Genomic DNA, 56463 nt, shown 5'->3' with positions numbered 1-56463 from the left:
CCGGAAACAGCACGACCTCCAGCATCCGGCGCAGATAGGACACGCCCGCCGTGCCGCCCGTGCCGCGCTTCAGCCCGATGATCCGCTCCACGGTCGTTACGTGGTTGAACCGCCAGCGCCGGAAGTAATCCTCGAAGTCGACCAGTTTTTCCGCCAGCTCGTAGAGCAGCCAGTGTTCCTCGGGCGCGGCATAGACGGCCTTCCACGCCGCCAGCACCTTGTCGTTCCCGGCGCGCGTCTCGCGCCACTCCGTGCGGCTTGCATCCTCGCCGATGTCGAAACCGTTGCGGGCGAGCAGCAGCAGCGCCTCGTCATAGAGGCTGGGTTCGGCCAGGATGTCCTCCAGCGCCGAGACCAGTTCGCCGCGATGTGTGTGCGGCCCGAGCATGGCGAGGTTGCGGTTGCCCGCCAGAAACTCGATCGCCCGGTATTGCCACGACTGGAAGCCCGACGACTGGCCGAGCGAACCGCGGAACTCCGTGTATTCGCTCGGCGTCATGGTGCGCAGCACGTCCCAGGCACTGTTCAACTGTTCGAAGATGCGCGCCACCCGCGTCAGCATCTTGAAGGCCGGCTGCAATTCGTCAGCGCGGATCGCGCGGATCGCCGAGCGAATTTCGTGGATGGCGAGCTTCATCCACAGTTCCGAGGTCTGGTGCTGGATGATGAACAGCAACTCGTCATGCGCGGTGGACAGCGGTTCCTGCGCGTCCAGCACGCGGTCGAGTCTGAGATAGTCGCTGTAGGACATCCGCTCCCTGAACGACATCTCCGCGCCCTCGTGCGCCGGATCGTGGGGTTTTGCGCTCACGTCACGGCCGCCTTGCGAAGATATTCCGGCCGGTCCCACAGCCTAGCCGTCATGATGTCTTCCAGGATTTCGGCTGCGCGCACGGCCTCTTCACGCCCGAGATAGAGCGGTGTCACACCGAAGCGGATGGCGTCGGGCGCACGGAAATCCCCGATGACGCCGCGCGCGATCAGCGCCTGCATGATCGCGTAACCCTGTGGATGCCTGAAGGACACCTGGCTGCCGCGTTTTGCACCGTCGCGTGGCGAGGCAAGCACGAGATCCGGGCACCGCGCCTCCACCTCGGCGATGAACAGGTCGATCAGTTCGATCGATTTTTTCCGTACGTCCTGCATGGAGACGCCGTCCCAGGCGTCGAGCGCCGCGTCCAAAGCCGTCAGCGCGATCACCGGCGGCGTGCCGCAGCGCATGCGCTCGATGCCGGGCGCTGGCGCATAATCGAGGTCGAAGGCAAACGGCGCGGCGTGGCCCATCCAGCCGGAAAGGGCAGGGCGGACGGCCTCGGCATGTCTTGGCGCCACATAGATGAAGGCCGGCGCGCCCGGCCCGCCGTTCAGATATTTGTAGGTGCAGCCGACAGCGAAATCGGCTTGCGCCGCCGTCAGGTCGACGGGCAGGGCGCCGGCCGAATGGGCGAGGTCCCAGATGGTCAGAACGCCGGTGGCATGTGCCTTTTCGGTCAGCGCCTTCATGTCGTGCAGCCGCCCGGTGCGATAGTCGACCTCGGTCAGCATCAGCACGGCGATGCTGTCGTCGATGGCTGCCTCGACGTCTTCCGGCTCGACGACCTTCAGGACATACCCCTGTCCGAGCGAACCAATCAGCCCCTGCGCCATGTAAAGGTCGGACGGGAAATTGCCGCTATCCGACAGCACGACTTTCCGCGTCGGATTGAGCTCGAGCGCCGAAGCCAGCGCCTGGAAAACCTTGATCGACAGCGTGTCGCCCATGACGACGGTGCCTTGCGGAGCCCCGATCAGTTTTCCGACGCGGTCGCCGATCTTTCGCGGCTGCACGTACCAGCCGGCGGAATTCCAACCCTTGATGAGCTGCCCACCCCACTCGTCGGCGAGCATTTTTGCCACGCGTTCCTTCGCCGCGATTGGCAGCGGCCCAAGCGAATTGCCGTCCATGTAGACGACGCCGTCCGGCAGATGGAACAGCGCCCGGGTTTTGGCGAAGTCGGTCATGGGCGGGCAGCCCGGGGACAGTTTACTTTTTTCGGCCCGCGCGACTTCTCAACCGCTGCGGCCTTTCTGCCGAAAGAAAGTAAACTGTCCCCTGCATCTAGATCGGCGACCATCATTCCCCCTCCCTCAACCTGAACCGCTGAATCTTGCCCGTCTGCGTCTTCGGTAAACCATCCACGAACTTCACCGAGCGGGGATATTTGTAAGGCGCGATCGTCGCCTTCACATGGTCCTGCAGGATCTTCCGCGTGAGATCGTTCGCCGAAACACCCTCGACCAGCACGACATGCGCCTCGACGATCTGCCCTCGGTCGACATCGGCGACGCCGATCACCGCGCATTCCCTGACATGGAGATGCGCCAGAAGTGCTGCCTCCACCTCCGGCCCGGCGATGTTGTAGCCCGACGAGATGATCATGTCGTCGGAGCGCGCAGCGAAGTGGAAAAACCCCGCCTCGTCCTGGATGAAGGAATCGCCGGTCAGGTTCCAGCCGCCGCGCACATATTTGCGCTGGCGATCGTCGGCCATGTAGCGGCAGCCGGTCGGCCCGCGCACCGCCAGCCGTCCGACCTCGCCGCGCGGCAGTTCGTTCATTTCGTCATCAACGATCTTCGCTTCGTAGCCGGTCACAGGCCGGCCGGTACTGGCAGGCATAGCATCAGCAAACCGGTTGGAGATAAAAATGTGCAGCATCTCGGTGGCGCCGATGCCGTCGAGGATCGGCTTGCCGGTCTTTTTCGTCCAGTCTTCGAACACCGGGGCCGGCAGCGTCTCGCCGGCCGACACCGCGACGCGCAGCGACGACAGGTCGGCGCCCTGATCCATTGCAGCCAGCATGGCGCGATAGGCGGTCGGCGCGGTGAAGGAGACCGTCGCACGGTATTTCTCGATGATCTCGACCATATTTGGCGGCGAGGCGTTTTCGAGCAGCGTCGCCGCAGCCCCGAAGCGCAGCGGAAAGATCGCCAACCCGCCAAGCCCGAACGTGAAGGCCAGAGGCGGCGAACCCACGAACACGTCTTCGGCGGTAACGCCAAGCACTTCCCTGGCATAGCCGTCGGCGATGATCAGCAGGTCGCGGTGGAAATGCATGGTCGCCTTCGGCACGCCGGTCGTGCCGGATGTGAAGCCGAGCAGCGCCACGTCGTCCCGGCCAGTCTTCACCGCCTCGTAGCGTACCGGCTTGTCCAGCGCGATGCGGTCGAGTTCGGCGTCATGGTTGGCCGTGCCGTCGAAACCGATCACTGCCTTGAGGAAACGGCTGTCCTTGGCGCAGGCGACCAGTTCGTCCTTGATACGGGTGTCACATAGAGCCAGCCCGATCTCGGCCTTGTCGACGATCTGCGTGAGTTCGCCGGCGCGCAGCATCGGCATGGTGTTGACCACCACCGCGCCGGCCTTGGTTGCGGCCAGCCAGCACGCAACCATGGCGGGGTTGTTCGCCGAGCGGATGAGCACGCGGTTACCCGGCTTGACGCCGTAGTTTTCCGTCAGCGCATGCGCCAGCCGGTTTGTCCAGTCCGCCAGTTCCTTGTAGGTGCGGCGGCGTCCGTTGCCGATCAGAGCGGTATGGTCGCCGAACCCCTTTTCGACCATGCGGTCGGTCAGTTCGACGGCCGCATTGAGGTGTTCGGGATAGTCGAAGCCTTCGAGCAGGAAATCTGGCCATTCCGCCGGAGGCGGCAGATTGTCCCGCGCAAAAGTGTCGGTGTGGGCGGAGGGACCGAGCATTTACGCGTTCGCTTCTTCCGGCAAAAAATCCACGTCGTGCTCGGCCGACAGCTTTATGATCGTCGGGATGTCGCTCTTGTCGTGCAGTTCTTCGAACAGCTCCTTGAGCCGGCCAGCCGGCGACACCCAGAACAAAGCGCGGCAAGGCTTGTCGGATTTGTTGAAATAGCCATGCGGGATACCGCGCGGCATGCGCACCAGATCACCGGCTTTCGCTGTCGACCACACGCCGTCGAGCTTCAGCTCGAGCTGGCCTTCCTGCACGAGGATGAATTCCTCCTGGTCGGGATGGATGTGGACCGGCACGAACTGGCCGGGCGCGCTGTTGGTCTCGAAGGCGAATGTGCTCTCGCACACCGCCTTTGGATAATAGGTCTGGCCGAGAATGTTCCACTTCACGCCGTCGAAGCCGGAGCCGTTGGCCGTGATGCCTTTTGCAAGTTCCTTCGTCATTGCCTTCCCCCTTTTATGCTTGTCTGAATTCCGAGAGCACCTGCCGTGCGATCACCACCTTCTGCACGTCCGATGCGCCTTCGTAGATGCGCAGCGCCCGTATCTCGCGATAGAGGCTTTCGACGATGTGGCCGCGCCGCACGCCGTCGCCGCCGTGAAGTTGCACGGCCTTGTCGATCACCTCCTGCGCCTTGTCGGTGGCAAAAAGTTTTGCCATCGCCGCCTCGCGGGTCACGCGCACCGCGCCCATGTCTTTTGTCCAGGCGGCACGATAGACCAGGAGTGCGGCCGCATCGACGTCGAGCGCCATGTCGGCGATGTGGCCCTGCACCATCTGCATTTCGGCGAGCGGCGCGCCGAACAGTTTTCGCTCGCTCGCCCTCGCGACGCTCTCGTCCAGCGCGCGCCGCGCGAAGCCGAGTGCCGCCGCGCCCACCGTCGAGCGGAAGACGTCGAGCACAGACATGGCGATCTTGAAACCGTCGCCTGGCTTTCCGATCATCGCCGAGGCGGGCAGGCGCGCTTCGTTGAAGACAAGCCGCGCCAGCGGATGCGGCGCGATCACCTCCAGCCGTTCAGCGATCTCCAGCTCCTTTGTGTCGGCCGGCGCGAGGAAGCAGGAAATGCCCCGCGCGCCCGGCGCCTCGCCGGTGCGGGCGAAGACGACATAGAGGTCGGCGATGCCTCCGTTGGATATCCAGGTTTTTTCGCCGTTGAGAACGTAGTCGCCGCCATCGCGTGTGGCCGTCATGTCCATATTGGCGACGTCCGAACCCGAACGCGGCTCCGACAGTGCAAAGGCCGAAATCGCTTCACCCCTGCGCGTTTTCGCCAGCCATTTCTTGTGCTCGTCGGAGCCGAACAGGCTGATTGCGCCCGTGCCGAGCCCCTGCATGGCGAAAGCAAAATCGGCCAGCCCGTCGTGCCGCGCCAGCGTCTCGCGCGTCAGGCACAGCGTGCGCACGTCGAGCGGCGCGGGATTGTCCGTGTCGATCGCTGTCGGCTTCAGCCACCCGCCCCGCCCGAGCATGATGACTAATTCACGGCAGGCGGCGTCGACGTCATGATGGTCGGCAGGCAGGTTCTTGGCGCACCACGCTTCGAGGCGCTGGGCAAGATCGCGGTGGCGGTCGTCGAAGAACGGCCAGTGGAGGAAGGAGCGGTCAGGCATGGTGGCTGCCTGTCGCTGATGTACCCCCCTCTGGCCTGCCGGCCATCTCCCCCTCAAGGGGGGAGATTGGCAGCTTCGGCAACACCGCTCGTTCTGCACCGCTGGCTATTGGCGAAACCCGAGCGGCCAGCCAATCTCCCCCCTTGAGGGGGAGATGGCCGGCAGGCCAGAGGGGGGTATCGGCGGTAACGCGCATCCTCAATCCCCCTGAAACACCGGCTTCTCTTTCGCCACGAACGCCCGGTACGCCCGCTCGAAGTCGCGGGTCTGCATGCAGATCGCCTGGGCCTGAGCCTCCGCCTCGATCGCCTGGTCAAGCCCCATCGACCATTCCTGGTTCAACTGCGTCTTGGTGATGCCATGCGCGAAGGTCGGGCCGGAGACGATGCGCGCCGCCATCTCCAGCGCGTCGGCCTCCAGCGCGTCGGCCGCGACCAGCCGGTTGTAAAAACCCCAGCGCTCGCCTTCCACCGCCGTCATGGTGCGGCCGGTGTACAGCAACTCGGCGGCGCGGCCCTGGCCGATGATGCGCGGCAGCATCGCGCAGGCGCCCATGTCGCAGCCGGCCAGACCGACGCGGGTGAACAGGAACGCCGTCTTCGCTTCCGGCGTGGCGATGCGGATGTCGGAGGCCATGGCGATGATCGCGCCGGCGCCGACCGCCACGCCGTCCACGGCGCAAATGATCGGCTTGCCGCAGTTCAGCATCGCCTTGACCAGGTCGCCGGTCATGCGCGTGAAGGCGAGAAGCTGCTTCATGTCCATGTCGACCAGCGGCCCGATGATCTCGTGCACATCGCCACCCGAGCAAAAATTGCCGCCATTGGGCAGGAACACGACGGCATCGACATCGTCGGCATAAACGAGGTCGCGAAATGTGTCGCGTAGTTCGGCGTAGGATTCGAAGGTCAGCGGGTTCTTGCGTTCCGGCCGGTCGAGCCGCACCCGTGCGATCCTGCCGTCAACCTGCCACAAAAAATGGTCCGGCTTCAGCCCGGCCATCTGCAAACCTTTCATTCGCGTCCCTCCCAGTTGCTGCGGAAGGATTTCAGCATGCCAGCCAGCCGCCGCGTCTCTTCCTCTGTCACTCCGCCCAGCAACTCGCCGATCCAGCCTTCATGCGCCGACGCCATGTCGCGGAAGACATGCGTGCCGCTCTCCGTCAGTCGCACCATCGAAGTGCGCCGGTCGCCGTTGCGCCGCGCCCGCGTCACCAGTCCTTCGGAAACCAGCCGGTCGACGATGCCGGTGACATTGCCGTTGGAGACCAGCAGGAAACGCGACAGGTCGCTCATCAGCATGCCTTCGGGCGCGCGGTAAAGTGCGGCCATCACGTCGAAGCGGGGGAGCGTGGTGTCGAAATCCTTCTTCAGCCGCTCGCGCAGTTCGGCCTCGATGGTGCGCGAGGCGCGCAGCAGGCGTATCCACAGCCGCAGCCGCTCCTTGCTGTCCTTCGAGATGTCGGGCGCGGAAAGCGGGGCGCTCACCATGTCTCGCCTCCCGAAACCGAAATCGTCTGTCCGGTGATCGAGCGCGCGGCATCAGAGCATAGCCACAGCACGGCCGCAGCCACCTCGTCCGGCTGGATGAAGCGGTTCTGCGGATTGGTCGCGGCCAGCGATTTCCGCGCATCCTCGACGCTGCGGCCGGTCTTCTCGACGATGCGCCGCACGGACTCTTCCAGCATGTCGGTCTCGACGAAGCCGGGGCACACCGCATTGACGGTCACGCCGGTCTTCGTGTTCTCGGCGGCCAGCGCCCGCATCAGCCCGACCACGCCGTGCTTCGCCGCCACATAGGGCGCGACATAGCCATAGCCTTTCAGCCCGGCGGTAGAGGCGACGAAGATTATCCGGCCCTGCTTGCGTTTCGCCATGGCGCCGAGCGCGGGTTTCACCGTCAGGAACGCGCCGGTGAGGTTGACGGCCAGCGTCTGCTGCCAGTCGGCCAGCGACACTTTTTGCGCCGGCGCGCTACTCGCCATGCCGGCATTTGCGACGACGATGTCGAACGGTCCGCGCGTCGCTTCCGCCTTTGCATGGAGGGCCTGCATCGAGGCCTCGTCCGTCACGTCGGCGGCGATCCCGTGAATCCGCTCGCTCTCCGCCGCCACGGCTTCCAGCTGCGCCTCGCGCCGCCCGCAGATGGTGACGTCGACGCCGTCGTTCGCCAGCGCCAGCGCGATCGCGCGGCCGACCCCCGAGCCGCCGCCCGTCACCAGCGCGTGGCGGAAGGGGGTCATGGGTTCGGCCTCGAAGATTGGCGCGGACCGAGCGGCCGACCTTCCCTCCCCCTTGAGGGGAGGGTGGCCGCGTAGCGGCCGGGTGGGGTCCAAGCGGCCGCGCTCCAACGTTCAGATTCAACAATGGAAAAAGAAGCATCGCGCACTGCCGCTCTGACCCCCTCTGGCCCTGCGGGCCATCTCCCCCTCAAGGGGGGAGAAATCGCCGCCGCCACCCTCATACCTTCAGCCCCATCGTCGCGGTGCGCTCGGCCAGCCGATAGATCTGGTCGCGGCCGGGCAGATACGGGTCGGGCCACTTCACGTCCCGGTCGTTCAGCGTCACGGCGGCATGCAGCGTCCAGTACGGGTCGGCGAGATGCGGCCGCGCAAGGCAAACGAGGTCGGCGCGCCCCGCCATCAGGATCGAGTTGACATGGTCGGGCTCGAAAATATTGCCGACGGCCATGGTCGCCATGCCGGTCTCGTTGCGGATTTGGTCGGAGAATGGTGTCTGGAACATGCGGCCATAGACCGGCCGCGCCCGGATCGAGGTCTGGCCGGCCGACACGTCGCAGATGTCGACGCCCGCCTTTTGCAGCATGCGCGCGATCTCCACCGCCTCGGCCGGCGTGACGCCGTCGCCGCCCACCCAGTCATTGGCGGAAATGCGCACCGAGATCGGCTTTTCCTGAGGCCACACGGCCCGCATTGCGTGAAAAACCTCCAGCGGATAGCGCATGCGGTTTTCCAGCGACCCGCCATAGTCGTCGCTGCGCCGGTTGGTCAGCGGCGTGATGAAGGACGACAGCAAATAGCCATGCGCCGCATGGATCTCCAGCATGTCAAAACCGCAACGCGCCGCCATCCCGGCCGACGCCACGAACTGGTCGCGCACCAGATCCATGTCGGCACGGCTCATCGGCTTCGGCGCCTGGTTGCGCGGCGACCACGGCACGTCGGAAGCGGCCATCACCGGCCAGTTGCCGGCGGCGAGAGGTGCGTCGCTTTCCTCCCAGCCGAGTTGCGTCGAGCCTTTCGGACCGGAATGCCCGACCTGCGCGCAGATCTTCGTATCGGTCTCGCGATGCACGAAATCCACCAGCCGCTTCCATGCAGCTTCGTGTTCCGGAGCATAGAATCCGGGACATCCGGGCGTGATCCGTCCTTCCGGCGACACGCAGGTCATCTCGATATAGATCAGCCCGGCGCCGCCCTTGGCGCGTTCGGCATAGTGGGCAAAATGCCAGTCGGTCGGACAGCCGTCGACGGCCTTGTATTGCGCCATGGGCGAGACGACCACGCGGTTGCGCACCACCATGTCGCGCAGCTTGAACGGCGCAAACATCGGCGCGCGGTTGAGATTGCCGGTGTTGCCCGCCTGCCGATGGAACCAGGCTTCCGCGTCGCCCAGCCATTCCGGATCGCGCAGCCTCAGATTCTCGTGGCTGATACGCTGCGAGCGCGTCAGCAGCGAATAGTTGAATTGCACCGGGTCGAGATGCAGGTAGCGCTCGACCTCCTCGAACCATTCGAGCGAATTGCGCGCCGCCGATTGCAGCTTCAGCACCTCGGTTCGCCGCGCGCTTTCGTATTTCTCGAAGGCGGCAGCAAGCGTCGGCTCCGAATGCACGTAGTCGGCCAGCGCCACCGCGCTCTCCAACGCCAGTTTTGTGCCCGAGCCGATGGAAAAATGTGCGGATGCCGCCGCGTCGCCCATCAGCGCGAGATTCTTGTGCGACCAGCGCTCGCACAAGACGCGTGGAAAATTGATCCAGGCCGAACCGCGAATGTGGTTGGCGTTGGTCATCAGCGCGTGGCCGCCGAGGTGCTTTTCGAAGATGCGCTCGCAGGTGGCGATCGATTCCTGCTGCGTCATCGCGCCGAAGCCGAAGCCGTCCCACGTCTCCCGGCTGCATTCGACGATGAAGGTCGCCGTCTCCGGGTCGAACTGGTAGGCATGCGCCCACACCCAGCCGTGCTCGGTCTTTTCGAAGATGAAGGTGAAGGCGTCGTCGAACTTCTGGTGCGTGCCCAGCCACACGAACTTGCATTTGCGCACGTCGATGTCCGGCTTGAACACCTCCGCGAAGGCCGCGCGGGAGCGCGAGTTCAGCCCGTCGGCCGCGACGACGAGATCGTGCGTCTCCATATAGGGTTTCGGATCTGGCACCTCGGTCTCGAACTGCAGTTTTATGCCCAGCTCGCGTGCGCGTCTCTGCAGCAGCGTCAGCAGCCGCTTGCGGCCGATGCCGCAGAAGCCATGGCCGGTCGACACGGTGCGCACGTCCTTGTGGATGACAGCGATGTCGTCCCAATAGGCGAAATAACGCTTGATCCAAACCGCGCTGACCGGGTCGTTCCTGGTCAGGTTCTCCAGCGTCTCCGCCGACAGCACGACGCCCCAGCCGAAGGTGTCGTCGGGCTTGTTGCGCTCGATCACGGTCACTTCGTTGGAGGAATCCCGCAACTTCATCGAAATCGCAAAATAGAGGCCGGCGGGGCCGCCGCCGAGAACCGCAACCTTCATCGGGCGATCTCCTCGTCGCCGCCGTAACCGGCGACGTGAATGCAAATTGCTCCATACAGTATCGCGCTCGAATCGAATTACTTCAAGCTTAAAATTTCGCAGTTAAGCGACAACTGGCTCGCGTCGAGCCAGGGTATTGCCGTCCGAATTTGAACGTGAGTGCGGTCTCGGAGAGGTACTAAATCCGATTTATCGCCTTCGTAAAATCTTTAAATTTTACTTAGCAAGGTCTATGAGCCCATATGTCCGCGCAACGGCACCGGCGATCCCGCAGAGGACAGAACCATGAATGCGTTTTCCAGGAATGCGTTTTCGACCGCCGCGTTTTCGCCGCCCGCGCGGCTGCTGATGGGGCCGGGGCCGTCCAACGTCGCGCCAGAGGTGCTGGCCGCGCAGGCGCAGCCCACCATCGGCCATCTCGACCCGGCCTTCGGCGAACTGATGGAGAGCATCAAGGACCAGTTGAAGGCGGCATTCCGCACGCAAAACCGCGTGACGTTTCCGCTGTCGGCGCCGGCCTCGCTCGCCATGGAGATGGCGCTGGTGACGCTGCTGGAACCCGGCGACACGGTTATCATTGCGCAGAACGGCGTGTTCGGCGCCCGCATGGCCGAGATCGCCCGGCGCACCGGCGCGGTGGTGAAACTGGTCGCCGGCGAATGGGGCCGGCCGGTCGATCCGCACGACGTGCGCTCGGCGCTGTCCGAGGCGCCGCATGCGAAACTTCTGGCCTTCGTGCACGCCGAGACCTCGACCGGCGCGCTTTCCGATGCGGCGACGCTGTGCAGGCTGGCGCGGGAGGCCGGCATGCTGAGCGTGGTCGACACGGTGACCGGTCTCGGCGGCGTGCCCGTCTCGGTGGACGAATGGGGCGCCGACGTCGTCTATTCCGGCACGCAGAAATGCCTGTCGGCTCCGCCGGGATTGGCGCCGATCACCTTCTCGGACCGGGCAGTATCAGCGGTGAAAGCGCGAACGACGCCGGTGCAGAGCTGGTTCCTCGATCTCAGCCTGATCCTTGGCTATTGGGACGGGGAGGGCGCCCGCTCCTATCACCACACCGCGCCGGTCAACGCGCTGTTCGGCCTGCACGAGAGCTTGCGGCGCCTGCTGTCGGAAGGGCTGGAAGCGGCCTGGGCACGGCACTGGGCGACGCATGAGCTTCTGGCCGAAATGCTGGAGGAACTGGATTTCACCTTCGTCGTTGACGCACCGTATCGTCTGCCGCAGCTCAACACGGTCTGGATACCGCAGGGCGTGAACGACGCGCCGACGCGGCGTCGGCTGCTCGACGAATTCGGCATCGAGATCGGCGGCGGGCTCGGGCCGCTGGCCGGAAAGATCTGGCGCATCGGCCTGATGGGCGAGACTTGCCGGGTGGAGAACGTCGAGCGCTTGGCGGAAGCTATTGCAGCGGTAAGAGGCTGAGGCGATCGCGCTTACCCGAGATTGCGCGCGAGGCATTTGAAGCGGAGGCTACGTAGCCTTCACCTGCATCATCCGATCGCCTGCTCATACACATCTGGCTTGAACCCGACCGTCAGCCTGCCGTCTATGTCGAGCACCGGCCTTTTGATCATGGTCGGATGTTTCAGCATCAGGCTCAGCGCTTTCGCCTCGTCGATCCCAACCTTTTCGGCGTCGGGCAGTTCGCGAAATGTCGTGCTGGATTTGTTGAGCAGCTTTTCCCAGCCGAGTTTTTTCACCCAGCCGCGCAATGTCGTCTCGTCCAGCCCCGCGGCCCGGTAATCGTGAAAGCGATATTTTTGGCCGTGACCGTCGAGCCAGGTCCAGGCTTTTTTCATCGTGTCGCAGTTCTTGATGCCGTAGATGGTGATGAGCAAGGCGGGCTCCCTGAATCGATGGATGCGCCTTTGTATGAGCCATCGGCACGATTGGCTATCGCGATCGATCTACTGTCCCAACGACGCCACGGTCTTCAGCGCGCCGTCGAGCAGGTCGCCCTTCTCATCCTTCAGCGCCGCCTCGCGCAGCCGGCGGATCCAGTCGGCGGCGTCGGGACGGCCCTCCACGAGATTGAGGCCGGAGAGAACGCGGTCGAATTTCGACTGGGCGCGGACGTGAGTGTCGGAATAGCCCTTGATCAGCCGGCGGCATTCGAGGATCTCGACGGCGAGCGCATAATCCTTGCTAACATGTTCGAGCGCCAGTGCGTACCAGCGCTCCAGATGCTCGGTTTCCACGGCGTGGCGCAGCAGCTTTCGGCGCCAGCGGCGCAGGCCGCCGATGACCCATAGCGTGGCGAAGCCTGCCATACCGTCGGTGCGGACATGACGGCCGCGATTGATGCGGCGGTCGAGCCAGGCGGCAAGTTTTGGCCGCGCCTCGATGTAGCGGCCGAGACCGGCTGGCATCGTGCCGCAGAATTCCTCGATGCGCGGATGGAAATATTCGGTGACGCGCAGCACGTTCTCGTTCCTGACGCCGACCTCACGGCGCACGCGCGCCGCACGGGTCGAGCGGGTCTTCAGGTCGGCGACGCGGATCATGTCGTCGTAGCACATGGCGTTGGCGAGATGTTTTGCCGCCACGATCGACAGCGCATAGCCATGCACCGGACCGTCAAGCGCCACGGCGCGGGCCAGCCTGTCAAGATATTCGCTGCCATAGGCGAGGTCCTGGTAGTCGACGACCTTCTTCAGGCCCCGAGCCGCCATCTCGCGGACAGGTTCGGGAAGGCGTTCGACGCGAGCGGCGAGCGATTGCCAGCCGGCGAGTTGCGCAGCGGGGCCGGAGACCTGGAGTTGGGAGGCGTCGGCGTCGCCGCTTTTCGGACTGCCGGCGGAGCCGGCAGAGACCCCCACCCCTGACCCCTCCCCACAAGGGCGAGGGGAACCCTGCGGCGATGCGCTGTTCCCACCGTCACCGGCCTTGCTCGACAGAGCGGCCGGCGAATCCCCCTCCCCCTTGTGGGGAGGGGTTAGTGGTGGGTGTAACGTCGCTGACGATTCGGACGAAGATCGGCTCGTTCCCCCCGCCCTCTCATACGCACCCGCAAACGCGGCAAGACTCTGCTTGACGCCGCGCCCGCCGGCACCGATCGCCTGCTCGTAGCTTTCGCGCGGGAACGGCAGGGCGCCGCAGCCGGCCAGCGCGCCGAGCAGGCTGGCCGAGATGACGGAACCCGCCTGAACGGCGATTCTCTCCATGTCGAAGGTGACGAAGCGTTTGGACGCGGCTTCGGCAGCGGCCAATACCTTCGGAGAGGAGGCGCGGCCGTCGCCCGGTTCGATCTTTTCCGACACGGCAGCGATGCGATGCGAGGACGAAATCAGCGTCGTGCGGTCGGGCGTGACGAAGCCGCGCATGATGGCGCGGCCCGCTTCCATCAGTTCGGCGGCGATCAATATGTCGACGTCGCCCTGCGCCGGCGACAGCGCGAATACCGGGCGGCGGCCGGTGTCGCGGCACATCTCGATGTAATAGATGGTGGCGCCGGTGCGCTGGGCGACGCCGGCGACCGAGGTCGATTGCGCGAGGTAGCCGCTGCGCTCGGCCGCATCAACGATCCAGTCGGCGAGCACGCCGCCGCCCTGGCCGCCGACGGCGAGCATGGCGAGCTTTATGATCTCGCCGTCAGCCGGGACATGCGTGCCTTCGGGCAGGATGATGGCTGCCTCAGGCATCGGCGAAGGTCAGCCGCCGGGACTCGCGGAAACGCTGCAGCACGCCGATCGCCTTACGGCGCATACGGTCGAGGAAACGGTCCCACCCACCCGGATTGTGGACCGTATCGGCGCGGTAGAAGGACGGGCAGAGCACCGCCGCGTCCGCCACCTCGCCGCAATTGCCGCAGCCGACGCAGCTCTGGTCGATATGGGCGACCGGATCGTCGCGCAGCGGATCGTCCAGCGATTTCACCGACAGCGACGGGCAGCCGGACAGCCTCATGCAGGCATGGTCACCGGTGCAGATGTCCTCATCGACGCCGAAGCGCGGTTTCACCACCGTCTCGCCGGCATGAACCGCCTTGTCCAGCAGCGGGCGCTCGCGGCGCTGGCGGTTCAGCATGCATTCGGACGAGGCGACGATGACTTTCGGGCCCTTCTCCTCTGTGGTCAGCGCTTCCTTCAGCGTCGCCCGCATCTTCGACACGTCATAGGTGCGGTCGATGTGGCGCACCCATTTCACGCCCATGCCTTTCACCGCTTCGGTGATTGGATGTTTCGTCGACTTCGAGCGGTTGCTGGCGCGTGACGACAGAATGTCCTGGCCGCCGGTCGCAGCGGAATAAAAATTGTCGACCACGACGATGACGCCGTCATTGCGGTTGAACACAGCATTGCCGATCGAGGAGGTCAGGCCGTTGTGCCAAAAACCACCGTCGCCGACGAAGGAGATGGAGCGTTTTCTTGCATCTGGCGAATTGAAGGCGGAGGCGGAAGCCGGGCCGAGGCCGTAGCCCATCGTCGTGGCGCCAAGCTCGAAGGGCGGCATAATCGAGAACAGATGGCATCCGATGTCGGAGGCGATATGGTGTTTGCCGAGTTCCTTCTCGACCAGTTTTGTCGCCGCGAAGATCGGGCGTTCGGGGCAGCCGGTGCAGAAGCCGGGCGGTCTTGCGGGCACGACGCGCGACAGGTCCGGGACCTCGTGGCCGGTGCTGGCCTTGTTGGGCGCGCGCACCGCGGCGGGCAGCATCGCCGGCGCTTCGGCGCGCAGGAAGGCGCCGAGCCCGTCGAGCATCACCTTGCCGGTATATTCGCCGGCCATCGGCAAATATTCCTTGCCGACCAGTTTTGTGTCGCGCCCTGCCTTGTGCAGCATGGCGGCGAAAGCCTGCTCGATATAGTTGGGTTGCCCTTCCTCGACGACAAGCACCGCATCCTTGCCCTCGCAGAACGACAAAAACTCGTCGTCGACCAGCGGATAGACGGCGTTGAGCACGTAAAGCGGAATTTGTGTGTCGCCGAAATTGTCGGCGAGCCCGATGCGCTGCAGCGCGCGGATGACGGCATTGTACATGCCGCCCTGCATGACGATGCCGACCGAGCCGTATTCGGCGCCGAAGAACTCGTTGATCTTGTTGCGGCGGATGAAGTCGACGGCCGCGGGCCAGCGCTTTTCCACCTTCTCCTTCTCATGCAGGAAGGAGGCTGGCGGCAGCACGATGCGGCCGGTGTCGCGGCGCGGTGCCGAAAGCGCATCGGCCACCGTCATGGCCGGGCGCTTGTTCTCCTTGGCGATGAACTGGCCGTGGACATGGCAGCAGCGGATGCGCACCTCCATCATCACCGGCGTGTTGGAGGCTTCCGAGAGTTCGAAGCCGTCCTCGACCGCCTTGACGATCGACGGCAGGTTGGGCCGTGGATCGAGCAGCCAGACCTGGCTCTTCATGGCGAAGGCGTGGCTGCGCTCCTGCATGATCGAGGAGCCCTCGCCATAGTCCTCGCCGCAGATGATCAGCGCGCCGCCGGTGACGCCGCCGGAGGCGAGGTTGGCCAGCGCATCCGAGGCGACATTGGTGCCGACGGTGGACTTGAAGGTCGCCGCCCCCCGGATCGGGTAGTGGACCGAGGCGGCCAGCATGGCGGTGGCGGTAGCCTCCGAGGCACTCGCCTCGAAATGCACGCCGAGTTCGCCCAGAATGTCCTGCGCGTCGGCGAGCACGTCCATCAGATGGCTGATCGGCGCGCCCTGGTAGCCGCCGACATAACCCACGCCACATTGCAGCAGCGCCTTGGTGATGGCCAAAATGCCTTCGCCGGAAAATTCCTCACCGGCGCCGAGGCGGAGTTTTTTGACTTCCTCTGCGAAGGACCGTTCAGCCATGTGGCGTCTCCATACGGACGTCCTAGATCTCGTGCTTGCGAATGTTCTTCAGCATCTTTTGCAGCGTCACGATGAGCGCCGAATATTCGGCCTCGTCGATGTCCTCGAACATCGCTTCGAAAGCGGCATGCATGGCCGGCCAGGCGCGGCCGAATTCGGCACGGCCGTCGTCGGTGAGAAACACCTTTCGCACGCGGCTGTCGGTCTCGCCGGTCTCGCGGCGCACCAGCCCATGCGCCTCCAGTGCGTCCAGCGTCCGCGACAGCGTCGACTGCTCGATGACCGTGTAGACCGACAGGTCGCCGACCGTGACGCCGTCCATCACCGAAAGCACAGCCAGCGTTCGCACCTGCGGGATGGTGCGGTGCTGGCGCCGGAAATCCTCGCGCAGCGTGGCGTTGTAGCGGCCCATGATGCGGTTCATCAGATAGGGCGCGAATTGCTGCAGCCCGATCTGGCCGAGCGTCGAGATGGGCGCGCGTTTTTCCGCGACCTTCTGATCCATCAGAGCCTACTCCCGAGAAGGAAGCCGGACCCGCCGCCAAGCCCCGCGCCGGGATGGGTGGACGCGCCGATGTGATAAAGGCCCTTCACGTCGGTCTCGTGATTGCGCGTTCCTTTGAACGGCCGCCACAGGAATGCCTGGTCGATGGTCGACGAACCGCCATAAGGGTCGCCGCCGACCAGATTGATGTTCATCGCCTGGAGATCGGCCGGCGAATAGCTTTTTCGCGCGATCACGGTTTCCTTAAAGCCGTCGATATGGCTGGCAAGGATCGTCTCGGCGCGGTCGGCGAACGCCTCGCGCAGTTTTTCCGTCCAGCCGCCATCGGCGATGACCAGTTTTCCGGCGGCATCGCCCTTGATGCGGCACGGCGCCTCGGGAAGCTGCAGCCACAGGATCGCCTTGCCCTGAGGGCAGCGCGAGGGGTCGAGCACATGCGGCTGGCCGACGCAGATGGTCGGCGTTTCAGGGAGCATTCCGCGTGCCGCCTCGTTGCAGGCCTTCGACACGCCGTCGAGGCCGGGCGTGAGGTGCAGCAGCGCCACCTGGCCCAGCCCTTCGCCCTTCCAGGCCGGCGGACGGTCGAGCGCGTAGTGGATCTGGAAATTGCCCTTGCCGTAGCGATAATTCTTCACCGCGTCCGGTTCGCCGGCGGGTTTCGCGCCGCCGAGCAGCCGGTCGTAAAGCTGCGTCGGCGTGACCGAGCAGATGACGCCCTTCGATGCCGATATTTCCTGGCCGGAGGCAAGCCGCACGCCGGTGGCGCGGCCGCCGGCCTGTACGATCGAGGCAACGTCCGCGCCGGTGCGGATTTCGCCGCCGCGCTCGCGGATCAGCATTTCGAAGGCCGACAGCAGGTTGTTGCCGCCGCCCTTGACGATCGACGCGCCCGCCGCCTCCAGCGCAAAGGCGATGACCTTGGCGATCTGGCCGGAAAACGCATCTTCCGGGCCAAGGCCGGCATGCAGCACCCACGGCGCCCAGAGGGCGCGGGTGAGATCGGATTCGTAGCCGGTCTCCAGCCAGCCGCGTGCCGGCACCAGCGCCTCGCCCAGAAAGGCCGCCAGCCCGCGCGGGCCGCGCCGCCATGCCTCGGCCGCCAGAAGCTTGAAGGTCGGATAGCTCCAGAGATTACCGCCGAGCAGCGAAAACAGCAGGCCGGCATTGCGCTCGATCCCGCCGACGTCGCTTGCGTGCCGGTCGCCGTCGCCCGGCTCGACGGCGTTGAGGGCTGCGATGTTGGCGGCACGGTCGGTGCGGATGACCGCATGGCTGCCGTCCGGCCGCAGCACGCCGGTCGGTGTGGCCGTGTGGCAGAACTCCAGGCCGTGTCGCGCGAGGTCGGCCCCAAGCACCGCATAGGCCGGACCGGTGATGAACAGCACGAAGGTCGTCGCCATCACGTCGTGGACGAAACCCGGCGCGGTGATCTTCTCCGTGCGGATGCAGCCGCCGATGCGGTCATTGCGCTCCAGCACAAGGACTTTTCGGCCCTTGCCGCCAAGGACGGCGGCGCAGACCAGGGCGTTGATCCCGCTGCCGACGATGATGTGATCGGGGGCGGTCAAGGGTGATCCCAGCTTGGGTAGAAAAGAGAGAACAGCGCTCTATGTTGCCCCTCTCTGTCCTGCCGGACATCTCCCCCACAAGGGGGGAGAGTGGCTGCGGCTGTCGAGCCGCTCCCCCTGCAACGTTGGCGATTGGCGAAACCAAGGTGGCCAGCCACTCTCCCCCCTTGTGGGGGAGATGTCCGGCAGGACAGAGAGGGGCAACGTAGAGCGCGACTGCTGGCCCTTACGGTGACCGTCGTCCTTACCTTGAACAATTGCATGACCTTCTCCGAGGTCGCCGAAAACTACCTCGCCACCAGCGCCAGCGCGCGGATCGGGCTGCCGGTGCCGTGTTCGATCTTCAACGGTGCGACGATCAGCACGGCGCCCTTCGGCGGCAGCTTGTCGAGGTTGCACAGGCTGGCGAGGCCGTATTTGTTGGCCTTGTGCATCAGCGTGTGGGCCGGAAACGGCGGCTCCATGCCGCCGGCCTTGCCGGCGTCGGTGCCGATTGTCTGCGAGCCCCAGCCGGCGACGTCCTTCTCGATCAGGTACATGATCGCCTCGGCGGTCGGGCCGGGTGTATGCGGGCCGGTCTCGTTGGCGTTGAGGAATTCCGCTTCGGAGCCGCCGTGGCGGTCCCAGTCGGTGCGCATCACCACCCATTCGCCGGGATTGATGGCGCCGTGTTTCGCCTCCCACGCCTTGATGTGGTCGACGGTGAGCAGGAAGTCCGCATCGGCGGCGGCCTCATTGGAGCAGTCGATGACGTTGACCGGGCCGACGAATTTCTGGACCGGAATGGTGTCGGTGGCGCCGTCGGCATAGTCCTTGCCGGAAATCCAGTGGATCGGCGCGTCGAAATGCGTGCCGGAATGCTCGCCGAGCTTCAGCCAGTTCCAGGCCCACCACGGACCCTGCTTGTCGTATTCGGAAATCTTGTGGATCTCGACCTTGGGCGTGTCGACGCCAAGGTCCGGCGGCAGCTTGATCAGCGGCGTGTCGGGTCCGAGAACGCCCGTCAGGTCGACCACCTCGATGCCGCCCGAAAGCAGCTGGCCGGCGAGCTCGCCGAGAAGTTTCTGCGTGTCCATGTTTCAGTTCCCTCTTAGCCGGAATGTCCGAAGGCTCGTGTCGGCCCTTAATATGCTACTAGACGAAAACATATGCATCTGCAATTATCTTTAAGCCTAAAGCAAATTGGGTGGGGGCGTGAGCGAGTTCGACGCCATACTGGTCGGGGCCGGCCACAACAGTCTGGCCTGCGCCGCGCATCTGGCCCGCAAGGGCTGGAAAGTCGGCGTTTTTGAACACAATTCGACGCTCGGTGGTGCTGTAAGGACAGAGGAATACACGCTTCCCGGTTATCGCCACGACTTTGGCGCGATGAATTTGAGCCTGTTTGCCGGCTCGGCCTTTCACCAGATGTATGCAAATGAATTGAAATCGCATGGGCTCGAATTCGCGCCCGTGGCCGATTGTTTCGCCAGCGTTTTCCCCGACGGCAAATGGTTCGGAGTCAGCACCGACCTGGAAAAGACGGCGGCGCGCATCGCGGCTTTCTCGCCCGCCGATGCCGATGCTTGGCGCGAGCTGGTGGCGGCGTTTCCGGGCGAGGCGGAACACCTGTTCCGGCTGCTGGGCTCGCCGATGGGTTTTCGCGCTCTGGCCGGCACCGGCTGGAATCTGTGGCGCAAGAAAGGCGTCTCCGGCGCGCTCGACACCGCCCGCCTGCTTCTGTCGTCGCCGCGTGCCTGGCTGAACGAGAATTTCACGTCGCCGCATGTGAAGGCGACACTGGCCGCCTGGGGCATGCATCTCGACTTCGCGCCGGACATTTCGGGCGGCGCGGTGTTCCCCTATCTCGAATCCATGGCCAACCAGAGCTTTGGAATGGTCATCGGCAAGGGTGGCGCCGATACGATGATCCGCGCGCTGGAGAAGATGATCACGTCCGCCGGCGGAAAAATCTTCGCTGGCGCCGAAGTGGCCGAGGTGACGCGATCCGGCGGCAAGGCGACGGGAATTCGTCTGGCTTCGGGCGAGACGCATATGGCCCGCAAGGCGGTGATCGCCGGTGTGGCGCCAAACGCGCTGGAAAAGCTGCTGCAAAACGGCTCAGGCGATGCCGGCTTCGACACGGCCATGAAAAAGTTTCGCCATGCGCCGGGCACGATGATGCTGCATCTGGCGCTCGACGGACTGCCGGACTGGAATGCCAGCGCCGAGCTGAAAAGCTTCGCCTATGTCCACATCGCGCCGTCGCTCGACCAGATGGCGAAGACCTATCAACAGGCCATCGCCGGCCTGCTGCCTGACGAACCGGTCTTGGTGGTCGGCCAGCCGACGGCCGTCGATCCCTCCCGCGCTCCGGCCGGAAAGCATGTGTTGTGGGTGCAGGTGCGCGCTCTGCCGGCCGAAATTCTCGGCGACGCGGCGGGCGAGATTGCGCCGGCGGCCTGGGATGCGGTGAAGGATCGTTACGCAGAGCGCGTGCTCGACATCATCGAGCGCAACGCGCCGGGGCTGCGCGCCAAAATCCTCGGCCGCGCGGTCTTCTCGCCTCTCGACCTCGAGCGCGAGAACCCGAACCTTGTCGGCGGCGACCAGATCTGCGGCAGCCACCATATCGCGCAGAATTTTCTGTTCCGGCCGGCGCGCGGCTTTGCCAAATGGAACACGCCGGTGGAGAATTTTCACCTGACCGGTGCGGCGACCTGGGCACCGGCGCGGGATCGGGCTTTTTGCTCGCCCGGCAACTTGCGGGCGGTTGAGACGACGGACGAATATGAAGGCCGCCTCAGCGGGCCGGCGAGGAATGACTGGAGATGCCGATGAAACGCAAACCGATCAATCCGGAAACCATGTACAAGGCGACACCGTACGGGTTTTCTCATGCGGTGGAGCAGAATGGCGGGCGCACGCTGCACATGTCCGGCCAGGTGGCGTGGAATGCGGCTGGTGAACTCGTCGGCCCCGGCGATCTGGCCGCCCAGGCGCGGCAGGCGCTTGCCAATCTGAGGCAGGTTCTGGCCGAAGTCGGCGCTACGCCAGCCAACATCGTGCGGCTGAGAACATATGTCGTCGGCCACACGCCGGACAAGCTCGGCCCGGTCACCGAAGAGATATTAGCTTTCTACGGCGACACTGTGCCTGCCGCCAACACGTGGATCGGGGTGCAGGCACTCGCAATGCCGGATTTCCTGATCGAGATCGAGGCAACGGCGGTTCTAGACTGAAATTCCAGAGCATAATCAACAATATGGGGAACTCTATCATGACAATGAACAGACGCGAACTTCTTGGCTACGGCGCCTCGGCGCTTGGCGTGGCGGCGATCGGCGTCCCGTCCATCGCACGGGCGCAGGCCAACGAACTCACCATCGCCTACAACGTAAACCTGCCTTCCTGGGACCCCACCACCGGCCCCTCCGCGGTCAACCCCACCATCCAGGGCATCTACCAGTCGGTCTTCGACCAGTTCATCCCGCAGGCGCCCGACCTGTCCTTCGGCCCCGGCCTGCTGACCCAGTGGGGCTGGAACCAGGACCGCACCAAGGTGATGATGACGGTGCGCGAGGGTGTGACCTGGCACGACGGTTCGCCGTTCACCGCCGAGGACATCGTCTGGTCGCTGCAGCGGGCCGGCGACGAGAAGACCGGCAACCCGATCCAGTTCGTCTGGAAGAACGTCAACAACTTCAAGATCGACGGCAACACCATCACCGGCGATGTCGTCCAGTTCGACCCGGTCTATTTCAAGTGGATGTCGTTCCTCACCGGCTACGTGCTGCCGAAGGCCTACTACGAGAAGGTCGGCGCGGAAGGGTTCGAGGCCAAGCCCATCGGCACCGGCCCCTACATGGTCGACAAGTTCGAGCGCAACGCCTTCCTGCGGCTGAAGGCCAACCCCAACTACTGGGGCGGCAAGCCGGCCTTCGAGAACGTCACCATCAAGTTCGTCACCGACGCGGCGAGCCGCGTTGCCGAGATCGAATCCGGCTCCTCGCAGGTCACGCTCGAAATCCCCTACGAGGAATATGACCGGCTGATCGCCAAGGACGGCCTGGCCGGCTCCAGCGACACCGTCTCCGACATAGGCATGATCTTCTTCAACGATATCGACGTGATGAACGACGCCAACGTGCGCAAGGCGGCCGTCATGTCGGTGGACAAGAAGCTCCTGGTCGACCGCCTGCTGCGCGGCTACGGCCTGCCCATCGACACGCTGGAGACGCCGGAATACGCGGCCTTCGATCCGTCGATCAAGGTCGAGTACAATCCGGAAAAGGCCAAGGAACTGCTCGCCGCCTCGGGTTATTCCACCGACAAGCCGGTGAAATTCACCATCCAGACCACCAAGGGTTTTAAGCCCAAGGACTACGAGATGATCCAGGCGATCGTCGGCATGTGGCGTAAGGTAGGCATCGAGGCCAATATCGAGGTCTACGAGATCGCAAAGCACTACGAACTGCGCGCCGCCGACCAGTTGGCGCCCGCCGCCTTCTACAACTGGGGCAATTCGATCGGCGACCCGACCACCTCGACCGGCTTCGCCATGTACGGGCCGAGCCCGCATTCGGTGTGGGACGGCAAGGACGTCATCGACGCCATCAACCCGCTGTGGGCCGAGAAGGACGAGGCGAAACGCATCGAAGGCTGGAAGGCGGTCGACAAGCTCATCGCCGAAAACGCCTATGTGCTGCCGCTACTGCAATATGCGCAGCCGATCGTGCATGCCAAGGGCGTGAAAGTGGTGCCGCACAAGTCGGGTGCGCTGCTGCCGGCGCTGATGACGCCGGCGTGAGGGTGCTGCTACCTGCATTCTAGCAATTCCGTGGTCGGCGCGCTTCGCACCCCCCTCTGGCCTGCCGGCCATCTCCCCCTCAAGGGGGGAGATCGGCTGGCCGCTTGGTTATCGCCAATCGCCAGTGACGGAGGAAAAGTGCGGGGACCATATCTGCGAATCTCCCCCCTTGAGGGGGAGATGGCCGGCAGGCCAGAGGGGGGTGCGATCGCTCTCCACATCGAGACATGATCCTCCAACGCTTCCTTCTCCGCCTTCTCACCATGGCCATCACCCTGTTCGGCGTGGCCGTGGTGGTGTTCGTCGTCATCCGCATCGCGCCGGGCGACCCGATCGCCATGATGCTGCCACCGGGCGCCAGCCAAGCAGACATCGACCGGCTGCGCGCGCTATACGGGCTCGACAAGGGCATCGTCGAACAGTTCTTCATCTGGCTTGCGGGCGTCCTGCACGGCGATTTCGGCACGTCGATCTCGCTCCGGCAGAATGTGCTCTCGCTGGTTCTCAACCGCCTGCCGGCGACGCTGGAACTGTCGATCGTGGCGCTGCTGATCGCCGTCGCTGTCGGCGGCGTGCTGGCAGTCGTCGGCGCGCGCGAGCGCGGCACGGCGGTCGAGGCCGGCATCGACGTCGCCAACGGCGCGGCGCTGTCCATCCCAGACTTCCTGTGGGGACTGGCCTTCATCCTCGTCTTCGGCGTCTTGTGGCCGGTTTTCGAGATTTCCGGCCGGGTGTCGCCGCGGCTTGAATTGCCTTTTGTCACCCAGTTCTACCTGTTCGAAAGCATTTTCCGGCTGCGCTTCGACCTGACGAAGGACCTGCTCGGCCATATGTTCATGCCGGCGCTGGCGCTCGCCTTGCCGCTGGCGGCGATCATCGCCCAATTGCTGAAACAGTCGCTCAAGGAGTTGCTGTCGCTCGACTATGTCGTGCTGGCGCGGGTCAAGGGTTTTTCGGAGACGCAGGTGATCTTGCGCGAGGCGTTGAAGAACGCGGCCCTGCCGACGCTGACGCTGGTCGGCGTGCAGTTCACCTTCCTGATCGGCGGCACCGTCATCGTCGAGCGCCTGTTCTCCTACGAGGGCCTCGGCAACATGGCGATCGACGCCGTCATCAACCGCGATCTGCCGCTGATCCAGGGCATCGTACTGGTCTTCGCGCTGCTGTTCGTGCTCATCAACCTCGCCGTCGACATGCTCTACGCCGTGCTCAATCCGAGGCTGCGCCATGGCTGACGCGCGCGCGGCAAAGACCTCGAATGCTCGCCTCTGGCTGGCCGGCGGCTGGCTGCTGGTCGCACTGCTTGCGGCCATCTTCGCGCCGCTCCTGGCGCCGCAGGACCCGCTGGCGCAGGACCTGATGTATGAGCGCCTGCCGCCCTTCTGGATGCAGGGCGCGGAGCCGGGTTTCTGGCTCGGCACCGACAGCCTCGGCCGCGACCTCCTTTCGCGCATCATCTATGGCGGGCGGGTCGCCTTCCTCGTTGCCTTCGCGGCGGCGGCCGCAGCCTGCATCGTCGGTTCGGCGCTGGGGCTCGCTGCCGGCTATTTCGGCGGCTGGACCGACCGCGTCGTGTCGCGCATCGTCGACATCTGGATGGCGTTTCCGCCTGTGCTGTTCGCCATCCTTCTCGTGGCGGTGCTGGGCACGGGGCTCAGTTCCGTCATCATCGCCATCGCGGTGATCGACTGGACGCGCTTCTGCCGCGTCGTGCGCGCCGAGGCGATGGGGCAGGCGCGCATGGATTATGTCGAAAGCGCGCGCATCGCCGGTTTTGGCCGCTTCGACATCATGCTGAAGGAGGTGCTGCCCAACGTGCTGCCGGCGATCGTGGCGCTGCTGTCGCTGGAGATGGGCATCGCGGTGATCGTCGAGGCGATCCTGTCCTTCGTCAACCTGTCGATCTCCACCGACGATCCGACTTGGGGCGGCATCATCGCCGAGGGCCGCCTGTCGATCCACCAGGCGTGGTGGGTGCTGGTGTTCCCGTTGGTCACGCTGTTCCTCACCGTGCTGTCCTTCAGCCAGTTCGGCGAGGGGCTGAAGGCGCGGTTCGATCCGGTGCTGCGATGAGAAACGGGTCGATCCACATCCTCGGTGCCGGCGCTTTTGGTGACGTTCGTACCCCCACCCCCAACCCCTCCCCACAAGAGGGAGGGGGACCGGCTCGCACCTGCGCCGAACAAAACTCATTGGCGGTTTTGTGCTGCATTGCGGCCGCAAAATCCCCCTCCCCCTTGTGGGGAGGGGTCAGGGGTGGTGGTATCGCCGGAGCAGTTGTTCCATGACCCCCGCTCTCGAAATCTCAAACCTCAGCGCCACCCTCGCCAACGGAATTCGCGTGCTGCGCTCCGTCTCACTCGCGGTCGAGCCCGGCGAGGTGCGGGCGCTGGTCGGCGAGAGCGGCGCGGGAAAGAGCATGATCGGCAAGGCGGTGCTCGGCGTGCTGCCGCCCAGCGTCAAGATCGCCGAAGGCCGGATCGGGCTGGAGGGCACCGACCTCGGCGGCCTCACTCTCAAGGCACGCCGCGCGCTGATCGGGGCGAAAACCGCGTTGATCCCGCAGGACCCGCTGACGGCGCTCAACCCGTCGCGCCGCATCGGCCCGCAGACGACCGACCGGTTGACCAAAATCCTCGGCTGGGACGGCGCGCGCGCCGACGCCCGCATCCGCCAACTGCTCGACGAGGTGCAGATCCGCGACCCCGAGCGGGTGCTGCGCAGCTATCCGCACGAACTGTCGGGCGGCATGCGCCAGCGCGTGCTGATCGCCGCCGCATTCGCCGCCGAACCCCGGCTGATCGTCGCCGACGAGCCGACCACGGCGCTGGACGTGACCGTTCAGAAGCAGATCCTGCGCCTCATCGCGGTGATGCAGCGGGAGCACGGCACGGCGATCCTGTTTGTAACCCACGATCTCGGCGTGGTAGCCAAGATCAGCCAGAAGGTGACGGTGCTCTATGCCGGCAAGGTGGTCGAGGAGGCCGATACTCCCGCCCTGTTTGCCAATCCGAAACATCCCTACACTCGGGCGCTGATGGCGGCGACGCCCAAATACACCGATCCCTATGCGTCACTGAAGCCGGTCGACGAATCGGTTTTGGCCGGCCTCGCCGCGGAGATCGCGGCCGACGACCGCGAATGGAGGGCGCCGCATGGCTGACGCGCTGAAACCAGGGGACAGTTTACTTTCTTTCGGCAGAAGGGCCGCAGTGCTTCAGAACTCGCGCGGGCCGAAAAAAGTAAACTGCCCCCGGCACCCGCGCCGGTTCCCTGCGGATACGCGTCCCCGGAGGCAGCGCCATGACTGACGCGCTGTTTTCCGTGCGTGGCCTGAAAGTCGCGCTGCCCGACATGACGCGCAAGACGGCCTTCGGCAGCGCGCCGAAGATCGAGATTTTGAAAGGGCTCGATTTCGACCTGCCGCGCCATCAGGTGACCGGCATCGTCGGCGAGTCCGGCTCCGGAAAATCGACGCTCGGCCGCGCGCTGGTGCGCCTGCTGGAGCCGAGCCAAGGCACGGTGACGTTCGACGGCCGCGACATCACGCATTTGCCGGAGGCGCAACTGCGTCCGCTACGCCGCGACCTGCAGATGATTTTTCAGGATCCGATGTCGTCGCTCAACCCGCGCCGTACCATCGGCGCGATCATCGCCGCACCGTTGAAGCAGAACGGCATGGCCGACGATCTCGCCGGGCGGGTGGCCGAGGCGCTGCGCCGCGTCGGCCTGCCCGAAGATTTTGCAACACGCTACCGCCACGAACTGTCCGGCGGCCAGCGGCAAAGGGTCGGCATCGCGCGCGCTCTGGCGCTATCGCCCAAATTCGTGCTGGCCGACGAGATCGTCTCCGGGCTCGACGTATCGACCCAGGCGCAGATCCTGACCCTGCTCGAAAAACTCGCCTCCGAGATGGGGCTCACCGTCGCCTTCATCAGCCACGATCTGTCGGTGATCCGGCGTCTGTGCAGGGAGGTGATCGTCATGCGCCACGGCCAGATCGTCGAGGCCGGGCCAACGGACAATATATTCGCCGCGCCACAGGATGCCTATACGCGCGAACTCATCGCCGCGATCCCGCTGCCGGAGGTCGATCCCGGCTGGCTGGGCGAGCGGAAAGGCAAGGAGGCCGTCTGAGGTTTTTCGAAGCGGCGGGCCAGCGGGCGCCCGGCGCGGCAAGGAAACCGCCCGCCAATGGGAGACGTGACATGCAGGATTTTCTTCGCGGCGCGGTTTTCACACTTGCGCTTGCCGCCGGCAGCGGCGCGGCATTGGCCGATTCCATCCCCGGCATGCGCGGCCACGACCACACCGGCGTGACCGTGCCCGACATGGCGCAGGCGGTCGATTTCTTCACCAACGTGATCGGCTGCCAGAAGGCGATGTCGTTCGGCCCCTTCGCCGACGACAAGGGCACCTTCATGACGGACCTGCTCGGCGTTGATCCGAAGGCGGTCATCGAGGAGATCACGCTGGTGCGCTGCGGCTTCGGCTCCAATGTCGAACTGTTCAAATACACCGCGCCCGACCAGAAGGACCTTCAGGCGAAGAACAGCGACATAGGCGGCTTCCACATTGCCTTCTATGTCGACGACGTGGCCGCCGCCAAAACCTATCTGGAGGGCAAGGGCGTCGCCACCCGCATGGGGCCGCTGCCGGTCAACGAAGGTCCGGCGGCCGGCCAGACGATCCTCTATTTCCAGGCGCCCTGGGGTCTGCAGTTCGAGGCGATCAGCTATCCCAACGGCATGGCCTACGAGAAGGATGCCGAGACGGTGCTGTGGAACCCGAAGGAGCCGGGGAAGTAGGGTTGCGCATGCTCGTTCGTTGGGCGCGGTAATTTTAAGCGGACAGCGACCACGCAACAGAGCCGGCGTTCAAGCTTCGCCAAGGCAAGAAGAGAACTTGCCTTGGCCATGCAAACACGAGCAGCTTTTCCGAGAGCCCATTACGCCCACTCGCCCTTGCGCATCACCGGCACTTTCGACCCGTCGGCGCGGATGCCGTCCATATCGATCTGGTCGGAGCCGATCATCCAGTCGATATGGATGAAACTCTTGTTGCCGCCCTGCGCCGCGATCTGTTCCTGCGTGATCGTATCGCCGCCCAAAAAACATTTCGAATAGCACTGGCCGAGCGCGATGTGGCAGGCGGCGTTCTCGTCGAACAGCGTGTTGTAGAACAAGAGCCCGCTCTTCGAGATCGGCGAGGAATGCGGCACCAGCGCCACTTCGCCCAGCCTGCGCGCGCCTTCGTCGGTGTCCAGCACCTTGTTCAGCACTTCTTCGCCGCGCGTCGCCTTGGCCTCGACGATTTTTCCCTTCTCGAACCGAACCTGGATGTTGTCGATCAGCGTGCCCTGGTGGGACAGCGGCTTCGTGCTGCGCACAAAACCTTCGACGCGATGGGCATGCGGCGTGGTGAACACTTCTTCGGTCGGGATGTTCGGGTTGCAGGTGATGCCGTTCTTGGCGGTCGAGGCGCCGCCATGCCATTCGTGGCCGTCCGCCAGCCCGACCGTCAGGTCCGTGCCCGGCCCGGTATAGTGCAGGGCGCTGAAGCGTTCGCCGTTCAGCCATTGGCTCTGCTTGGCGAGCGCGGCGTTGTGGTCGTTCCAAGCGGTCACCGGGTCTTCGACATCGACGCGCGAGGCCGAAAAGATCGCATCCGCCAGTTTCGCCACCGCGATGTCCTCGCTGTCGCCGGCAAACATCAGTTTTGCCCAGGATGCGGTCGGATAGGATACGATGTTCCAGTTGATGTCGAAGCCGGCGATCTTTTCCAGCGCCGGCTGGTAGGCGATCGAGTTCGCCTTGTTGGCGCGCGCCACCTTGGCCGGGTCCTCGCCCGACAGCAGCATCGGATTGTCGCCGACGATCGCCAGCCGCGCCGCATTGTTGTCGAAGGCTTTTGCGATGCCTTCGTAGAGCCAGTTCGGTGCGCGGTCGAAACTTTCGTCCGGGCCGTTGCGGTAGCGGGCAAGCGTGATCTCCTCGTCGGAAAAGATCGGCGTGACCAGCCCCGCGCCGGCCTTGTACGCATGCGCCACGATCCTGCGCACCAGCGGCAGGGCCGCGACCGGCGCCGTCAACACCAGGTCCTGGCCGGGCTGAAGCCGCAGGCCCACCTTCACCGCCACCTCCGCCAGCCGGTCGAGTTTCGTCGCGTCGATCGAGGCCGAGAGTGTGCCGGGATGCGAGGTCATGGAGGATACCTTCTTCAAATGTGACTGGGCCATAGATAGGCCGCTCGTAGCGATCCCGCCACCGCAAAGCGGCGATGGTGTGGCGTCGTATGGAGCGGGAAGCAGGCATAAGGTCGCGTCCCGGTTTTGTGGCCTCCCGTCGGTACGGCCGGGCCCGCGCGTCAGAGAATCTTCCCCAAAAAGCCCATCGCGTCAGGTGGATCGCAGCATCGGAGCGGCGATTTTCAGGCAGGCATTGAAATCGTTTCATTTTCCGGACTTGCCAAGCCTTCACCCCCGCGTGTCTCGCCGTCACTGCGCGCAGACCAGCGGCCCGAACTGGCCGATGGTCTGCTCGATTTCGCCGCGTATCCAGGCCTTGAATTGATTGACTTTTTTCGGCTCGCGGTCCGCCGTCGACGTCACCATCCAATAACCGAGCCCACTGGTCGCCCTGACCCCGAACGGCGCGACCAGCCTGCCGTCGGCCATCGCGTCGGCGGCAAGCAATTGCCAGGCCAGCGTCACACCATGTCCGGCGATTGCCGAATCGAGGCAAAGCATCGGATCGGTGAAACGCGCACCCTGCTGGAGCCGGACCGGTTCGATGCCTGCAGCGCTAAACCATTGATTCCACGAAAACATCGAGCTTTCGTCGATGATCTCCCAGGTCTTCGCCAAGTCGGCGGGCGTCTTCAGCGTCTCCGCCACCGCCGGCGAACAGACCGGAAAGATCTCCTGCGCGATCAGCAGTTCGGCGCGCACCTTCGGCCATTTCCCGTCACCCATCCGGATCGCGATGTCGATGTCGGAATGGTCGAGATCGACCAGTTTCGTCGAAGCGTCGATGCGCAGGAAGACCTCGGGATAGAGCGTGAAGTGTTTGGAAAGCCTCGGCAAAAGCCATTTCGAAGCAAACGCCGGCGCGACCGAGACAGCGAGCACGCATACCTTCGCGCGCTCGGCCATGGCGACCGCGCCCTCCAATTCGCGAAAGCCGCTCGACAGCCGCGCCGTGAAATCCCGTCCGAAACTCGTCGCCTGTAGCCCGGACGACGTCCGGTCGAAGACCATTTGCCCGATCTGCGCCTCCGTCCGCCCGACCTGCTGGCTGACGGCGCTCGGCGATACGCCTAACTCCTCCGCCGCTTTCTGCAAGGAACCCAAGCGCGCCACCGCCTCGACCGCGCGCAAGCCGTTCAGATGCACCGAGTTGAGTCTCATGACTTTAGATTTTCTAATTTCGAGGACAGGTCTTTCTTGATTGCACCCTGCTTCATTCCACCCAAAATTATCATATCAGAAACATGGCAAGGTGAACAGAGATGAAGTTTCTCTCAATCATAGGAGCGCTCGGGCGGATGCTTTTCGAGCCGGCCGACACCCCTTCGGAAAGCCAGACCTGGTGGCGTGATCCGCTGTCGCATCCGGCGCTCGCGGCAATGTCGCCGCGCGAACTGGCGGACCTTCCGTTCAACCGCCGTTATCGGTTGCCGTAGGAGCCGAACAAGGGATTGGCCCACCTGCATTGATCGGTCTGCGATCAAGAACCATTCGAACGCAGTGGAAGTCGATGGCTGGACCAATCGAAGCGGATTGTGTTGCGGCGCAACAAATCTAAGCTGCGGGGATGCTCGCCTCTGCCGTCTCGCCGCTCCGTTACGCCCTGGGCGGCATGGCTGCCCTGGCGGTCGCCATGGGCATCGGCCGCTTCGTCTACACGCCGATCCTGCCGGGCATGATGGAGCAGCTGGGCCTGTCGGCAGCCGATGCCGGGCTGGTCGCCTCCGCCAACTATCTCGGTTATCTCATGGGCGCCGTCGCCACGGCCGGAGCCTGGGCGCAGGGCCGCGAGCGGCTGCTCGCTTTGTGCTGGCTTTCAGCCAGCGCGGCGCTCTGCGCGCTAATGGCCGCAACGGACAGCTTTCCGCTTTTCCTCGCGATCCGGTTCCTCGGCGGCGTCGCAAGCGCATTTGTCCTGGTTTTTGTGTCGAGCATCGTTTTCAGCCAATTGTCAGCCGCGGGTCGCGGCGATCTCCAGGCGGTGCATTTCGCCGGCGTCGGCATGGGCATCGCCGCATCGTCGGCGATGATGGCCATTCTGATCTGGATGGATTCCGGCTGGCGCGCCGGCTGGATCGGCGCTGCAATCCTTTCGGCCCTGGGCTTCCTTGTGGCCGCGCGGCTGATTGATCGCGGCCCGATCCTGACGAGCGCAACATCCGCGGAGCCGCCCCTGCCGCGTGAAAGACCGCTCGTCCTGATGATCCTCGCCTACGGGCTCTTCGGCTTCGGCTACATCATCACCGCGACATTCCTGATCGCCATCGTCCGCGCCGGCGGATCTGGCCGGCTGTTCGAGACAATGGTGTGGCTGGCGACCGGGCTGGCGGCAGTCCCGTCGGTCTTCCTATGGAACGCGGTGGCGCGCCGCGTCGGTGTCGTCGGGGCCTTCGGCGCAGGTTGCGTCGTCGAGGCGGTCGGCGTGGCGGCGAGCGTGTCGCTCGGCGGAGAGTTCGGCCCACTGCTGGGTGGTGTGCTGCTCGGTGGGACTTTTATCGGTCTCACGGCGCTCGGTCTCCAGGCCGGTCGCCAGCTTGCGCCGCGCTCGCCGCGCCTGGTCATGGCACTGATGACCGCGGCTTTCGGCACCGGCCAGATTCTCGGGCCGATCGCGGCGGGTTTCGTGGCGGAATGGACCGGCGACTTCGTGTTGGCATCCGTCGGCGCGTCCCTGGTGCTGATCCTGGCGGGGGCGACGGCGCTATTTTCCTGCAAGCCACCAAAATCGCCATGATTGGCAGGTCTTTGCCGCGCCGCGGCAGGCAGCTCACATTTCTTTTCCCGATGAAGTGTGACTTCATGCCGGTCCGATCCAACCCGCGCACCGCGCCTCCGGCAAGGAAATCTCCGAAGTGTTCGTATCTTTCTTCCCGAAGCCGAAGCTGTTTTTCATTTCCGCCGCTGTCTGGAGCCTGGTTGGGATTCTGTTTTGGTTCTTTGGCGGCGCGCAGCTCGGCGCCACTTTCGGCCTTCCTCCGGCGCCCGCCGGCGCGCCGCCAATCCTGGGCGTGCCGGTATTCTGGTCGGGCCCCTTCATCTGGTTTTACATCTATTTCGCGGCATTTTTAGCTGCCTTCTATCAGTTCTGGCGGCTCTACTCGCCGCACCCGTGGCAGAATTGGTCCATCCTCGGGTCGGCAATGATCCTTTTCTCGACTTATATCTCGGTTGAACTCTATGTCGCGCTGAACAACTGGCGCAGGCCGTTCTTCGACCTTTTTCAGAAAGCGCTGACGCCACCCGTCTCAGTGTCCGCTGATGAGTTGTATAGTCTCTTCTGGATTTATGCTTGGATCGGGATGGCGAACATCATGCTGTTCGTTCTGACGCGCTTCTATGTGAGCCACTACATTTTCCGTTGGCGAACCGCGATGAACGACTACTACATGGCGAACTGGTCGCGGCTTCGTCATATCGAAGGCGCCTCGCAGCGCGTTCAGGAAGACACGATGCGCTTCTCGACGACCATGGAGGGTTTGGGCGTGGCGTTCGCCGATTCCATCCTGACCTTGATCGCGTTCTTGCCGCTGCTAGCGCAGTTGTCGACCTACATCACCGAATTGCCGTTTTTCGGGCAGGTTCCCTATTCGCTCGTGGTCGCCGCGGTTGTCTGGTCGCTCTTCGGCACAGTGCTGTTGGCCGTTGTCGGCATCAAACTGCCGGGGCTAGAATTCAGGAACCAGCGCGTCGAGGCAGCCTACCGAAAGGAACTGGTCTACGGAGAGGATCACGAAGACCGTGCCCAGCCCCCAACGATGGCCGAGCTCTTCGCAAATGTACGCAAGAACTACTTCAGGCTGTATTTTCACTATGCCTATTTCAACGTGTTCCGCTCGGGTTTCGGCCAGGCGGACGCTATCTTCGCCAGCCTTATCCTGATCCCGACCATCGCGGCAGGAAAGATAACACTCGGCATCTGGCAGCAGATCGCCACAGCCTTCAGCCAGGTCAGTTCTTCATTCCAATATCTGGTCACGTCATGGCCAACGATTGTCGAACTTTTGTCGATCTACAAGCGCCTTCGCGCCTTCGAGGCAACACTGGATGGGCAGCCTTTGCCGGACATCGACCAGCGATACATCAAAGGCCAGGATCTTGCATCGGACCACGCCTGAGCGCTGGCGTCTCACCCGCCGACATCGCTTACGATGGTCGGATCCTTCGTCTCCCGCCGCGCGACGAAATCGGCGTAGCTGATGCAGTCGACGTCGGCGCGCACGCAGACGTCGCGGGCGAAACGCTCCAGCGCACGCCAATACGCGCCGTCATTCATCAGCGTGAAATGGAAGCCGAACTGCAGCGGTGTCCGGCCGCCGGAATATTGACTGTCAAACGCTGCGTGAAAGGCCGAAAGCGCGCGCTCTTCGAACGCGCCGTCCCTGTCGGTCCGCTCGAAACCGCCGGAATGGCGGACGAACAGATTGTAGTCCATGGCAATCACCTTGCGGCCGGCCGGCCCTTCCGGGATCTGCGGCAGCGCAAATCGCATCAGGCCATGGCCTTCGGCGGGCTCCGCCGGCCCGCGCGACACGCTGCTGGCATCGTAGCGGTAGCCCGCCTGCGCAAGCGCGCCATCGAGATGCCTGCCGGCGGACAGATAAGGGGCGCGAAAACCCGAAATCTCGTGCTCGGCAAAATGCCGCCAGCCGCGCGGCTCGCCGTCCAGACCGTTGATGCGCCAGGCGTCGCGCAGGATGGTCGAGGCCGACAGAAGCTCACGGCGCCAGTCGGCCTCGCTCCATTTGCCGCCGTCGAAATGGCCGCAGGCATGGCTGGCGATCTCATGGCCTTCCGAGCGTGCCAGCCAGATCTGCTGGAGCCGCGCCTTCACGTCATCTTTGGACGGCGCAAAGCCGACATTCGAGCGTCCGGCCTTCTCTCCGGGCGCCTGATAAATGCCGCGCGTCTCCGGCGACAGCAGGAACACGCAGGAGAGGAAATAGGTGAAACGCGCGCCGGTCGTGGCTGCCAGCGTCCGGCTCCTCTGCCACAATTCCACGGGATTGGAATTGTCGAAGGAGATGATGACCACCTGATGCGGCTTCGCCGGGATTTTCTCCGCCTGTGCCTCACTGGCGACGGGCAGGAACGTCAGGCAGGCGAGCGCGGAAAGGGCGTGACGCATCAACGCGGACATGGACACTCTTTGGCTGCGGAAGGGCAGTTCAAGGCAGCGCTATGACATGATTGTGGCGCGGATTGGAACACGAAGGCGTCATTGCGCCGGCTACGGACGTCCGCCAAATGCCGATTCTCGGCGGCGCCCCTTCCATGCCGGCGAATTTCCGCTACAAGGCGGCTGAACGGCCCCGTGGGGCGAAAACGGCTTTCAGGTAATGTCGGACGACAGCTTTATCCGCGAAGTGAATCAGGAATACCGCCAGGCGCAGGCGCGCGCCTTGTGGGACCGCTACGGGCCGATCGGGTTGGCCGTCGCGCTGGCGGTCGTGCTCGGCACCGCGGCCTGGGTCGGATATAGCTACTGGCAGCAGACCAAGGCCAATGCCTCGGGCGATGCCTTTTCGCAGGCGCTGGTCCTGGCAAACGGCGGCAAGCAGGACGAGGCTCTGGCCGCCCTTGATGTGTTGGAGGCCGACGGCTACGGCGCCTATCCGCTGCTTGCCCGTATGCGCGCGGCGACCGTGCTCGCCGACAAGGGCGACTTCGCCGGCGCGGTGAAAGAGTTCGACGCGGTCTCAGCCGACAGTTCGATCCCGCAGGCAATCCGCGACATGGCGCGTCTGCGCGCCGGTTATGTCCTCGTCGACAACGGCAGCTACCAGGATGTCTCGTCGCGTGTCGAAGTGCTGGCCGACGAAACCAACCCGTTGCGCCATTCCGCCCGGGAGGCACTCGGCCTTTCGGCGTGGAAGGAAGGCAAGGCGAAGGACGCGCTCGCCTTCTTTGACCAGATTTCCGCCGACGAGACGGCGCCGCGCAACGCCCGCGATCGCGCCTCGCTGATGGCGGAACTGATCCGCGGCTCCGGCGCGGCCTCCTGAGTTGCGATGAGTTTCAAGGTTGCCATTATCGGCCGGCCGAATGTCGGCAAGTCGACGCTGTTCAACCGCCTTGCCGGCAAGAAACTGGCGCTGGTCGACGACACGCCGGGTGTCACCCGCGACCGCCGCGTCCATCCGGCGAAACTCTATGACCTGAGTTTCGAGGTCATCGATACGGCCGGTTTCGAAACCGCCGCGCCGGAAACCCTGCAGGGCCGCATGCGCCAGCAGACCGAGATCGCCATCCGCGAAGCGGATCTGGTCGTCTTCATGATCGATGCGCGGGCCGGCCTGCTGCCGGACGACAAGGCTTTTGCCGACATTGTGCGCCGTGCCGGCAAGCCCGTGGTGCTGGCCGCCAACAAGTCGGAATCTCGCGCCTCAGAGAGCGGCCTGCTGGAGGCCTGGGAGGCGGGGCTCGGCGAGCCGATCGCCATTTCGGCCGAACACGGCCAAGGCATGCCCGATCTCCGCGACGCCATCGTCGAGGCTTTGGGTGAGGAGCGCTGCTTCCCGAAGGACCATGACGAGGAAGAAATTCTCGCCGACAGCGACGTGCTGGTCGGCGAGGACATTTCCGAGGCGGATGCCGAGAACGAGCCCGCCTATGACGAGACCAAGCCGCTCCGGATCGCGGTGGTCGGCCGCCCGAACGCGGGAAAATCGACGCTGATCAACGCGCTGATCGGCGAGGAGCGGCTGTTGACCGGGCCGGAGGCCGGGATCACCCGCGATTCGATTTCCGTCGACTGGGACTGGCGCGGCCGGCTGGTAAAGCTGTTCGACACCGCCGGCATGCGTCGCAAGGCGAAGGTCCAAGAGAAGCTGGAAAAGCTTTCGGTTTCCGACGGCCTGCGCGCGCTGAAATTTGCCGAGGTCGTGATTGTCGTCTTCGACGCGACGATCCCCTTCGAGAAGCAGGACCTGCAGATCGCCGACCTGATCATCCGCGAGGGCAGGGCGCTGGTCATCGCCTTCAACAAATGGGACCTGATCGACACCCCGCAAGCCGCCCTTGCCGAACTGCGCGAAAAGACCGAGCGGCTGCTGCCACAGGTGCGCGGCCTCCGAGCCGTGCCGATCTCGGCGGAGACTGGCCGCGGCCTCGACAAGCTCATGGAAGAGGTGGTCGAGACCCATCGCGTCTGGAACCGCCGCGTCTCGACCGGCCGGCTTAACCGCTGGCTGGAAGGCATTTTGGCGCATCACCCGCCGCCCGCCGTCGCCGGACGCCGGCTCAAGCTGAAATACATCACCCAGGCGAAGACACGTCCGCCGGGCTTCGTCGTCTCCTGCTCGCGCCCGGACGCCGTGCCGCAGTCCTACATCCGCTATCTCTCGAACGGCCTGCGCGAGTCCTTCGACATGCCAGGCGTGCCCATCCGCATCGCGTTGCGGGCGGCCGACAATCCCTATGCGGGCAAGGCAAAGAAGCGCGGCTAGACGCCGATCCTCAGCTAGATCGTTGAAGGTCTGAGCGGCCAGTCGCCGCCCTGCAATTTCCAGTGGACGCTTCAAGCGCCCGCTGTCTTTGTACCGTTTGGGAATACATCCGATAAAGTCAATGTTGGTGCAATATTTACAAAATAACGATACAATATTTACAAAATAGCAAGCGGAGTATCAAAAATGTGGTCCGGCCATGAGCGACCGATTCTGGAGGGGGAAATCGAAATCATTCTAAGAATTACTAACAAATGGAGCCGGGAAAGCTTCAGAGTAATGCGTGTAAGAGAATTTATTGTTGACAGTGCTCATACAATTCGTAATGTATCAACTTCGGGAACTCAATCAACAGTTCTTGCATCGATTCCCTGTCTTGATGATGATGGTGCTCTAATCGACATACTGGTCTACGAAAATAAGGCCGGTGAATTCGCAGAACTGGAGATTATTAGACCAGATGCCCAGCCGCTGCTCATGAAATCTCGTTTCAGTTCAAGTGGAGCGAGGGCGGCCGACAGATTGACCATACCCCTCCCGTTAACCCTCCATCAAGGTTAATGCTTCACTCTCGCTCTCCAGTGGGTTGCTGTTGCGTCCTGGAGAGTCAGCCTTGTTTCGACGTCTTGTGTCGCGACGGTTTTCCGTTGCCCGCCTTTCCCAAATCTCGCTCCCAGCCTTGCTCCGCCGCGTCTCTCGCATCGGGTTCGTCTGCGCGATCGTCAGCCGCAACCTGATTGCGCTGCTCCTGCACTTCGCGTGGCGGTTAGTGATTGTCACCCTGAGGCCCAAGGCCGCCCTGCTGCCTTCCGTGCTGGTCGGCCTCGGCATCTGGGTCGGCTTCCCGACGGTCGCCGCCTATCAGGACATGGCGAGCATGGTCTCCGGCATCGAGGCGCCGGCGGCGCGCTGGAACGCCTATGTCGAGAAATCGGTCGCGGGCTCGGTGCATGCGGCCGAGATGCCCTTCGTCGACGAAGGAATGAGCACCGGCTCGATCTCCGGGGCAGGCGTCTCGGCACCGGGCATCGGCGCGGTTGCCTTCCGCGGCAAGCGCGGGGTCGACGTGGCAACGCCGGACGAGCAACGCGTCAGCCGCGGCGACAAGAAGGGCCGCCTCGTCAACGTCACGCCGGTGGCGCCGCCGAAATTCTTCAACGCCGGATCGATCCTAGAGCGCACATCGATGCTTCTGCGGCCGGCGATCGGCCCGGAACTGAAGTTGGCTTTCGCCCGGCCGGACATCAAAGGCAAGGAGATAGAGATCGCCACCGCCTTCTATGTGAAGGAGGACAAGAAGCCGGATCCGACCGTTCCTGCCTATCTCGCCGCCCTCGTCACCAACGAGAAGGCCGATGTCCTGGCCACGGCCTACGCGCCTCCGAAGCCCGACTATGCAAGCGCCTCGCCCTTCGAGGCGCTGCTGCAGGACGAACTCGACAAGGGCCGCTTCGTGCCGCCGGTCGCCGAAGGGGATCATGCCTGGATGAGCCAGCCGCTGCCGGCGTCCGTCTTCTCGGAGCCGGAACAGAAATGTCTCGCCAACGCCATCTATTTCGAAGCGCGGGGCGAATCGTCGCGCGGCCAGGCCGCCGTGGCGCAAGTTGTGCTGAACCGCGTCCGCAATCCGACCTATCCAAAAACCATCTGCGGGGTCGTCTACCAGAACGACGATTGGAAAAACCGCTGCCAGTTCTCCTTTGCCTGCGACGGCATCCCCGACCGCGTGCTGAGCCCAGGCCACTACAAACGCGCGCAGGACATCGCCATGGCGGTCACCGCCGGCAAGATTTTCATCCCCGAGGTCGGTTCGTCGACCCACTATTACGCGCAATATGTCAGCCCTGGCTGGGCGCGCGCCATGAAGCGGATGACGCAGATCGGTTTGCACATCTTCTACCGCACCTATGGCGGCGGCTGGAGCTGAGCGGAAGGCCCGTTGGCGGGCAAAGCGCCGCCCCGCTTCGCAGGCATGACGCCCGAGTCGGCTCCGGCAAACGCGGGTCAGGATGTCGCACCTTATTAAGCCTATGATTTTTAAGAAAAAAATACATCTTTGTCGAAGCCCCTACGTGGCTTGACGGGGGCAGGCCCTCTAACTATGTTGCCGGCGACTTTGAAGCGGACGGACGAACGGTCCCGTCCGGGCGTGGGGGTTGCGGTGGCTGGCGGAAAAATGCCAGGCGAAGCCGGAAAAACCGGACCCGGAAACGGCGATCGGCAAAGCGCTGCGGATCAGGATCTGGAGCGCCGGAGGCGGAAACTCGAGGCGTCGCTGGCGGCGAAAGGTCACGGCGAGGGCGGCGGGGAAGGCAAAGCCAGGCAGTCGAGCGTGACCGGCTATGGCCAGGCGCTGAAACTGTCGAGCGAATTCATCGCCGGAGTGGCGGTCGGAGCCGGTCTTGGCTGGCTGGTCGACAAGTTGGCGGGAACGTCGCCCTGGGGGCTGATCGTCTTGCTGCTGCTCGGGTTTGGAGCTGGCGTCCTCAATGTGATGCGCTCCGCCGGAATGGTTGCCGATGCCGGCATCAGGGTGCCTAAGCGCCCCGAGGACGGCGACAGGAATTGAAATAGGCTGGCGCACCGCGCCGCGAACGAGGGGGGCCGAATGGCCAACGATCCGATCCACCAGTTCCAGATCGCGAAGCTGATTCCGATCGAGATCGGCGGCATGGATTTCTCCTTTACCAACTCGTCGCTGTTCATGGTTGCCACCGTCGCCGCCACCGGCGCGTTCCTCTATGCCACCACGTCCAGCCGCGGCCTGATCCCGAGCCGCCTGCAGTCGCTCTCGGAAATGTCCTACGAATTCGTCGCCAACATGCTGCGCGACGCCGCCGGCTCGCACGGCATGAAGTTTTTCCCGATGGTGTTCTCGCTGTTCATGTTCGTGCTGGTCGCGAACCTGCTCGGCTTGTTCCCGTATTTCTTCACCGTCACCAGCCACATAATCGTCACCTTCGCGCTGGCGCTGCTGGTCATCGGCACGGTGGTCGTCTACGGCTTCATGAAGCACGGCTTCGGTTTCTTGAAGCTCTTCGTGCCGCAGGGCGTGCCGGGCATCCTGGTACCCTTGGTCGTGCTGATCGAGGTGATCTCCTTCCTGTCGCGGCCCATCAGCCTCTCCGTCCGTCTTTTCGCCAACATGCTCGCCGGCCACATCACGCTGAAGGTGTTCGCGGGTTTCGTCACCTCGCTGAGCGCGCTGGGCGCCGTTGGTGTTGCCGGCGCGATCCTGCCGCTGGCAATGACCGTCGCCATCACGGCGCTGGAGTTCCTGGTGGCGTTCCTGCAGGCATACGTCTTCGCGGTGCTCACCTGCATGTATCTGAACGACGCGCTGCACCCCGGACACTGAGAACTGATCCGCGGACCGCTGCCGTCACCCGCATGAATTTCAACCGGATTTCGATCCAATAAGGAGCTTGACATGGAAGTAGATGCAGCAAAGGCGATCGGCGCAGGCATTGCCTGCCTCGGCATGGGCGGCGCCGGTATCGGCCTCGGCACCATCTTCGGCAACTATCTGGCGGGCGCGCTGCGCAATCCGTCGGCTGCCGACGGCCAGTTCGGCCGCCTGATCTTCGGCTTCGCCGTTACGGAAGCGCTGGGCATCTTCTCGCTGCTCGTCGCCCTCCTCCTGCTGTTCACCTGATATCCATCGGGTAAATGTTGCCGGCCGCATGCCGCGGCCGGTTCCTGACAGGGGACGATGATGTTTGTGACACCTGGCTACGCTCAGGAAGCCGCCCCGGCGGCCAATAGCGCACACCCGGAAGGCGAAGCGCATCCGGAGGGCGAGGCCCATCCGGGCCTTGAAGGCCACACGGAGGCAGGCGCCGAGCATGGCGGCGGAGCATTCCCGCCGTTCGATCCGACGCATTTCCCCTCCCAGATCCTCTGGCTGGCGATTACTTTCGGGCTGTTCTATCTGTTCCTGAAGAAGGTCGTTCTGCCCCGCATTGGCGGCATCCTCGAAGTCCGCAGCGATCGCATCGCCCAGGACCTCGAACAGGCGGCTCGCATGAAGGGCGAGGCCGACGCGGCAGTTGCTGCCTACGAGCAGGAACTGGCGCAGGCCAAGACCAACGCCAATGCGATCGGCCAGAAGGCCCGCGACGGCGCCCGCGTCGACGCAGATGCGGAACAGAAGCGCGTCGAGGCCGAGTTGGAAGCCAAGCTTGCGGCGGCGGAGGCCAATATCGCTTCGATCAAGGCCAAGGCTATGAACGAGGTTGGCACCATCGCCGAAGACACCGCCGCCGAGATCGTGCGTTCGCTGGTCGGCAGCGCCGACAAGGCGGATGTCGCGGCGGCCGTCAAGGCGGCGAGCTGAGGGAGACGATCATGGATGCCACATTCTGGGCTTTCATCGCCCTCGTCATCTTCCTCGCCATCGTCTTCTACATGAAGGTGCCTGGCACTATCGGCAAGTCGCTGGATTCTCGCGCCGAGAAGATTAAGGCCGAGCTGGAAGAGGCGCGCCGCCTGCGTGAGGAAGCGCAGCAACTGCTCGCCGAATACCAGCGCAAGCGCAAGGAAGCTGAGAAGGACGCGGCCGACATCGTCGAGCATGCGAAGCGTGAGGCTGAGCTGCTGGTGGCGGACGCCAAGCAGAAGACCGAAGATTATGTCGCGCGCCGGACCGCGCTCGCCGAGCAGAAGATCGGCCAGGCCGAGCGCGAAGCGGTGAACGAGGTCCGTTCCAAGGCCGTCGACATCGCGGTCGAGGCCTCGCGCGCCGTGCTTGCCGCGAAGGTCGACGCCAAGGTCGGCGGCGAGTTGTTCAAGTCGTCGCTGGACGCGCTGAAGAGCCGGTTGAACTGACGGGCTTCGTTGTCCGAGTTTCCAAAAAGCCGCCGCACTCCGGCGGCTTTTTGTTATGATGCGGTAGCAAGCCGCCTCCGTTTCTCCCAGACGCCGGTTTCTTTCTGTCATCTCGCCAAGCTGGAACACCCCTCATCCGTCTCGGCTTCGCCTCGACGCCTTCTCCCACAAGGGGAGAAGGCGGAGTCTCGCACCGGCGCTTCCGCAAGTCTCCAACGTTGATGATTTGCGGAACCGGAAGCGCCGCGCTCCACCTTCTCCCCTGGTGGGTCCCAAGGACGGGCCGAGACCCGTGGCTCGGGCCAGGGCGGTGGCCGAGCGAAGCGAGGTCGGATGAGGGTGTTCCAGCTTGGCGAGAGCAGGCCAACTCGGACAAATAGGCTGCCGTCTACGCCTCGATCAGCACCGCGACAGTCTCCTCCACCCGGAACGGTGCGAAGGTTGTGCGGTGTATGCGGGGCAGGGCGCCATGCGTGCCGATGGCGGTGCGGTGGCGCTGGGTGGCGTAGCCCATATGGCTTTCGAAGCCGTAGTGGGCATGAACCCGGCCGCAATTCTCCATCATCCGGTCGCGCATGACCTTTGCCACGATCGATGCCGCGGCGATGGACTGCGAGCGCTGGTCGCCCTTGACCAGCGCCTCGGCACCGCAAGCTAGGCCGGGCGGCACGTCACGGCCGTCGACCAGTGCGTGCAGCGGTTTGACATGCAGCCCGCACACGGCGCGTCGCATCGCCTCGAGGCTGGCGCGCAATATGTTGATGCGGTCGATGCCGGTGGCGCTGACCGAGGCGACCGCGACGCCGACGGCCGTGCCGAGAATGATCGCGAACAGGTCTTCACGCGCTTGCGCCGTAAGCCGTTTTGAATCATCCAGACCTTCCGGAATGCGCTTGGGATCGAGGATCACGGCGGCCGCTACGACCGGCCCCGCCAGCGGCCCGCGGCCCGCCTCGTCAAGCCCGGCAAGCGGCCACAGCCCACGCTTCATCGCCTTTCGCTCGAACGAAAAATCCGGCTTGAACGCCAGGTCGAAGAGGGGCGGAGAATCGGAAGACGGACGAGCCATTGTGCGGCAAGACTCGCATCCGTTCCGATTCTCCGCAAGGCCTTCCCGGCCTCGGGGCGGGGGCGGGGAAGGCGCCTCCGGGCAGGGGCGGCCCGGGGACTGGAAGAGGCAGTAGGGCAGTAGGGCAGTAGGGCAGTAGGGCAGTAGGGCAGTAGGGCAGTAGGGCAGTAGGAATGGCCGTTCCGTGCATTCATTTTAAGATTTGTGTCGAGCGAAGGTCGCTGCCCATCTGTTGATCGTCTCGAATGGTCGCGCTCTCTTTCTACTGCCCTACTGCCCTACTGCCCTACTGCCGACTGCCCATTGCCGACTGCCTCACAACAACATCAATTGCTCCGTCCGTTTCTCCGTCCCCTTGAACAGATCCGTCCGCAGCCGCGTCCGTTCCTGGTTGAGACCGAGTTTCTTGGCGGCGATCTCGAAGCGCCGGCCGATCTGCCAGGCGTAGGGACCCGAGCCTTTCATGCGTTTTCCCCATTCCGAATCATAATCCTTGCCGTCGCGCATCGAGCGGATCAGCGACATCACGTGGCGGTAGCGGTCGGGATAATGGCGCAGCAGCCAGTCCTTGAAGATCGGACTGACTTCCAGCGGCAGCCGCAGGATGACATAGCCCGCCTCGCGCGCTCCGACACTCGCCGCGGAATCGAGGATGCGCTCGATCTCATGGTCGTTGAGACCGGGAACGATCGGCGCCACCATCACCGAGACCGGGATGCCCGCGTCGTTCAGCATCCGCAGGGCCTCCAGTCGTTTGGTCGGCGTCGAGGCGCGCGGCTCCATGGTGCGCGCCAGCATGCGGTCGAGGCTGGTCACTGACAGCGCCACCTTGGCGAGCCCTCTCTCCGCCATGCGCGCAAGAATGTCGATGTCCCGCGTCACCAGCGCAGATTTGGTCACGATGCCAACGGGGTGGCCGAATGCCTCCAGCACTTCGAGCACCTCCCGCATGATGCGGTATTTCTTCTCGATCGGCTGGTACGGATCGGTGTTGGTGCCGATTGCGATGGTGCGCGGTTGGTAGCCTTCCTTCGAAAGCTCCTTTTCCAGCAGCCGCGCCGCATCCGGCTTGGCGAACAGCTTCGATTCGAAATCCAGGCCCGGCGACAAGCCCATGAAACTGTGCGTCGGCCGTGCGAAGCAGTAGACGCAGCCATGCTCGCAGCCGCGATAGGGGTTGATCGACCGGTCGAAGGAGATGTCGGGCGAGGTGTTGCGGGTGATGATGGTGCGCGGCCGTTCCACCTGCACCTCGGTCTTGAACGGCGGCAATTCCTCCAGCGATTCCCAGCCGTCGTCGAAGACATGACGGCTTACCGGCTCGAACCGGCCGGACGGATTGACCCCGGCGCCGCGGCCGCGCCGCCGTTCCCCGTCGATCCGCACGCCGCTTTCCTCGATCATCGCATTGGCCATTTCCGACCTTCCGCTCCCAAAGGCGGCAATGTCGGCGCGCACGATCTGTTCCATCCTGGCGCGTTCCCAAGGGGTTTCGGAGCTATGTCGAATCGGGGCGTTCATGAAACTATTCCTATTTGCTCATTTGGAACAAATCAAGAACTTTTCTGCTTCTCGCCTCGCTCGGCGGCGTGCTGCGCATTTCACTCCCGCCACGTCCTGCCAATAGGGGTGCGATGCCGAGAGCCGGCTGAGCCTGGGAAACGGCCGGTTGCGCGCCATGCTGGCATTTCGCTTCGCGACCCGCTATTCGGCTAAGCAATGCTCACCGTGCTCATCGAGACCAGGAACGACGAGGAGGCCTTGGCGCGCACGCTGGCGTCGCTGGTCGGCGCGGCGGTGGAGGGTGTGGTGCGCGACGTGATCGTCTGCGACCGCGGCTCGACCGACCAGACGCACCGGGTCGCCGACCATGCCGGCTGCCACTATGTCGCCGACGGCGGCATCGCAGCGGGCATCCGTCAGGCCAAGGGGGAATGGCTGTTGATGCTCGAGCCGGGCGCGCGCCTGGTCGACGGCTGGACCGAGGCGGTCATCGGCCACATTGCCAAAGTGTCGATGCCGGCCCGCTTCTCGCGCAGCCGTGCCGACCGCAAGCCGCTTTTTTCACGCATTTTCTCGGCTCCAACGGCGCTGGCGGAGGGCCTCGTCATCCGCAAGGGCCAGGCAATGGCGCTTGCGAAGTCCGCGCAGAGTGCCGAGGCGATCGCGCGCGGGCTGGCGTCGCGGCGGCTGGATGCGGAGATCCGGGTCGCCGAGCCTCGGCGGAACTGATAAGTGTGCTCTGCCTGCGGGCCGGCCGTCAGGATTTGCCGCCCCGCTTCAAATGCTCGTCCAGCCGCGGCATGATCTCCACGAAATTGCAGGGCATGTGCCGGTAGTCGAACTGAGCTTTCAAGATGCCGTCCCAGGCGTCGCGGCAGGCGCCGGGCGAGCCCGGCAGCACGAAGACGAAGGTGGCGTTGACGACGCCGCCGGTCGCCCGCGACTGGATCGTCGACGTGCCGATCTTGTCGTAGGAAATGCGGTGGAAAACTTCGGAAAAGCCGTCCATGCGCTTTTCGAAGATCGGCTCCAGCGCTTCCGGCGTCACGTCGCGGCCGGTAAAGCCAGTGCCGCCTGTGGTGATCACCACGTCGATCTTTTCATCACGCGACCATCCCAGCACCTTCTCGCGGATTTTGTCCTTGTCGTCCGTGACGATGGCGCGGTCTGCCAGCACATGGCCGGCCTCGGCGATGCGGTCGGCGAGTGTCTGGCCGGATTTGTCGTCGGCCAGCGTGCGCGTGTCGGACACGGTGAGCACTGCGATGCCGACGGGGATGAAGGGGCGGTCGCTTGGCGCCATGCCTAATGCTCCTTCTGCCGCGGAGCCGAGGCTGTGGTCTCGGTCGCGACGACGAACCAGCCGGGATGGGCCGCGGAAATCGCTTGGGCCCCTTGTTCAGCGCAAGCGCGGTCCTTGAAAAGGCCAAAGCATGTTGCGCCGGACCCTGACATCCGTGCGAAGGCGGCGCCTGTACCGTCAAGCGCTTCGAGCGCATCGCCGATCGTCGGTGCGAGGTTTTTGGCCGGCGCCATCAGGTCATTGCGGGTCGCGGCCAGCCAGCCGGCGAGGGCGGCCGTGTCCGGATTCTTGGGTAGGGGCGGAAGCGGCGGGTTCTCCCGCCTTGCCAGCGCGGCGAAAACCTGCGGCGTGCCGATGGCGACGCGCGGATTGACCAGCACCAGCGCCAGCGACGGAAATTTCTCCACCGGCTCAACGATCTCGCCAATGCCGCGCGCGACCAGCGGCCGCGCATGCAGGCACATCGGTACGTCTGCGCCCAGCGCCAATCCGATGCGCGCGAGCGCGTCCGCTTCGATATCGACTTTCCAGTATCGAACGAGTCCCCGCAGCACCGCCGCCGCGTCGCTTGACCCACCGCCGACGCCGGACGAAGTGGGAATGTTCTTTTCCAGGAAGATCAGCACCGGCCCGGCGGCTGCCACCCCGGCTGCCTTGCGCAAGCCGTCGCGTGCGCGGACGGCCAGATTGTCTGGGCCGCTCGGGATTTCCTGTGCAAAAGCTCCGGAAACCGTGAACAGGTCGCGTGGCGCCGGCCCAATGGCGATCTGGTCGCCGAATGCCGTGAACACGGAAAGGCTTTCAATCAGATGATAGCCGTCGCTCCGTCTGCCGGTGACATGCAGGGCGAGGTTGATCTTGGCTCGCGCAGCTTCCGCGACGGCCGCGACTGTCTCCGGCACGATGGGGGATCAGTCCTTGGCGGGGCGATATTCGCCGGTCTTGGGGTCGAACACCAACGTGCCGTTTGCCTGAGTCTTCGCCTGCTGCTCGTGGCGCCTGATTTTCGCGGTCACGCGCTCGGCCTCCCGCACGAAATGGCGATAGCCGAAATAGGCGACCACGCCGACGACGGCGAAGAAGATGAGCTGCGGCATGACATTTCCCTCCCTTCATCGAACGTCCGGATGGCCCGTTCAGGTCGGCATCCGGACATCATAGCGGAAAACCGCCTGCTATTTAAAGCCCGTATCGGCTCCACAACGCGCGTTGCTCGGCGGCATCGAGAAGCCCCTCGACCGCTGCGCCGGCCATGTCAGCCGCAGGAACGCCGGCACTCGACCCGAACAGTCCGATCCGACGGCCAAAAAGCCCGCGCGGCTGGGTGATCAGCTTCATCTGCGTCCTGTCGCCGAAACGCGCCTTCAGCGTGCCGCGCATGTCGCCGATCGCGTCGACCAGACCGAGCGAGAGGCCTTTCTTGCCGGTCCAGAAAAGTCCGGTGAACAGGTCCGGATCCTCCGAAAGCCTGTCGCCGCGCCGATCCTTGACGAGGTCGATGAAGGTCTCGTGGATTTCGATCTGCAAGGCCTTCAGGCGTTCGACATCCTCTTCCTTCTCCGGCTGGAAGGGATCGAGCACTGCCTTGTTGCGGCCGGCCGTGTAGACGCGGCGCTCGACGCCGATCTTCTGCATCAGTTCCGGAAAGCCGAACGAAGCCGAAACCACGCCGATCGAGCCGACGATGGAGGACGGGTCGGCGATAATCTCGTCGCCGGCGACCGCGATCATGTAGCCGCCGGACGCTGCGACATCCTCGACGAACACCAGTACCTTCTTGTTCTTCTCGGTCGCCAGGTCGCGGATGCGCTGGTAGATCAGCCGCGACTGCACCGGCGAACCGCCCGGCGAATTGATCGAGATGGCGACGGCCGGCGCGTCCTTGACCGAGAATGCCTTTTCCAGGACTCCGGCGGTGGAAGCCAGCGAAAGCGTCGGGCGGAACTGGCCGCCGCCGGCCATGATCGTGCCGCTCAGCCGCACCACCGGAATGGTGACGCCGTCCGACCGCATCGATTTCGGCAGCAGGCGGCGCATCAATGACGTCACGGTGAAGGGGCTCCGGATACGTTTGTCGTCAAATGCATGTAGGGATTGGCGCGCGCCACGCAAGCATAACCGGCATCAATCCATGAAAAGCGAGGCTTCGCCGGCATTTATCGCCTCGGCGCGCGGCGTGAAACGTTTGTCGGCCTGTTCGTGCAGGATCAATGCCGGCATCAGCGACGGCACGCCGCGTGCGCCGCGCACGGCCCGCACCACTAGGCGGATCGCCGGCCGATCGGCGGTTGCGTGGATTGGCATGACCTCGGCACCGCCGAACCGGCCCGCTAATGCCGACAGGATTGGCCCGAGCGAGGCGGGCCGGGCGATCAGCGCCAGCCTGCCACGCGGCTTGAGCACGGCGGCGGCGCTGCGCAGCCAGTCCTCGAAGACATTCTCGTCGGCGACATGTGCCTCGCGGCGCAGCGTGTCCGGCGTGGCGCGGTCGCGGCCATCGTTGAAGGGCGGGTTCATCAGCACGAAATCGGCGGAACGGTCGGCCAGCCCGGAAGCGGCACGCGCCTTACCGGTCAGTGCGACATCGGCGACCAGGAGCGAAATCCGCGAAGCCAGCGCGGAGTTGCCCGGATGGGCGATAGAGCGCTCCGCACAGTCGGCCATCTCCGTCGAGCGTTCGACCAACAGGACGGACGCTTTCCGGCATCGCGCCGCTACCGCAAAACCGACCGCCCCGGCCCCGGCGCCGAAATCGACCGCCAGCCCGGAAAAATCCCTTGGCACGGCGGCTGCCAGCACCAGCGCGTCCATGCCAGCCCGATGTGCGCCCCTTTTCTGCTGCACGAGGAAAAACCGGCCGCGATGGAAGGCGTCGATGGTCGTGTCCGGATCAGTGAATGAAGGCACGGTGTCGTTAGCGTCACCGGGAGTTTTAGCGTTCGGTTTATGCTCCGCGCCGGCCGGCTTCACCGCTCACGCATCTCGTTGCCGATGCCGGCGTCGGCGAAGATGCGCCGCGCCTGCGCGGCATCATCATCGGAAACCAGGATGCGGCGAGGCAGGATGCCGATGGAGCCGTCGAGCACGCTCATGTTCTGGTCGGCGACCAGGCATTCTATGCCCGCGTCGCGCAACAGCGATTGCGCGAAGGACAGGACCACGGCGTCGTTGGTGCGAATGAGTTCGATCATGGCCGGAAGGTCGCAGGTAACGCCCGCCCTGTAAATCGTAAACTCTCGGCCCCGCCTATTGCTCGAAATGCCGCTTCAGGCGTCCAATCTCCTCCGGCGTCCAGCGGACGCCCGTCACCTCGACCCAGGCGTCGATGTAATGCTGCGGAGCATAGACGTGCCCGTAACCCATCGGCGTCGTCGTCGCGGTCATCACGTCGAGCAGCAATTGGAAAAAGGTTACCAGCGGATACCAGCGTAGTTCCGGCGACACGTCCGGCCCGCGCTGCCCAACCATCCAGGCCGGCTCGCGATAGGCTGAGGCGGGTTCGAAGAAGGTGATCGCGTCGCTCGCATATTGCAGGTAGACGATCCGCATCGGTCCCCATTCAGCGCCCGGAATATCGAGCGCGTCCTTCTGCGCGGTGAAGCGAATGACCGAACCGTTGCCGAAGCGCGGCAGCCAGGCCGGTGAACCAGGTTCGCGCCGCCGCGTGACCGAATTCCACATGCTGCTGGGGAAGGGCGGCCCGCTCCACAGCGCCCCCTGCAGCGGGTCGCCCAGCACGTCGAACAGGTCGGCCGAGCGCTGCGAATTCAGCGCGCCGAGGCTGAGTCCGAACAGGTAGAGGCGCGGCCGCTTGTCCTTGGGCAGTGTCGTCCAATAGCCGTAGACCTCCGTGAACAGCGCGCGCGCCGCCTCGTTGCCGTAGTCGGGCTCGACCAGTAGCGACAGCCAACTCGCCAGGTACGAATACTGGATGGCCACGCTCGCCACGTCGCCACCATGCAGGTATTCGACCGTGTTCATGGCGGGCGGGTCGACCCATCCGGTTCCCGTCGGCGTGATGATGATCAGGATGGAGCGGTCGAACCCGCCGACGCGCTTCAACTCCTCCAAAGCGAGTTTTGCCCGTTCTTCCGGGCTGTCCGCCGAATTCAGGCCGGCATAGACACGGATCGGTTCGACGGCGTCGCGGCCGAGAAATGCCTGGATCGCGTCTTTGTTCGGGCCCTGCGCGACGAACTCGCGGCCGGCTCGACCAATTCCTTCCCAGCCGATCAGCGAGGCTTCGCTGCCGGTCTTGTTGGGATCGGTGGGCCTGGCGCTCGCGTCCTCGACAAGTTCGTCTATGGTCCGGAACGAGGAGTCGGCGACGCGCAGCCCGGCCCGCAGCAACACGCCGTCGATGACCGACCAGAACAGCGTCACGGCGATCACCGCGCCTACGATGTTGGCGACCGGCCGTGAGGCGAAACCGCCGATACGCCGGGAGAGGAGGTTGAACAGAAGGTTGAACAGCCGGGCGATGCCTATGAAGACGAAGAACACCAGCAGTGCGATGAGTCCGACTTCGAAGGGATGCGCCGTGTCGACGGGTTCCATGCCCATCAGTGAGCGGATGGAATTCTGCCATTCCGCGGCTTTCCACAGAAACCGCGCGGCCACGACGGCAAAGACGATGGCCGCGCCGACCTTGAGGGCAAGGTCGACCCTCCCGCCCGGCTTCGGCAGTTCCAGCCAGGACCAGAGCCATCGCACGAAGACGCCGATGCCATAGCCGGCAGCGAGCGAGCATCCGGAAAGCACGCCCTGCAGCAGGAAGGATCGCGGGATGAGACTGGGCGTCAGCGACGCCGCGAAGAACAGCGTGCCGAGAAGCAGGCCGAGCGCAGAAAAGGACTTTCCGAACCTGACCGTCCAGTATCGCACCATCAGGCCCCCCCTTCCGCCGGAATCGGCGCATCTTACCGCAGGGATCGCGGCGCGGAAGCCGTGCACATCCAACTCCCCGCCGATGCCCGCGCCAATTCGCCTCTTGAGTTCGCCCCACGTGCCGCACTAAATCGTGCGCGGGACTAAAGGCTGTTGGGCGCGGCCAACCGGTGACGGGAGTGCTTGTATTGGGTGTCGTACTCAACCTGGAAGACGGAAAGCGCGAAGCCTCGATCAAGGGATTGATCGATCTGACGGCCTCGGACATGGCCGAGGTAAACAAGCTGATCCTGTCCAAGGCCGGGTCGGACGTCGAGATGATCCCCGAGATCGCCAATCATCTGATCTCGTCGGGTGGCAAGCGGCTTCGGCCGATGGTGACGCTCGCCGCCGCCCAGATGTTCGGTTATTCGGGCGACGCTCACGTAAAACTCGCCACCAGTGTCGAGTTCATGCACACGGCTACGCTGCTGCATGACGACGTGGTCGACGAAAGCGATCTGAGGCGCGGCAAGAAAACGGCGCGCATGATCTGGGGCAACCAGGCCAGCGTACTGGTCGGCGATTTCCTGCTCGGCCAGGCTTTTCGCATGATGGTCGATGTCGGCTCGCTCGACGCCCTCGACATCCTGTCGACCGCCGCTTCGATCATCGCCGAGGGCGAGGTGATGCAGCTTTCCGCGGCCAAGAACCTCGAGACCACCGAGGACGAGTATTTCTCGGTGATCAAGGCCAAGACCGCCGCGCTGTTTTCCGCCGCGGCCGAAGTTGGTCCCGTCGTCGCTGGCGCCTCCCGCACCGACCGCGCGGCGCTGCGCTCCTACGGCATGAATCTCGGTCTCGCCTTCCAATTGATCGACGACGCGCTCGATTACGGCGGCGATTCCAAAAAACTCGGCAAGAATGTCGGCGACGATTTCCGCGAGGGCAAGGTCACGTTGCCGGTTATCCTCTGCTACCGCCGGGGAACCGCGGCCGAGCGCGCCTTCTGGAAGCAGGCGATCGAGGACAATGTCGCCGACGACGCGGCGCTGCGGAAGGCTCTGGCGCTGATGACGCGCCACGGCGCGATCACCGACACGATCGGCCGCGCCCGTCACTTCGGCGGCATCGCCCGCGATGCGCTGGCCCCGCTCGACGCGACCCCGCAGAAAGCGGCATTGCTCGACGTTATCGATTTCTGCATAAGTCGCGTGGTCTGATCGCGGCCGTTCACGGTAACGCGAGAATCGTTGACCTTCCCGGTGGATTGAACCGGCATCGCAAAAAGGCCATGCTTCTCGGCTTAAGCCGTCGATGATTCATCCCGAGTGGCGCGTCTGTGCCTGAAAGGACTGCAATGCGGAAACGTCTCGTCTGGCTGGCAAGCGTCTCGGCGCTCACCGCTGCCATCCTTGTCGGCCCGCCGGCATTGGCCAATCGAACCTCGTCGCAACCTGTCGCCATCGGTTCGTTCACCGGAGCCTATCTCGCGGCGCGTGTCGCCGAGGTCGACAACGACATGGACAGCGCCATCGACTATTACCGGCGCGCGTTGGATTTCGATCCCGACAACCAGCAGCTTCAGCAGAGCCTCATGTTGGTTCTGGTTTCGACCGGTCATTTCGACGAAGCGCTGCCGCTTGCCGAGAAGCTGAAGACCGTGCCGGACGTCGAGCGTTTTTCGCGCGTTACCCTGGCTGTCGATGCCATTCGCAAGAAGCAATACCGTGAAGCCGGCATCTGGCTAAAACTGGTGCAGGAATCCGATCTTGACCGTCTGATCACCGGCCTGATGTCGGCTTGGACGAAGGCCGGCCAGAAGCACGGCGCCGGAGCGATTACCGACTTGCAGGCACTGAACGGCCCGGAATGGTTCCAGCTTTTCGCCTCCTATCACCGCGCCCTGATTGCCGAAAACGCCGGCCTGAACGACCAGGCAACCGATGCCTATCAGTCGACGATCGACAATGTCGCGGCCGGCAGTGCCGCGCCCGAGACCTGGTTGCGCGCGGCGGAAGCCTATGCCCGCTTCCTGGCCCGCCAGGGCGATAAGCAGAAGGCGCTGGCGATTTTGGACAAGGCCGGGGAATTCGCCACCGGTCGCCTGCCGTTGGTGTCGCTGCGCGACAAGATCGAGAAGGGCGAAAAGATTCCGCGGATGATCGACACGCCCGCCGACGGCGCCAGCGAGGTCCTGCTCGATCTCGGCGGCGCGCTGAACCGCGGCGGCGGCGAGCCCTTCGTAAAACTCTACCTGCAACTGGCCCTTGTTCTGCGCCCCGACAGCGACGCTGTCTTGCTGCAGCTTGCGTCGGTCGCCGAGCAGCAGGAGGATTCCGAGGAAGCGATCTCGCTCTACAAGAAGATTCCGGCGTCCTCGCCACTGAAGCGCGCCGCGGAATTGCAACTCGGCCTCAACCTTGCCGATCTCAAGAAACACGACGAAGCCATCGCCCATCTGAAGAAGCTGGTCGACGCCGATCCCGACGACATGCGCGCCTATCTGGCGCTGGGTGGCGTCTACGCCTCCAAGGAGGATTACAAATCGGCCGCGGAGAACTACGATCGCGCCGTGGCGCGGCTGAAGGAGCCGACCAGCGCCAATTGGAACGTCTTTTACCAGCGCGGCATCGCCTATGAGCGGCTGAAGCAGTGGCCCAAGGCCGAGCCGAATTTCCGCAAGGCGTTGGAACTGTTCCCCGACCAGCCGCAGGTGATGAACTATCTCGGCTATTCCTGGGTCGACATGAACATCAACCTCAATGAGGGTCTCGACCTGATCCGCAAGGCGGTCGATCTGAAGCCCAGCGACGGCTACATCGTCGACTCGCTCGGCTGGGCCTATTTCCGCCTTAACCGCTTCGACGAGGCTGTGGTCGAACTGGAGCGCGCGGTTTCCCTGAAGCCCGACGACCCGGTGCTCAACGACCATCTTGGCGATGCCTACTGGCGCGTCGGCCGCAAGCTGGAGGCCACCTTCCAGTGGAGCCACGCCCGCGACCTGAAGCCCGATCCGGACATTCTTCTGGGCGTCCAGAAGAAACTGAAGGAAGGTCTGCCGCCGCTTGAAGGCAAAACCGCGCTCGAAGCCCCGGCCCCGCCCACGCCTCCCGCGGTCGATCCCGACAAGAAGGGGTGAGCGACCGCTTCGCGCAGCGAATTCATCGTGCCGGCGGCACGATGAAAGGTCGCGATCGGTGAAAGTCCGGTCCGCCGCGAGGTGGACCCCGATCGACTTCCTTTTCCGATAATGCGTTCAGCTTCCCGTCAGCCGGCCATGCGACTCGAGCGTCGGGAGGTTGGCTTGCACGCGGCCTTCCCTATCGAAACCGCTGGAAAGGTCGATCATATGAAGAGACTTGTGCGTGTCGGTGCTGTGGCATCGATCCTGGCCATGAGCGCCGCCGTCAACCCGTTGTGGGCGGCCTCGACGATCAAGGTCACCGAGTCAGGCGAGGGCGGCGGCGCCATGAGCCTGAAACTGGAGCCGGCGACCGTCAAGGCCGGACCGGTCACATTCGAAGTAAAGAACGATGCTGTCGGCGAAGAGCACGAGATGGTGGTCGTGCGGCTCAAGTCGTCCGACCAGAAGGTGCTGGTCAACGCCTCGAAACACCGCGTCGACGAAGCCAAGCTGAAGAGCCTCGGCGAGGTTTCCGACCTCAATCCCGGCGAATCCGGCGAGTTGAAGGTGACCCTGAAACCCGGCACCTATCTCATCTTCTGCAACCTCAAGAGCCATTACGAGGCCGGCATGGCCTCGACCCTTACCGTCACGCAATGAAGGAGCTTTGCCGGGTGGCTTCGCTTGACGCCCGGACGCTGGTTGGATAGCGGAAGTCCGTGCTCGCGCACGGACTTCTTATAGGGAGCACCCATGTCCGCCACCCAGCCCGCCCAGTTCGATCCCCGACGCTCGTTCCAGGGCCTGATCCTGACGCTCCACAATTACTGGGCGGCCTATGGCTGCGTGGTGCTGCAGCCCTACGACATGGAGGTCGGCGCGGGTACCTTCCATCCTGCGACGACGTTGCGGGCGCTGGGTCCCAACCGCTGGAACGCCGCCTATGTGCAGCCGTCGCGCCGACCGAAGGACGGCCGCTACGGCGAGAACCCCAACCGGCTCCAGCATTATTACCAGTACCAGGTCATCCTGAAGCCCAACCCGCCGAACCTCCAGGAGCTTTATCTCGGCTCGCTGGAGGCTATCGGCGTCGATCCGCTGCTGCATGACATCCGTTTCGTCGAGGACGACTGGGAGAGCCCGACGCTCGGCGCTTGGGGCCTCGGCTGGGAATGCTGGTGCGACGGCATGGAGGTCTCGCAATTCACCTATTTCCAGCAGGTCTGCGGCATCGAATGCGCGCCTGTGTCGGGTGAACTAACCTACGGGCTGGAGCGGCTGGCCATGTACGTTCAGGGCGTCGACAACGTCTACGATTTGAACTTCAACGGTCGCGAGGGTGACGAGAAGGTCACCTATGGCGAGGTCTTTTTGCAGGCCGAACAGGAATATTCGCGCCACAATTTCGAACATGCCAACACCGCCATGCTGTTCGAGCAGTTCAAATTCGCCGAGGCCGAGTGCCAGGCGCTGCTGAAAGCCGGTGCGCCGCGCGCCGGCGACAACGGCGCGCTCCACAAGATGGTCCTCCCCGCCTACGACCAGGCGATCAAGGCCAGCCATGTCTTCAACCTGCTCGACGCGCGCGGTGTGATCTCCGTCACCGAGCGCCAGAGCTATATCCTGCGCGTGCGCAACCTGGCGAAAGCCTGCGGCGAGGCGTTTCTGCTGACTGAAGCCGGCGGTTTCGCCGCCGCTGCCTGATCCGCTCGCCCCGCCTGCTCCTCTACCGTTCGAGACTCCCATGCCCGACCTTCTGCTTGAACTCCGCTCCGAGGAAATCCCCGCCCGCATGCAGCGCAAGGCGGCGGGCGATCTGCGCAAGATGATCACGGACGGTCTGGTCGAGGCCGGCCTGACCTATGAGGGCTGCCAGGAATACTGGACGCCGCGCCGGCTGACGCTGGACGTGCGCGGCCTGACCGCTCGCTCCAAAGACGTGGGCGAGGAACGCAAAGGGCCGAGCACCAAGTCGCCCGAGCAGGCCGTGCAGGGCTTTCTGCGCTCCGCGGGTCTCACCGACATCTCACAAGCCGAGATCCAGACCGACCCGAAAAAGGGCGATTTTTATGTCGCCCGCATCGTCAAGCCGGGCAGGGCGGCGGAAGAGATCATTGCCGGGCTCGTGCCCGAGGTGATCAGGACGTTCCCGTGGCCGAAATCCATGCGCTGGGGCCCTGCCTCCGGCCCAAAGGGCAAGCGTTACGGCAAGACCGAAGGGCGCGGCGGCGAGGCGCTGCGCTGGGTGCGGCCTTTGCAGTCGATCGTCTGCACCTTCGGACCTGAGACGGAGGAACCCGTCGTGGTCGACTTCGAAATCGACGGCATCCGCTCCGGCAACACCACCTACGGCCACCGCTTCCATGCGCCCGGCGCCATCACCGTTCGCCGCTTCGACGACTATGTCGCCAAGCTGGAAGCTGCCAAGGTGATCATCGACGCCGGGCGGCGCAAGGAGATCATCCTCGCCGACGCCAAAAACCTCGCCTTCGCCAACGGCCTCGACCTGGTCGAGGACGAGGGCCTGCTGGAGGAGGTTTCCGGGCTGGTCGAGTGGCCGGTCGTGCTGATCGGCGAATTCGAGGAGGCTTTCCTCGACATTCCGGCGGAAGTGATCCGGCTGACGATTAGGGCGAACCAGAAGTGTTTTGTGGTGCGTCCTTCGAGGCTCGCTCCGCTCGCACCTCAGGATGAGGACGGTCGGCTCCATGCGGCTGAAAACAATGGCGAAGGTCAGCACCATTCCTCTCAGGGTGAGGCGGACAGACACGACGGTCCTCATCCTGAGGTGCGAGCGGAGCGAGCCTCGAAGGACGCACTCGCCAACCACTTCATCCTCACCGCCAACATCGAAGCCAAGGACGGCGGCCGCGAGATCGCTCACGGCAACGGCAAGGTCGTCCGCGCGCGGCTTTCGGACGCGCTGTATTTCTGGAAGACCGACCAGGCCGACCTGCCCGATCTCGACCGGCTGGAAGCTTCGGCCGAGAAATTCGGCTTGAAGCGCGATGCCAGCGGAAAACTCCTGCCGCTCGACCAGCGCATGGCCCGCCTCGACCATCTCGGCGTGACGTTCCATGCGAAGCTGGGCACGCAGGGCGAGCGCGTCGAGCGCATTGCACGGCTGGCGGAGGAACTGGCGCCGGTCGTCGGCGCGGATGCAGCACTCGCCCGCCGCTCCGCGCTGCTCGCCAAGGCGGATTTGCAGACCGAGGTGGTCGGCGAGTTTCCGGAACTGCAAGGCGCGATGGGCCGCAAGTATGCGACGCTTCAGGGTGAAGACCTGTCCGTCGCGGCCGCGATAGAGGATCAC

At 64.3% G+C, this 56463-nt stretch carries 53 protein-coding genes and 1 pseudogene (2 of these 54 only partly in view); 27 read left to right on the top strand and 27 right to left on the bottom strand.

From position 1 onward, the window contains the following. The 9 genes from kynA to ABMA59_RS06585 form a co-directional block, all read right to left on the bottom strand. Positions 1–811, bottom strand: the 5' portion of a protein-coding gene (gene kynA, locus ABMA59_RS06625; protein ID WP_349004515.1) for a tryptophan 2,3-dioxygenase. 29 nt of this gene lie to the left of the window's left edge; the window shows 811 of its 840 coding nt (coding positions 1–811); its start codon is at positions 809–811; the stop codon falls past the left edge of the window. Next, positions 808–2001 carry a kynureninase gene (kynU, locus tag ABMA59_RS06620; RefSeq protein ID WP_349004514.1) on the bottom strand — a complete coding sequence of 398 codons (1194 nt, stop codon included), beginning with the start codon at positions 1999–2001 and terminating at the stop codon, positions 808–810. Before kynU ends, kynA begins: the two co-directional genes overlap by 4 nt. A gap of 112 nt (positions 2002–2113) precedes the next feature. Then, on the bottom strand, positions 2114–3733 hold the full coding sequence (locus ABMA59_RS06615; protein ID WP_349004513.1) for an AMP-binding protein: 1620 nt from the start codon (positions 3731–3733) through the stop codon (positions 2114–2116). After that, on the bottom strand, positions 3734–4186 hold the full coding sequence (locus ABMA59_RS06610; protein ID WP_349004512.1) for a cupin domain-containing protein: 453 nt from the start codon (positions 4184–4186) through the stop codon (positions 3734–3736). 13 nt (positions 4187–4199) lie between these two features. Continuing rightward, on the bottom strand, positions 4200–5357 hold the full coding sequence (locus ABMA59_RS06605; protein WP_349004511.1) for an acyl-CoA dehydrogenase family protein: 1158 nt from the start codon (positions 5355–5357) through the stop codon (positions 4200–4202). A gap of 198 nt (positions 5358–5555) precedes the next feature. Further along, complete coding sequence (locus ABMA59_RS06600) at positions 5556–6359, bottom strand: enoyl-CoA hydratase family protein (RefSeq protein ID WP_349004653.1); 804 nt, start codon at positions 6357–6359, stop codon at positions 5556–5558. Positions 6360–6370: 11 nt separating this feature from the next. Beyond that, positions 6371–6847, bottom strand: coding sequence for a MarR family winged helix-turn-helix transcriptional regulator (locus tag ABMA59_RS06595; protein WP_349004510.1), 477 nt, complete (start codon positions 6845–6847; stop codon positions 6371–6373). Beyond that, positions 6841–7599, bottom strand: coding sequence for an SDR family NAD(P)-dependent oxidoreductase (locus tag ABMA59_RS06590; RefSeq protein ID WP_349004509.1), 759 nt, complete (start codon positions 7597–7599; stop codon positions 6841–6843). Before ABMA59_RS06590 ends, ABMA59_RS06595 begins: the two co-directional genes overlap by 7 nt. 217 nt (positions 7600–7816) lie before the next feature. Further along, positions 7817–10108, bottom strand: coding sequence for a bifunctional salicylyl-CoA 5-hydroxylase/oxidoreductase (locus tag ABMA59_RS06585; RefSeq protein ID WP_349004508.1), 2292 nt, complete (start codon positions 10106–10108; stop codon positions 7817–7819). Positions 10109–10393: 285 nt separating this feature from the next. Here ABMA59_RS06585 and ABMA59_RS06580 point away from each other — a divergent pair, with 285 nt between their 5' ends. Next, positions 10394–11536 carry a pyridoxal-phosphate-dependent aminotransferase family protein gene (locus ABMA59_RS06580; protein ID WP_349004507.1) on the top strand — a complete coding sequence of 381 codons (1143 nt, stop codon included), beginning with the start codon at positions 10394–10396 and terminating at the stop codon, positions 11534–11536. 68 nt (positions 11537–11604) lie between these two features. On the opposite strand, the gene ABMA59_RS06575 is transcribed toward ABMA59_RS06580, so the two are convergent. The 6 genes from ABMA59_RS06575 to ABMA59_RS06550 form a co-directional block, all read right to left on the bottom strand. Continuing rightward, entirely contained in the window at positions 11605–11952 is a 348-nt protein-coding gene (locus ABMA59_RS06575; RefSeq protein ID WP_349004506.1) for an ArsC family reductase, read from the bottom strand. Between the two features lie 69 nt (positions 11953–12021). Next, the gene (locus ABMA59_RS06570; protein WP_349004505.1) at positions 12022–13755 is read right to left on the bottom strand and encodes an indolepyruvate oxidoreductase subunit beta family protein; all 1734 of its coding nucleotides are present in this window, start codon (positions 13753–13755) and stop codon (positions 12022–12024) included. Continuing rightward, positions 13748–15901: a thiamine pyrophosphate-dependent enzyme gene (locus ABMA59_RS06565; protein ID WP_349004504.1), complete on the bottom strand. Its 2154-nt coding sequence runs from the start codon at positions 15899–15901 to the stop codon at positions 13748–13750. The genes ABMA59_RS06570 and ABMA59_RS06565 overlap by 8 nt, the downstream gene beginning before the upstream one ends. 22 nt (positions 15902–15923) lie before the next feature. Further along, positions 15924–16406: a MarR family winged helix-turn-helix transcriptional regulator gene (locus tag ABMA59_RS06560; protein WP_349004503.1), complete on the bottom strand. Its 483-nt coding sequence runs from the start codon at positions 16404–16406 to the stop codon at positions 15924–15926. After that, complete coding sequence (locus tag ABMA59_RS06555) at positions 16406–17974, bottom strand: phytoene desaturase family protein (protein ID WP_349004502.1); 1569 nt, start codon at positions 17972–17974, stop codon at positions 16406–16408. The genes ABMA59_RS06560 and ABMA59_RS06555 overlap by 1 nt, the downstream gene beginning before the upstream one ends. Before the next feature lie 287 nt (positions 17975–18261). Beyond that, a complete protein-coding gene (locus tag ABMA59_RS06550) occupies positions 18262–19050 on the bottom strand; it encodes a cyclase family protein (protein ID WP_349004501.1) in 789 nt (262 codons plus the stop codon). A 118-nt stretch (positions 19051–19168) separates the two neighbouring features. Between ABMA59_RS06550 and ABMA59_RS06545 the strand changes: the two are divergent. The 8 genes and pseudogenes from ABMA59_RS06545 to ABMA59_RS06510 all read left to right on the top strand — a co-directional run bounded on the left by ABMA59_RS06545 (position 19169) and on the right by ABMA59_RS06510 (position 27571). Beyond that, positions 19169–20730: pseudogene (locus ABMA59_RS06545) on the top strand (phytoene desaturase family protein). 60 nt (positions 20731–20790) lie between these two features. After that, positions 20791–21195, top strand: coding sequence for a RidA family protein (locus ABMA59_RS06540; protein WP_349004500.1), 405 nt, complete (start codon positions 20791–20793; stop codon positions 21193–21195). Positions 21196–21233: 38 nt separating this feature from the next. Beyond that, positions 21234–22763 (top strand): ABC transporter substrate-binding protein, encoded by a 1530-nt coding sequence (locus ABMA59_RS06535; protein ID WP_349004499.1) that lies wholly within the window; start codon positions 21234–21236, stop codon positions 22761–22763. Positions 22764–22990: 227 nt separating this feature from the next. Continuing rightward, entirely contained in the window at positions 22991–23998 is a 1008-nt protein-coding gene (locus tag ABMA59_RS06530; RefSeq protein WP_349004498.1) for an ABC transporter permease, read from the top strand. Next, positions 23991–24836: an ABC transporter permease gene (locus ABMA59_RS06525; protein ID WP_349004497.1), complete on the top strand. Its 846-nt coding sequence runs from the start codon at positions 23991–23993 to the stop codon at positions 24834–24836. The genes ABMA59_RS06530 and ABMA59_RS06525 overlap by 8 nt, the downstream gene beginning before the upstream one ends. Positions 24837–25047: 211 nt before the next feature. Continuing rightward, entirely contained in the window at positions 25048–25926 is an 879-nt protein-coding gene (locus ABMA59_RS06520) for an ABC transporter ATP-binding protein (RefSeq protein WP_349004496.1), read from the top strand. Positions 25927–26066: 140 nt separating this feature from the next. Then, positions 26067–26900: an ATP-binding cassette domain-containing protein gene (locus ABMA59_RS06515; RefSeq protein WP_349004495.1), complete on the top strand. Its 834-nt coding sequence runs from the start codon at positions 26067–26069 to the stop codon at positions 26898–26900. Between the two features lie 71 nt (positions 26901–26971). Then, entirely contained in the window at positions 26972–27571 is a 600-nt protein-coding gene (locus tag ABMA59_RS06510) for a VOC family protein (RefSeq protein WP_349004494.1), read from the top strand. 140 nt (positions 27572–27711) lie between these two features. Here ABMA59_RS06510 and ABMA59_RS06505 read toward each other — a convergent pair whose 3' ends face one another. Both ABMA59_RS06505 and ABMA59_RS06500 read right to left on the bottom strand, forming a co-directional pair. Then, a complete protein-coding gene (locus ABMA59_RS06505; protein ID WP_349004493.1) occupies positions 27712–28968 on the bottom strand; it encodes an aminopeptidase in 1257 nt (418 codons plus the stop codon). A 291-nt stretch (positions 28969–29259) separates the two neighbouring features. Beyond that, entirely contained in the window at positions 29260–30171 is a 912-nt protein-coding gene (locus ABMA59_RS06500; RefSeq protein ID WP_349004492.1) for a LysR substrate-binding domain-containing protein, read from the bottom strand. A 101-nt stretch (positions 30172–30272) separates the two neighbouring features. Here ABMA59_RS06500 and ABMA59_RS06495 point away from each other — a divergent pair, with 101 nt between their 5' ends. The 3 genes from ABMA59_RS06495 to sbmA all read left to right on the top strand — a co-directional run bounded on the left by ABMA59_RS06495 (position 30273) and on the right by sbmA (position 33125). After that, positions 30273–30446, top strand: coding sequence for a hypothetical protein (locus ABMA59_RS06495; protein ID WP_349004491.1), 174 nt, complete (start codon positions 30273–30275; stop codon positions 30444–30446). Positions 30447–30577: 131 nt separating this feature from the next. Beyond that, entirely contained in the window at positions 30578–31744 is a 1167-nt protein-coding gene (locus ABMA59_RS06490) for a YbfB/YjiJ family MFS transporter (protein WP_349004490.1), read from the top strand. 118 nt (positions 31745–31862) lie between these two features. Next, entirely contained in the window at positions 31863–33125 is a 1263-nt protein-coding gene (sbmA, locus tag ABMA59_RS06485; RefSeq protein WP_349004489.1) for a peptide antibiotic transporter SbmA, read from the top strand. A gap of 11 nt (positions 33126–33136) precedes the next feature. Here the strand turns inward: sbmA and ABMA59_RS06480 are convergent, their stop codons facing one another. Next, positions 33137–34147: a polysaccharide deacetylase family protein gene (locus ABMA59_RS06480; protein ID WP_349004488.1), complete on the bottom strand. Its 1011-nt coding sequence runs from the start codon at positions 34145–34147 to the stop codon at positions 33137–33139. Between the two features lie 199 nt (positions 34148–34346). On the opposite strand from ABMA59_RS06480, the gene ABMA59_RS06475 reads away from it, so the two are divergent. From ABMA59_RS06475 to ABMA59_RS06435, 9 genes are all read left to right on the top strand, one after another. After that, positions 34347–35012 carry a tetratricopeptide repeat protein gene (locus tag ABMA59_RS06475; protein WP_349004487.1) on the top strand — a complete coding sequence of 222 codons (666 nt, stop codon included), beginning with the start codon at positions 34347–34349 and terminating at the stop codon, positions 35010–35012. A 6-nt stretch (positions 35013–35018) separates the two neighbouring features. Next, positions 35019–36455, top strand: coding sequence for a ribosome biogenesis GTPase Der (der, locus tag ABMA59_RS06470; protein WP_349004485.1), 1437 nt, complete (start codon positions 35019–35021; stop codon positions 36453–36455). A 186-nt stretch (positions 36456–36641) separates the two neighbouring features. After that, entirely contained in the window at positions 36642–37016 is a 375-nt protein-coding gene (locus ABMA59_RS06465; protein WP_349004484.1) for a hypothetical protein, read from the top strand. Between the two features lie 208 nt (positions 37017–37224). Continuing rightward, a complete protein-coding gene (locus tag ABMA59_RS06460; protein WP_349004652.1) occupies positions 37225–38382 on the top strand; it encodes a cell wall hydrolase in 1158 nt (385 codons plus the stop codon). 249 nt (positions 38383–38631) lie between these two features. Further along, complete coding sequence (locus tag ABMA59_RS06455; protein WP_349004483.1) at positions 38632–39024, top strand: AtpZ/AtpI family protein; 393 nt, start codon at positions 38632–38634, stop codon at positions 39022–39024. A gap of 39 nt (positions 39025–39063) precedes the next feature. Next, a complete protein-coding gene (locus ABMA59_RS06450) occupies positions 39064–39813 on the top strand; it encodes a F0F1 ATP synthase subunit A (RefSeq protein WP_349004482.1) in 750 nt (249 codons plus the stop codon). A 72-nt stretch (positions 39814–39885) separates the two neighbouring features. Then, a complete protein-coding gene (locus ABMA59_RS06445) occupies positions 39886–40110 on the top strand; it encodes a F0F1 ATP synthase subunit C (RefSeq protein WP_091918644.1) in 225 nt (74 codons plus the stop codon). A 60-nt stretch (positions 40111–40170) separates the two neighbouring features. Then, positions 40171–40791, top strand: a complete 621-nt coding sequence (locus ABMA59_RS06440) for a F0F1 ATP synthase subunit B (RefSeq protein ID WP_349004481.1) — start codon at positions 40171–40173, stop codon at positions 40789–40791. A gap of 11 nt (positions 40792–40802) precedes the next feature. Further along, positions 40803–41282, top strand: a complete 480-nt coding sequence (locus ABMA59_RS06435; protein ID WP_349004480.1) for a F0F1 ATP synthase subunit B — start codon at positions 40803–40805, stop codon at positions 41280–41282. Between the two features lie 388 nt (positions 41283–41670). Here ABMA59_RS06435 and ABMA59_RS06430 read toward each other — a convergent pair whose 3' ends face one another. Continuing rightward, entirely contained in the window at positions 41671–42351 is a 681-nt protein-coding gene (locus ABMA59_RS06430; RefSeq protein ID WP_349004479.1) for a ribonuclease HII, read from the bottom strand. Positions 42352–42666: 315 nt separating this feature from the next. Beyond that, positions 42667–43821, bottom strand: a complete 1155-nt coding sequence (locus tag ABMA59_RS06425; RefSeq protein ID WP_349004651.1) for a PA0069 family radical SAM protein — start codon at positions 43819–43821, stop codon at positions 42667–42669. Positions 43822–44070: 249 nt separating this feature from the next. Between ABMA59_RS06425 and ABMA59_RS06420 the strand changes: the two genes are divergently transcribed. Continuing rightward, positions 44071–44583 carry a glycosyltransferase gene (locus ABMA59_RS06420; RefSeq protein ID WP_349004478.1) on the top strand — a complete coding sequence of 171 codons (513 nt, stop codon included), beginning with the start codon at positions 44071–44073 and terminating at the stop codon, positions 44581–44583. A 28-nt stretch (positions 44584–44611) separates the two neighbouring features. On the opposite strand, the gene moaB is transcribed toward ABMA59_RS06420, so the two are convergent. The 7 genes from moaB to ABMA59_RS06385 all read right to left on the bottom strand — a co-directional run bounded on the left by moaB (position 44612) and on the right by ABMA59_RS06385 (position 50044). Continuing rightward, complete coding sequence (moaB, locus tag ABMA59_RS06415; protein ID WP_349004477.1) at positions 44612–45157, bottom strand: molybdenum cofactor biosynthesis protein B; 546 nt, start codon at positions 45155–45157, stop codon at positions 44612–44614. Between the two features lie 2 nt (positions 45158–45159). Continuing rightward, positions 45160–46059, bottom strand: a complete 900-nt coding sequence (locus tag ABMA59_RS06410; RefSeq protein WP_349004476.1) for a 4-(cytidine 5'-diphospho)-2-C-methyl-D-erythritol kinase — start codon at positions 46057–46059, stop codon at positions 45160–45162. Positions 46060–46068: 9 nt separating this feature from the next. Further along, on the bottom strand, positions 46069–46254 hold the full coding sequence (locus tag ABMA59_RS06405; protein WP_349004475.1) for a hypothetical protein: 186 nt from the start codon (positions 46252–46254) through the stop codon (positions 46069–46071). Positions 46255–46336: 82 nt separating this feature from the next. Continuing rightward, the gene (locus tag ABMA59_RS06400; RefSeq protein WP_425475874.1) at positions 46337–47194 is read right to left on the bottom strand and encodes a S49 family peptidase; all 858 of its coding nucleotides are present in this window, start codon (positions 47192–47194) and stop codon (positions 46337–46339) included. A gap of 87 nt (positions 47195–47281) precedes the next feature. Continuing rightward, a complete protein-coding gene (locus ABMA59_RS06395; RefSeq protein ID WP_349004473.1) occupies positions 47282–48064 on the bottom strand; it encodes a tRNA1(Val) (adenine(37)-N6)-methyltransferase in 783 nt (260 codons plus the stop codon). Positions 48065–48123: 59 nt separating this feature from the next. Further along, on the bottom strand, positions 48124–48348 hold the full coding sequence (locus ABMA59_RS06390; RefSeq protein WP_349004472.1) for a putative signal transducing protein: 225 nt from the start codon (positions 48346–48348) through the stop codon (positions 48124–48126). Between the two features lie 55 nt (positions 48349–48403). Beyond that, positions 48404–50044: an alpha/beta hydrolase gene (locus tag ABMA59_RS06385; protein ID WP_349004471.1), complete on the bottom strand. Its 1641-nt coding sequence runs from the start codon at positions 50042–50044 to the stop codon at positions 48404–48406. A gap of 188 nt (positions 50045–50232) precedes the next feature. Here ABMA59_RS06385 and ABMA59_RS06380 point away from each other — a divergent pair, with 188 nt between their 5' ends. The 5 genes from ABMA59_RS06380 to ABMA59_RS06360 form a co-directional block, all read left to right on the top strand. After that, positions 50233–51246 (top strand): polyprenyl synthetase family protein, encoded by a 1014-nt coding sequence (locus tag ABMA59_RS06380; RefSeq protein WP_349004470.1) that lies wholly within the window; start codon positions 50233–50235, stop codon positions 51244–51246. A 137-nt stretch (positions 51247–51383) separates the two neighbouring features. Further along, positions 51384–53165 carry a tetratricopeptide repeat protein gene (locus ABMA59_RS06375; RefSeq protein WP_349004469.1) on the top strand — a complete coding sequence of 594 codons (1782 nt, stop codon included), beginning with the start codon at positions 51384–51386 and terminating at the stop codon, positions 53163–53165. Between the two features lie 255 nt (positions 53166–53420). Next, positions 53421–53810, top strand: a complete 390-nt coding sequence (locus ABMA59_RS06370; protein ID WP_425475873.1) for a cupredoxin domain-containing protein — start codon at positions 53421–53423, stop codon at positions 53808–53810. Positions 53811–53903: 93 nt separating this feature from the next. Further along, entirely contained in the window at positions 53904–54854 is a 951-nt protein-coding gene (locus ABMA59_RS06365) for a glycine--tRNA ligase subunit alpha (protein WP_349004467.1), read from the top strand. A gap of 40 nt (positions 54855–54894) precedes the next feature. Beyond that, positions 54895–56463: the 5' portion of a glycine--tRNA ligase subunit beta gene (locus ABMA59_RS06360; RefSeq protein WP_349004466.1), read on the top strand. 942 nt of this gene lie beyond the right edge of the window; the window shows 1569 of its 2511 coding nt (coding positions 1–1569); its start codon is at positions 54895–54897; its stop codon lies beyond the right edge, outside the window.

Origin of the sequence: Mesorhizobium yinganensis, from assembly GCF_040081985.1 — a bacterium.
GTDB classification, from domain to species: Bacteria; Pseudomonadota; Alphaproteobacteria; order Rhizobiales; family Rhizobiaceae; genus Kumtagia; species Kumtagia yinganensis.
Note: the sequence above shows the minus strand (reverse complement) of the source record. Positions and strands in the feature narration are given on the sequence as shown.

Bases quoted from the DNA above. Each gene is read 5' to 3' on its own strand.
- ABMA59_RS06595 (WP_349004510.1), bottom strand. From the start codon at position 6,847: ATGGTGAGCGCCCCGCTTTCCGCGCCCGACATCTCGAAGGACAGCAAG.
- ABMA59_RS06585 (WP_349004508.1), bottom strand. From the start codon at position 10,108: ATGAAGGTTGCGGTTCTCGGCGGCGGCCCCGCCGGCCTCTATTTTGCG.
- ABMA59_RS06590 (WP_349004509.1), bottom strand. From the start codon at position 7,599: ATGACCCCCTTCCGCCACGCGCTGGTGACGGGCGGCGGCTCGGGGGTC.
- ABMA59_RS06605 (WP_349004511.1), bottom strand. From the start codon at position 5,357: ATGCCTGACCGCTCCTTCCTCCACTGGCCGTTCTTCGACGACCGCCAC.
- moaB (WP_349004477.1), bottom strand. From the start codon at position 45,157: ATGGCGCCAAGCGACCGCCCCTTCATCCCCGTCGGCATCGCAGTGCTC.
- ABMA59_RS06560 (WP_349004503.1), bottom strand. From the start codon at position 16,406: ATGGATCAGAAGGTCGCGGAAAAACGCGCGCCCATCTCGACGCTCGGC.
- ABMA59_RS06420 (WP_349004478.1), top strand. From the start codon at position 44,071: ATGCTCACCGTGCTCATCGAGACCAGGAACGACGAGGAGGCCTTGGCG.
- ABMA59_RS06430 (WP_349004479.1), bottom strand. From the start codon at position 42,351: ATGGCTCGTCCGTCTTCCGATTCTCCGCCCCTCTTCGACCTGGCGTTC.
- ABMA59_RS06385 (WP_349004471.1), bottom strand. From the start codon at position 50,044: ATGGTGCGATACTGGACGGTCAGGTTCGGAAAGTCCTTTTCTGCGCTC.
- ABMA59_RS06515 (WP_349004495.1), top strand. From the start codon at position 26,067: ATGACTGACGCGCTGTTTTCCGTGCGTGGCCTGAAAGTCGCGCTGCCC.
- ABMA59_RS06535 (WP_349004499.1), top strand. From the start codon at position 21,234: ATGACAATGAACAGACGCGAACTTCTTGGCTACGGCGCCTCGGCGCTT.
- ABMA59_RS06495 (WP_349004491.1), top strand. From the start codon at position 30,273: ATGAAGTTTCTCTCAATCATAGGAGCGCTCGGGCGGATGCTTTTCGAG.
- ABMA59_RS06435 (WP_349004480.1), top strand. From the start codon at position 40,803: ATGGATGCCACATTCTGGGCTTTCATCGCCCTCGTCATCTTCCTCGCC.
- ABMA59_RS06465 (WP_349004484.1), top strand. From the start codon at position 36,642: ATGTGGTCCGGCCATGAGCGACCGATTCTGGAGGGGGAAATCGAAATC.
- ABMA59_RS06500 (WP_349004492.1), bottom strand. From the start codon at position 30,171: ATGAGACTCAACTCGGTGCATCTGAACGGCTTGCGCGCGGTCGAGGCG.
- ABMA59_RS06370 (WP_425475873.1), top strand. From the start codon at position 53,421: ATGAGCGCCGCCGTCAACCCGTTGTGGGCGGCCTCGACGATCAAGGTC.
- ABMA59_RS06400 (WP_425475874.1), bottom strand. From the start codon at position 47,194: ATGCGCCGCCTGCTGCCGAAATCGATGCGGTCGGACGGCGTCACCATT.
- ABMA59_RS06505 (WP_349004493.1), bottom strand. From the start codon at position 28,968: ATGACCTCGCATCCCGGCACACTCTCGGCCTCGATCGACGCGACGAAA.
- ABMA59_RS06390 (WP_349004472.1), bottom strand. From the start codon at position 48,348: ATGATCGAACTCATTCGCACCAACGACGCCGTGGTCCTGTCCTTCGCG.
- ABMA59_RS06440 (WP_349004481.1), top strand. From the start codon at position 40,171: ATGTTTGTGACACCTGGCTACGCTCAGGAAGCCGCCCCGGCGGCCAAT.
- ABMA59_RS06375 (WP_349004469.1), top strand. From the start codon at position 51,384: ATGCGGAAACGTCTCGTCTGGCTGGCAAGCGTCTCGGCGCTCACCGCT.
- ABMA59_RS06550 (WP_349004501.1), bottom strand. From the start codon at position 19,050: ATGGACACGCAGAAACTTCTCGGCGAGCTCGCCGGCCAGCTGCTTTCG.
- ABMA59_RS06530 (WP_349004498.1), top strand. From the start codon at position 22,991: ATGATCCTCCAACGCTTCCTTCTCCGCCTTCTCACCATGGCCATCACC.
- ABMA59_RS06525 (WP_349004497.1), top strand. From the start codon at position 23,991: ATGGCTGACGCGCGCGCGGCAAAGACCTCGAATGCTCGCCTCTGGCTG.
- ABMA59_RS06580 (WP_349004507.1), top strand. From the start codon at position 10,394: ATGAATGCGTTTTCCAGGAATGCGTTTTCGACCGCCGCGTTTTCGCCG.
- ABMA59_RS06480 (WP_349004488.1), bottom strand. From the start codon at position 34,147: ATGTCCGCGTTGATGCGTCACGCCCTTTCCGCGCTCGCCTGCCTGACG.
- ABMA59_RS06425 (WP_349004651.1), bottom strand. From the start codon at position 43,821: ATGGAACAGATCGTGCGCGCCGACATTGCCGCCTTTGGGAGCGGAAGG.
- ABMA59_RS06610 (WP_349004512.1), bottom strand. From the start codon at position 4,186: ATGACGAAGGAACTTGCAAAAGGCATCACGGCCAACGGCTCCGGCTTC.
- ABMA59_RS06600 (WP_349004653.1), bottom strand. From the start codon at position 6,359: ATGGCCGGGCTGAAGCCGGACCATTTTTTGTGGCAGGTTGACGGCAGG.
- ABMA59_RS06510 (WP_349004494.1), top strand. From the start codon at position 26,972: ATGCAGGATTTTCTTCGCGGCGCGGTTTTCACACTTGCGCTTGCCGCC.
- ABMA59_RS06540 (WP_349004500.1), top strand. From the start codon at position 20,791: ATGAAACGCAAACCGATCAATCCGGAAACCATGTACAAGGCGACACCG.
- ABMA59_RS06490 (WP_349004490.1), top strand. From the start codon at position 30,578: ATGCTCGCCTCTGCCGTCTCGCCGCTCCGTTACGCCCTGGGCGGCATG.
- ABMA59_RS06405 (WP_349004475.1), bottom strand. From the start codon at position 46,254: ATGCCGCAGCTCATCTTCTTCGCCGTCGTCGGCGTGGTCGCCTATTTC.
- ABMA59_RS06365 (WP_349004467.1), top strand. From the start codon at position 53,904: ATGTCCGCCACCCAGCCCGCCCAGTTCGATCCCCGACGCTCGTTCCAG.
- ABMA59_RS06450 (WP_349004482.1), top strand. From the start codon at position 39,064: ATGGCCAACGATCCGATCCACCAGTTCCAGATCGCGAAGCTGATTCCG.
- der (WP_349004485.1), top strand. From the start codon at position 35,019: ATGAGTTTCAAGGTTGCCATTATCGGCCGGCCGAATGTCGGCAAGTCG.
- ABMA59_RS06615 (WP_349004513.1), bottom strand. From the start codon at position 3,733: ATGCTCGGTCCCTCCGCCCACACCGACACTTTTGCGCGGGACAATCTG.
- ABMA59_RS06455 (WP_349004483.1), top strand. From the start codon at position 38,632: ATGCCAGGCGAAGCCGGAAAAACCGGACCCGGAAACGGCGATCGGCAA.
- ABMA59_RS06570 (WP_349004505.1), bottom strand. From the start codon at position 13,755: ATGCCTGAGGCAGCCATCATCCTGCCCGAAGGCACGCATGTCCCGGCT.
- ABMA59_RS06445 (WP_091918644.1), top strand. From the start codon at position 39,886: ATGGAAGTAGATGCAGCAAAGGCGATCGGCGCAGGCATTGCCTGCCTC.
- kynU (WP_349004514.1), bottom strand. From the start codon at position 2,001: ATGACCGACTTCGCCAAAACCCGGGCGCTGTTCCATCTGCCGGACGGC.
- ABMA59_RS06475 (WP_349004487.1), top strand. From the start codon at position 34,347: ATGTCGGACGACAGCTTTATCCGCGAAGTGAATCAGGAATACCGCCAG.
- ABMA59_RS06520 (WP_349004496.1), top strand. From the start codon at position 25,048: ATGACCCCCGCTCTCGAAATCTCAAACCTCAGCGCCACCCTCGCCAAC.
- ABMA59_RS06565 (WP_349004504.1), bottom strand. From the start codon at position 15,901: ATGGCTGAACGGTCCTTCGCAGAGGAAGTCAAAAAACTCCGCCTCGGC.